This is a genomic window from Anabaena sp. UHCC 0204 (assembly GCF_009711975.1).
Taxonomy (GTDB): domain Bacteria; phylum Cyanobacteriota; class Cyanobacteriia; order Cyanobacteriales; family Nostocaceae; genus Dolichospermum.
Map to the genome: position 1 here is coordinate 1 of NZ_VIKW01000025.1, position 57,671 is coordinate 57,671.

Consider the following 57,671-nt stretch of genomic DNA (forward strand, 5'->3'; position numbering starts at 1 on the left):
GTTGTGTTATTGGTTTTATGATTTGTTTTTGGGACTTTTGGCAAAATAACATTCGACAAAATCAAGCAGAAAATGAATAAACAAAAACAACCAGTAACGCGATTATTTTCTCATCTGGAATTTGATGGTAATAAGCTGCAACATCAACCAGGAAGTGTTTTAGGAAATATAGCTTTAATTGCAGGAACAAGTGTTGGAGCAGGGATTCTGGGATTACCTGCGGTAACTTTACCATCTGGGATTATCCCATCTACAATTTTACTTCTGACTGTATGGGCTTACACTGTAATTTCTGGGTTATTAATTGCAGAAGTTACTTTAAATGTGATGCGAGTTGAGGGAATTCCCCATTTAGGGTTACTAGCAATCATAGAAAAAACTGTTGGTAAATTGGGAGCGAGAATTGCCGGAGTTGCATATTTATTTATGCACTATGCTCTTCTAGTGGCATATATGACTGAAGGTGGGGAAGTTTTAGCCACAACATTTAATCAAGTTTGGCAGTTAGAAAATATTTTACCTCACTGGGTAGGAACAGTTAGTTTTGCTCTGGTATTTGGTAGCATGATGTATTTAGGTAGAGATAAATTAATTGAAAAATTAAATGAGATATTTATCATCATTCTCCTAACTGTCTTTGTTGGGTTATTAGTATTAGGAGGAATGCAAGTCCAAAGCTCTCAATTTTTGGTGCAGAATTGGCACGCTATTGGTCGTTCTGTTGCTGTTATGTATGTAGCAATGTTTTTTCAAAGTATTGTCCCGTTGGTTGTCACCCAATTGGAAGGGGATGTTCCTAAAATTCGACAATCTATTATTATTGGTTCTCTGATTCCGCTATTTATGTTTTTGGCTTGGAATGCTGTGATTTTAGGCTGTATAACTCCAGATATTCTTCAGCACAATGGCGGAAATGAGAGTGTATTTGATCCATTGCAAATCCTGCGAAATGGTCGTTCTGGGGGATGGTTTGCAATGTTATTATCAATTTTTTCGGAATTTGCAATTATTACATCATTTATTGGTGTAACTTACGGGTTAAGGGATTTTTTCAAAGATGTTTCCTCGATGACTAAAAGCGAAATTTCTCGTTTACCGCTCTATTCTTTAGTGTTGCTTCCACCGCTGGGTTTAGGAACATTTAATCCCACTATCTTTTTTCATGCCCTAGAATATACAGGAACATTTAGTATTTCCATTTTAGGGGGGATTATGCCAGCTTTAATGCGTTGGCGACAAACTCAAATACCAGAATTTACCAATAGCAAAAATCAAGTTTTAGTTCCGGGTGGAAAAATAACATTAATATTGATGATTTTTGGTGCATTGCTTCTAATCGGTAGACAAGTTTTTCAATTTATATAGGTTGTCACTTTATAGATGAAATACAATCGAGGGCGGGGAAACCCCACCCCTACAGGTTTTGATATTTAATGACTGTATCTCACAAAGAGTACATACCGCTATATTCAGCGTTGTCAATTATCAATTGTCAATTGTCAATTGTTTATGAATAAAACCTCCCTTGTCGGGTAATGACAAGAGAGGATTTGGAGCTAAAGTCCGGTAGGGTAATCGGGCTATTTAATATTTAATATTTATAGTGATTAAATCCAGTCCCCCTTTAGATATATAAATTGATGATCATTACCATCAATTGGTATTATTTAAGCTTTTTGTGAAAAAAAATCCCTTGTTTGTATAAACTGTCAGACATTTAACTTACATGATTAGGGTAGGCAAGATGCCCAACACTAAAATAGTTTTATTTAATGGAAATATGCAGGTTAAAAGTTGAGCGGCTGATTACAAACAAAGGGATCTACTGTTAAAGTTCGTCAGGTGATCGGAATATTAAATATGTAGTATTTATTGGGTGTGCGTTGATTCCTCCATTAGGTAGATAAAAATTTGTACATCAATATCTAGTTGTATATTTTTAGACTATAAATCAATACAAATCACAGGTTGCCGAGAAATAGGTGACTATAGTCATGGGTAAATTTCTCAAAAATCTTTATACTAAGTTTATAATTCTTAAAGATTAAGCAATGTATATATTTATGTCCAACGCATATTAATGAGAAATCGTCAGGTTATCTGCTGTTGTTCAGATATCAACGGTTATTAACCCTAAAGAATTTGCAGAGGAGTAGAATTAATGATTTTGGATATAAAACAGTCAGAGAGAAAAACGCAGAAGATATTCATACCTTGTGTTTTAGGACTAGCTTTACTATCAGCTAGTTGTGGTTCATTACCAAAAGAATCAGCGGAAGCACAATCAAGAAGACCTCAACGCGAGAGCCAAGAACCTGCGGTTGATGTAGCGATCGCTCGCACTAATCTTTTAACTCCCCAACCAGAGTATATTGGTAATACAGCACCATATCGGGTTGTTTCTGTGCGATCGCAAGTCGAAGGCAGACTCATCGCTTTAAATCTAGACATTGGTGATACAGTCCAACGGGGAAAAATCATCAGCCAATTGGATGACACCCTCTTACTCACAGCCCTAAGACAAGCCGAAGCCGAACTAGCAACCACTGAATCAGAAGTAGCCAGAGCTATGACTCAGGTAAATAATGCTCGCGCTCAAGTGGAAAGAACACGGTTAGAATTGGTTCAAGCACAGGCAGATTCTCGCCGACTGACACAATTATACAAAGAAGGGGCAATTCCCGAACAAAGCGCCCAACAAGCTCAAACTCGCGCCAAAACCGCAGCCCAAGCCCTCCGCTCCGCCACTGAACAAGTTAGTACAGAAAAGCAAGCCGTATCCGCTGCTCAAGGTAGAGTATTTGCCCAAAAAGCAGCCGTTAGCGCCGCTAAAGAACGTCGTTCTTATGCCCGTTTAATTTCTCCTATTACTGGTGTAGTTACAGAAAAAGTCACAGAACCAGGAAATTTATTACAACCTGGTAGCGAAGTTTTAAAAGTTGCCGACTTTAGTCGCGTTAAAGTCGTCGCCCAAGTTTCGGAATTAGAATTAGCAAAAATACAAGTTGGGCAATCTGCACAAGTCAAATTAGATGCCTTTCCCGACCAAAAATTTATTGGTAGAGTAGCCCGTATTTCTCCTACTGCTGATACCACAGCCCGGTTAATACCTGTGGAAATTGTGATGCCTAATAGTAGGGGTAAAATTGGTAGCGGACTATTAGCAAGAGTGAGTTTTACCAACCCAACTCCACAGCGTGTAGTCGTACCAGCAACAGCAATTAGTAGTCAAGATAAAAAGCCAGAAGCACAGTTAGAAAATACTAACTCTACCCTTTTTGTTTTAGACAAAAAAGGTGATAAAACCACAGTCAAAGAACGCTCAGTTTCTTTAGGCAAAATCGCTAACGGCAAAATAGAAATTCTCACCGGTTTACAACCAGGAGAAAGTTATATTGTTCGCAGCAGTGAACCATTAAAAGATGGTGCAACTGTGAAATTATCAATGTTGTCGGAAAATTAATATAAAAGGCAAGATTTAATAACGTAAGTTGCTAGTTAGATAAATTTTCAGAATCACGATATCCACCGATTAAAGGATTAACAGGATGATAACTTAAATTTTATCACCAACCACCAATCACCAATCACCAATTACCAATCACCAATTACCAATCACCAACCAGATAACTATATGCAACAACCAAACATAAATAGCGGATTTAGTTTGAGTGCTATTTCTATCCGGCAACATATTGGCACACTGATGCTAACCTTAGCAGTCGTGGTAATGGGTGTATTTTTTATTCTGCGATTACCTGTAGATTTATTACCATCAATTACCTATCCTCGGATTGGTGTTCGTATAGAAGCACCAGGGATTTCTCCAGAAGTAGCAGTTGATGAAATTACTAAACGTTTAGAAGAATCTTTTAGTGCGACAGAAGGGGTACTACAGGTTTTTTCTCAAACCCGTGAGGGTAATGTCAGCTTAAATTTATACTTCCAACCAGGGGGCGATATTGATCAAGCCCTAAATGATGCTACAGCTACCTTTAACCGAGCGAGAAATAGATTACCAGACACTATTGGAGAACCACGAATATTCAAATTTGATCCTTCTCAATTACCAGTTTATGAATTTGCAATAACTTCACCTACCCTGAAAGGTGTTGATTTGCGGGTATTTGCAGAAGAAGAATTAGCTCGTGAATTAAATGTAGTTCCCGGAGTCGCTGTAGTAGATGTATCAGGAGGAGTGAAAGAAGAAGTTAGAGTAAACATTAATTTAGAAAGATTGCAATCTTTGGGAGTTGGTTTAAATGATGTTTTGACAGAATTAAGAAACCGGAATCAAGATATTTCTGGTGGTCGAATTTTAGGAACAAGTTCCGAATCGTTAACTCGGACATTAGGACGCTTTCAAAATGCGGAGGAAATTAGCAATCTATTATTTGAAGCTGATATTCCTAACTCTAATATCAGAAATCGGGTTTACTTACGTGACTTTGCTGAAGTTATTGATGGTGCAGAAAATCAGCGGGTATATGTTTTATTGAATGGGGAAGAATCGGTAAAAGTCAGTATTCAAAAACAACCAGATGCGAATACAGTTAATGTAGTTGATGGGATCAAAAAACGATTAGAAGAACTGCAACAAGCTCGTGTAATTCCCTTAGAAGCAACACTGACACCAACTTTAGATGAATCTAAATTTATCCGTAATTCTATTGCTAACGTTACCACTTCAGGATTAATTGGTACAGGGTTAGCAGCGATCGCTGTTTTGATATTTTTAGGTTCTTTTCGCCAAACTTTAATTATTGTTCTGGCTATTCCTCTCGCATCTTTAGCCGCTATCATTTTGATGGGATTATTTGGTTTATCTCTCAACGTTTTCAGCTTAGGTGGTTTAGCCTTGGGTGTGGGAATTGTGGTAGATAACTCCATCGTCATGTTAGAAAATATTTCCCACGGTATCCGCAATTCCCAGTTATCAGTTATTCAACAATCAGAGCAAAGTAGCCGCGAAGTAGAATCAGCTTTATTAGCTTCTACAAGTACAAACTTAGTCGCCGTATTGCCATTTTTGCTAATTGGTGGTTTTATCTCTTTACTATTTAATGAGTTAATTTTAACCATCAGTTTTGCGGTAGCAGCTTCCATTTTAGTCGCAGTAACTGTTGTCCCGATGATGACATCTCAGTTATTGGGGATAAAATTTTCCAGTTCTTTAAATAATTTTTGGCCCCTGCGAGAATTTAATCGTCAGTTTGATGCGTCTACAAGATTATACGGAAGGTTTTTAGGTGGGCTATTACGTTGGCGGTTGTTAACAATTGCGATCGCTATTATCATCTTAGGTGGTGGTAGTTTGTGGATGGCTCCTCAAATTTCTCAACAAATCCTTCCCCGTATCAACACTGGACAAGCTACTTTATCGGCGCAATTTCCTCCCGGTACACCCCTAGAAACTAATCAAAAAGTCATGAAAGCGGTAGATGAAATTCTCCGCAATCAACCAGAAACAGCTTACGTATTTTCGACAATCGGCGGTTCTCTGTTTGGTGGTAATACTAACTCTAACCCCTTGCGAAGTTCTAGCACTATTACCCTTAAATCTGGTAGTGATTTAGATGCTTATATAGAGAGAGTTACTCAACAATTAAATAAACTGAACTTAGTAGATATTCGTTTGCGTCTTTTTCCTGGACAAGTCCGGGGTTTAATTCTGAATAACTCTCCTATTAGAGGTGCTGATGTTGACATTATTCTTCAGGGAAATGATGCTAAAACTTTAGAAACAGCCGGTCGTCAAGTATTAGGAACTTTAGATAAACAAATTTCCTCTGTGAGATTTCGTCCTGACGCAGATAGTCGTCAACCAGAAATTCAAATTCTCCCAGATTGGGAACGAGTCGCAAATGTGGGTTTGAATGCTAAAGATATTGGTGACACCATTCAAACTGCAATTACAGGTACTATTCCTACGCAATTGCAACGCGCAAATCGGTTAATAGATGTGCGAGTTCAATTAAATGAATCCTCATTACAAACAACTGCCCAATTAGAAAGATTACCGTTATTTGTTGATAACAACTATCAAATCCGTTTGAGTGATGTGGCTAAAATTAGCATAGGTCAAGCACCAGGAGAAATCCAGCGCATTAACCAACGTCAGGTATTTTTAATTGCTGGAAATTTAGCAGAAGGGGCTAATCTCGGTCAGGCTATTTCCCAGGTAAACCAAGTTCTCAGCAGCTTAGATTTACCCGCAGGTGTGAGCATTTTACCCAGTGCAGCCGTTGAATCTAATCAACAATTACAAAAATCACTACAACTTTTAGGAGGACTAGCCGCCTTCTTAGTATTTGTTGTCATGGCGGTACAATACAACTCTCTCGTTGACCCTTTGGTAATTATGTTTACCATTCCTCTAGCATTAGCTGGGGGTATTTTCGGTCTTTACATTACGGAAACTCCCATTGGAGCTACGGTCATAGTCGGTGCAGTTCTATTAGTCGGTATTGTTGTTAACAACGCCATTATCATGATAGAACTGGCCAACCAACTTCGGGAACGGGATAAAATTGACCGCCGCACCGCTATTTTACAAGCTGCACCCCAACGCCTTAGACCAATATTAATGACGACAATTACCACCGTTTTAGGGATGTTTCCTATCGCTTTGGGAATTGGGGAAGGGTCAGAATTTCTCCAACCATTAGGTATCGTTGTCTTTTCTGGTTTATCTTTAGCAACACTGCTAACTCTGTTTATTATTCCCTGCTTTTACACAATCCTACATGATTTAGTTGGTATTCGCTGGGCAAAACCAGTATTAATAAGGTTGCGTACATTGAGAAAAAGCTTACTGAAAACCTAAGTAGGGGCGGGGTTTCCCCGCCCACTCAGAAGTCAGGATTCCGTAATGGCTGGGTTTCCCCGCCCGTTTAGGATTCTATCAGCCAGCCATAACTCTTCGTACACCGCCAATGTTTCTTGATGTACACGAGCAACATTTAACCATTCTAGATTGTCCTGCGATCGCTGTTTCCATTCCTGGAGTGTATCTGCATTAGTCAGAAGTTTTGTCAATGCTTCAGCCAATTTTTGACTATCCTGAGCCGGAACTAACATCCCCGCTTTCCCATAATCCAAAGCTTCTGGAATACCATCTACCTCAGTAGCGACAATAGCCGCCCCTGCTTCCCTCGCTTCCGAAAGCACCAAGGGACAGGGGTCACGGTGGGAAGCCAAGACAAAAATATCACAAGCTAGTAAATAACCTTGTGGTTCTGACTGAAATCCTTCAAAATGAATCTGATTACTCACAGATGTTGCTTGAGCTTGAGATTCAAATATTTCCTTATCGGGTCCATTTCCTACTAAATATAAATGCGCTGCGGGAAAATTTTTAGCCACTTCCTCAAAAGCTGCAATTAACTCAGCAATACCCTTACGTTGATACATTCCTGCTACAGTAGCGATCGCCGGATGCTGTAAATTTAAAGGTTGATAATCTGATATTTGCCGAGTGCGCGGACTATCTAAAGTACCATTCCGAACTACCCTGAGTTTTCGTTCCGGAATTCCCCGTTTGACCATCGAATTTTTGACAGCTTTGCTAACAGCAATTACTCGGTCAGCTAAACCCATCAAAATGCTACTACGTTGAAATTCATTATGAACAGTAGCCACTAAATTATATCTATTTCCCCATCTCAACGAACTTGCTAAAACCACACCAGTCATCATGTGAGCATGAACTATATCAGGCTGAAATTCTCGCACAATTTCCCGATAAGCGATCGCTGCTTTCATCATCTTGATTGGTTGACGACTTTGGTCTATGGCGTAGTGTTTAACACCAAATTGATGTAATAATTTTTCATACTCTCCCCCCGCTGAAATTACCGCCACATCATCACCAGATTTTGCTTGTAAACAAGCCAGATCCACAGCTACATTGACAATCCCATTCCCGATTTCTTGGATATGATTCAATATATGTATGATTCGCATAACCTGCAAAAGATGTATTAAGAATTAAATTTATCTCACTCATCAAAAAATATCAATAAAGAAAGTTATAAGAATTCAGAAATCAGATCAATTAAAAATCTTAACTTCTTACATTCTCAACATTTATATATGTCATTTGTTTTGATAAGTCGTGTTCATAATATATAAACCTTATTTTCCTTTGTCTGTACTTTAAGAAACAGATATTAAATATTCTAGTTAACAAATTTGCAGTCAGCAATTAGTAATTAATCATGCAGTAATTTTCCCAGAATGAGATATAGTCATCCGCAATTATTCGTGAATAAAAATAACAAGATCCCCTACTTATTAGAAAAATCGGGGATCTAAATCCGGGGATTTACAGTATATTACAGGGACATAAAAATCCAAACATAGCTATCACCACACCACGCTTTGAGGAAATTACATCAAGGTGATAAACGCTCAATTTTCCAACTGCCATCATCTACATGAGTGTATAATAAACGATCATGTAACCGACTTGATCTTCCTTGCCAAAATTCAATTTCTTGGGGAATAACCCGAAAACCTCCCCAATGAGGAGGACGAGGAACTTCCAGATTTTCATATTTGCGTTGAAATTCCTGTAATTGCTGCTCCAAAATTTCCCTACTCGCAATTTTTTCACTTTGATTAGAAGCCCAAGCACCTAAACGACTAAAGGGTGGACGGACTTCAAAATAGCTATCAGATTGTTCCGAGGAAATTTTCTCCACAGTTCCCACAATTCTTACTTGACGTTCTAATTCAGCCCACCAAAAAACCAAAGAAGCATGAGGATTTGCGGATATTTCTTGTCCTTTTTGACTGTTGTAATTAGTAAATAAAACAAAACCCCGTTCATCAAAATCTTTCAATAGTACCATTCTCGCCGAAGGTTTACCATCTGGTGTACAGGTAGCCAAAGTCATAGCATTAGGTTCAGGTAACTGGGCTGCGATAGACTGGCTAAACCAAGTTTGAAATTGTATAAAGGGATTAGGGTCAATTTCGTTTTCATTCAAATCTTGCAATGTGTAATCTTTGCGAAGATCCGCAATACTTTTATCCATTGTTTTTATTTTCTCCTGATTTTTATAGAACGATAAGTAGGTAGGTGGGAAAACTTATAACTATGTCATTGCGAGTGGAACGGAGTGGAACGCAGCAATCCCAAGAGTTTTGGGTAATTTACAGTTCGTTACATAGTTGGGTTGGTTAGCATCTACCTACTTACTTACTAATAAAATTTTACCGCGAAGGCGATCGCACCATCCCCACATACAACAGGAGTCGTAAGGGCGAAGCATTCGGGCGACAAATTCTCGGTTTTTCCCCAAGTTCATTTTCCGAATGCTTCGCCCTTAAATTGAATGCTTCGCTTCTACATCAAACACTGATGCTTCTATTTCCGTCAAAATACATCTGTACACAAATGCTGATTCTTCTCCATCTCCCGTCAGAGATACATCCGTATAGGCTTTGTGTATAGGTTTCAATTTAGATTCTGTATCTCATTGATTTACAATACTATATTTTAATGCTAATTTATCTCAATAATTGTTGTCATACTTCAATTGCCACTAATTTGCAACTGTTAATACATCAATTTTGCTTATCACCTTATGGGGTAAAGATTAATCTTAGTATTTTGCAAAAAATTAGCAAAATGTTCTCTATATCAATGGTATTTTTGTTAATACCTAGTACCGCAAGGCGGAATTAAAAATTAAAAATTAAAAATTAAAAATTAAAAAAGCAGATGACACAAGCTTTTTGATAATTCTTAATGGTTGGTTTACTTACGCCGTTGTGTACTAGTTCTCAACGTTGAAAGCTAGTGAGCAGAATTAATATTTTTACTTAAAAACCTTGTCTGACAAGGATTAAAGGCGAAAACCACACCAGTTTATTGATTGTTGTGATTCTCTTGAACTCAATACTAGACTCTGGGAATATTTTCGCCATAATTGCTTGTGGGATTGAATTTCCAGCATTTAACTCCGGTAAAATTATCTGTGACTCGATTTGGATAAAAATCATTACTTAATGAGAAAATATTGTAATAATTTTAACTTTGATCTATGATTATATTGCGAATAAATTTTAATAGCTTACAAACTACTAAGTATCAATTTAGAAAAAGTCCATAATTAATACATCATCTATACTTTATTAAAAAAAGATACCTTCAATCTGTACTCAAACTCACAACAACTATATTTGATTATTAATAATAATTCTAATTAGCTGAAATTACCAACTCTCGTTTTTTGGTTTATTATGAACAATATTTTTTGTACAGAAGAATCTTGTCAAGCAAAAGAAGACCCCATTGGTACTGCCTTAAATCGCCAATATTATGTTTTAATTGAAGTTCCACCACCTTGGGCATCTAACCCCCTAGATTCCAAGGATATTGCGAGTAAACTACAAGCTTTAAAACCAGCTATTGATGAGGTAGCATCATCTCTGAGGTTGCTATTTATTTACAATGCCAATTATTACGAAACTGGGAAAACTCGCTTAATTATCTACTACCAAACAGCAGAAATATCTTCAAAGTATAGCAAGCAAGAATATATCCTCTCAGATATTGATGATGCAGTACCAATCATAGAAAAGTGTATCAACAATGAAACTCTAGAATCTGAAAATACCAATATTCAAACTAGAGATTTTTTGGTATGTACTCATGGTAGTCATGATAAATGCTGCGCTAAATATGGCAATCCTTTTTATCGTCAAGCTTTAGCAACAATAGAAGATTTATCATTATCTCATGTACGGGTTTGGCAAAGTAGCCATTTTGGTGGACATCGTTTTGCACCAACTATGATTGATCTTCCAGAAGGGAGATATTACGCTAGGTTAAATCAAAAAATTTTCACTTCTATTTTGACACGAACTGGCGATATTCAATGTTTAAAAAATGTCTATCGTGGTTGGGGAATCTTACCTTGGCAAGTGCAAATATTAGAACGAAAGTTGATGTTAAAATATGGTTGGGATTGGTTTAATTACCAAGTACAAGATCATGTAATTTATCAAAACGAAGATGAAACTTTTAATCAGGTAGAAATAACTTTTACAACACCTGATAGTAAAGTTAACACTTATAGATGTAATGTGATTGATGACCCTACTAAAAGTATTAGTTTCCGAGGAGAATGTGGGACTAATGAATTAGTAACTTTTTCTCAGTATACAATTACAGAATTTGTAGATATGGCAGCATCATTAATCTCAATTTAATTATCAGGAAAATGTCAATCAAAAATAATTTACTTATCAGGGTATCTACTTTCCTGAATTACATACTTGATGATCATCAAATTAAGTTACTTGTATTCAGCCTCATCACAGCTTTAATAATTATCGGCTGTGGAATGAATACACCAAAAAATGCGCCTTTTAACTCTGTAAATGTTACTTCAGAAATGCGAATATTTAAACACGCTCTGGGTGAAACAAAAATACCTTTACATCCACAGCGTGTAGTTGTATTAGGAGGCTTAGATAATGTTTTAGCTTTAGGGGTAAAACCAATAGCAGCTACTACATTAGGTGATTATAAATTTCAGGCTTATTTACAAGATTTAACATCAGAAATTGAAAAAATTGGTACTAACGGTCAACCCAATTTAGAAAAGATTTTATATCTCAAACCTGACTTAATTCTAGGTTTTTCTTGGGATGCTGAATTATATGGACAACTATCTAAAATTGCCCCAACAGTATTGGTAGATCAAGATAGCGACTGGAAAGATTGGTTAAAGCAATATGCGGAAGCACTGGGAAAAACCGCCAAAGCTGAAAAATTGTTGCAAGAGTATGATCAGAAAATAGCAAGTTTGCGTCAAAAAATGGGAACAACCCTTTCCCAAACTAAAGTATCTTTAGTCAATTTTTGGGCTAATTATACTCGTCTTTATATGCGCCGTTCATTTGGTGGATCAATTCTCAAAGAAATCGGTTTACCTCGTTCTCAATATGAAAATAAAGATAAAAATCACGAAAACATCTCTTTAGAATTAGTTCCTCGAATTGGTGGTGATGTTATTTTCTTAATTCTGGGAGGACACAATGAATCAAGGTTAAAACAATTCATCAATCATCCTCTGTGGTCCCAGTTACAAGCTGTACAACAAAATCGGGTTTATCTTGTTACAGGTGATGTTTGGATTTCTGCATGGGGAATTATTGGCGCTAATCGCGTTTTAGATGACTTATTCAAATATTTGCTGACTTACGCCGTACTGTACTAGTTAATTACTCTATTTACCAGTATTACAAGTTGATGCAAACGATATTATAATTCGTTTGAAAGGTGTGTGAGATTAAGTTGTCGTTAAGTGCGCCCTGCTGGAATTGAACCAGCCTGAAGACGAATTATGAGTTCGTTGCCTCCCCAATCGGCCAAGAGCGCTTATTTACTGGAATCTTAACTTTGTTTTTGAGGTTTAGTTAGGTATTTTGATTTTAACTTCAATCACAGTAAATCATTATATCATAAATTTTGCAACCTGTAAACAATTCTTGCTGGTAGTGTGGCGTTAGCCATAAAAGTCAGTTGTTAGTTGTTAAGAAGTTTTCCCTGCCCCCTGCCTCTTCTCTGTCACCTATCAATTGTTAGTCAATTTCAAAAATCCCTAGTAGCATATAGAGCAGGACTAAATAATTTCTTCCTTTTGTATAATCACCTTGTAGCGATGAGAATAAATACTACTGTACTTCTAACCTTAATTTTGTTAACCCTGATGTTGGGAGCAGGTTCTGCTAGTGGTTTTTTGGGCTTTACATTAGGTAGTATGGCGCTTAAAGGTGTTAATACACCAGATGGTCGTCCTACGACTAAATTTAATAATAGCAAAACCAATAATCCCCAACAGGGAAACGTAGCTTTTTTGAAAGAGGAAGATATCCTCAAAGCAGTGAAATCTAGGATTAACGATAAAAATCAGGGTAATAAAACAGAAAACCTAGAAGAAGAAGAGATGAAATCTAGTAAGCCCCAAGCAACAGAAAAACCACCAGAAGTGACAGAAGAAACCCTCCAACCAGGATTTCCTGTGACTACTGAGAGTGAAGGTGTAACCATGTCGGTGCAATCTGTCCGCTATTCTGGAGGTGATTTATTACTAAGAGTGAATATGCAGAATAAAGGTAATGAATCTATCAGGTTTTTGTATAGTTTTTTAGATATTTCCGATGATAAAGGAAGAACTTTGAGTGCAATTACAGAAGGTTTACCAGCAGAATTGCCTGCAAAAGGTTCGGCATTTAAAGGTACAATTAGTATTCCTACAGCTTTACTTGATGATGTGAAACAGATATCTCTATCTTTAACTGATTATCCTGCTCAAAAACTCAAGTTACAATTGTCTGATATTCCTATAGAGAAAAATAATTAATACAATTTTAGGTTTTAATGATTAATTCATTTAAAATCTAAAATTTTCTTCTCCCGGTGGGCAAATTCTATACCCTCTTAGACAGTGAGTGCTTTTTCTACCTTAAGTTTAACCGATGTAGGGCTGCGATTGTGTAGCGTGCTAGTGCTGATTGCTATCAATGCTTTTTTTGTGACGGCTGAGTTTTCCATGGTGACAGTACGACGAACACGTATTCAACAGTTAGTACAAGCTGGTGATATACGAGCGATCGCTGTCGAAACATTACAACGTAGTATTGATAGACTACTATCTACAGCCCAACTTGGTATTACCCTTTCTAGTTTGGCGCTAGGTTGGATTGGAGAAGGGACAATTGCTGTATTGGTAGAAGAATGGCTAGACTCCTGGCCTTTACCAGTAAGAATGAATTACTTACTAGCTCATTCTTTATCAGTTCCTATCGCTTTTTTTGCTATTGCTTACCTGCAAATTGTTTTAGGAGAATTATGTCCTAAATCAGTAGCAATGTTGTATTCAGAAAATCTGGCTAGGTTTTTGGGTCCATCAGTTAAAGCCATAGTGCGTTTTTTCAATCCCTTTATCTGGATTCTTAATCAATCAACCCATTGTTTATTACGATTGTTTGGAATTGAATACACTGGTCAAAGTTGGCGACCACCAGTTACACCAGAAGAATTACAACTGATTATATCTACAGAAAGAGAATCTACAGGTTTAGAAAATGCCGAACGAGAACTATTAAATAACGTTTTTGAATTTGGGGATATTACCGCCGAAGATATTATGATTCCGCGGACTAGTATTATTGCTTTACCCATAAATGCCAGCTTTCAAGCATTACTTGAAGAAATCACATCTACTGGTCACTCTCGTTATCCTATTATTGGCGAATCTTTAGACGATATTCGTGGCATAGTTTATTTTCAAGATTTAGCAACACCTCTAGCCTTAGAAAAAATCACCAAAGATACCCAAATCCAAGATTGGATGCGTCCTCCTCGATTTGTGCCAGAACAAACGCTATTAAGTGAACTCTTGCCGATGATGCAGCAAGAGAAACCTGCTATGGTGATGGTAGTTAATGAATTTGGTGGAATTGTCGGACTGGTTACTATTCAAGATATCATCGCTGAGATTATTGGTAATGCAGGTGAGGCTGATAGTAGTAATGAGTTGCTGATCGAAATGGTAGACAAACACACATTTTTAGTTCAAGCTCAAATTAATTTGGAAGAAATGAATCAAGTCTTACATCTTAATTTACCCTTAATCAGAGAGTATCAGACTTTGGGTGGCTTTTTACTTTATCAATGCCAAAAAATGCCTAATAAAGGTGAAATATTCAACTATCAAAATCTTGAATTTACTGTTATTTCAGTGATTGGTCCCCGTCTTCACCAAATCCAAATTCGAGTTTTAGATGATTAGATAGGGAACGGGATCTTTTAAACCCAACTCAGCAAAAGCTGCTAACCGCAATTGGCAGGAATCACAGACACCACAGGCAACATCATTGCCAGCATAACAAGACCAAGTGAGATCCCAAGGTACACCTAACTGATTACCAAGTTGGATAATTTCAGTTTTCTTCAAATTAATTAATGGGGCGACAATTTCAATCGCTTGTCCTTCCCTTCCTTGTTTTGTTCCCAAGCGGAAAACGTCCTGCATTGATTGGATATAATCAGGACGACAATCTGGATAGCCAGAGTAATCTAAAGCATTAACACCAATGTATACCTTTTGTGCCGCGATCGCTTCTGCATATCCCAAAGCAAAACTTAAAAAAATGGTATTACGGGCAGGAACATAGGTGACAGGAATATTATCCGCCATTTCATCAAGCGATCGCGCTTCAGGTAAATCAATTTTGTGATCTGTGAGTGCTGAACCACCCCATTGTCGTAAATCAAAATTAACCACCTGATGTTGAATTACCCCTGCCGTCTTAGCAACCATTAAAGCAGAATTTAACTCTCTGCGATGTCGCTGTTGGTAATCAAAAGAAATAGCGTAACATTCACAGCCATCAGCTTTTGCTTGGTAAAGAACCGTCGAAGAATCTAATCCACCAGATAATAAAATTACAGCTTTCATAGTTAGATTACGGAATGGGAGATGAAGAAATAGGAAAAGCACAAGGGAATTTTACCAATTACCCATTCCTTCACAAATTGCATCCAAAAGATGGGAAAATCAACAAAATGCAACACACAAAAATTAAATATGTACAAAAAAACTCTCACGAACAAGAACAACAACTGGATAGACCAAAAATTATACTGTGAGTATTAACTATTTCGATAACTGTAATTTTACTGATAACTTGGTGATTAACTTACCACTACCAACAACAGGTATTGATTTGATGAGTTAATTACCTAACCATATACCTGAGAATTTCTACTGAGGAATTATGGCATTTACAAAGTCAGCAAAAACACAGATGATTTTTCTAGTAAATGATTAAAACAGGCTAATTCATCACTGTTTACCGAAAAGATAACCAGATGGCGGGAACTGAACCGAAACTTTGAAATTCTTCATAAAGATAATCACTATGTTACCATCTGGATGGTTTAAGACAAATCAAACTCGGCGTTTAAGTACAAAGATCAAAGATCGTAGCGTCTCTAAATTTGGTGGTTGAGGAGAGAACAATAGTGCAAGATAGCATATCAATGTCAGAACCAAATCTATATTCACAGCGCAGCCAGCCACAACATATCCGCATAGGAGTGATTGGGGTTGGTAACATGGGACAACATCATACCCGCGTTCTGAGTTCCATGAAAGATGTGGAACTAGTAGGCGTTTCCGATATTAATGTTGAACGTGGTTTAGAAACTGCCAGCAAATACAAAGTCCGTTTTTTTGAAGATTACTGCGACTTACTACCTCATGTAGACGCAATTTGTGTTGCTGTACCTACACGGCTACACTATGCTGTGGGGATCAACTGTCTGTTAGCAGGAATCCATGTTTTAATTGAAAAACCAATTGCGGCTAGTATTTCGGAGGCAGAATCTCTAGTAAATGCTGCTGCTGAATCTCAGTGTATTCTGCAAGTTGGTCACATTGAGCGATTCAATCCCGCATTTAGGGAACTCAGCCAAGTCCTCAAAACTGAGGAGGTTTTGGCCTTAGAATCTCACCGCATGAGTCCTTATTCAGCGCGGGCGAACGATGTTTCCGTTGTTTTGGATTTAATGATTCATGACATTGATTTACTGCTAGAATTAGCTGCCTCACCAGTGGTGAAATTGACTGCTAGTGGAACTCGTTCTTTAGACTCAGGTTATTTAGATTATGTAACTGCCACCTTGGGCTTTGCCAATGGGATTGTTGCTACTCTGACAGCCAGCAAAGTTACTCACCGGAAAATTCGCCGCTTAGTAGCCCATTGTAAAAATTCATTTACAGAAGCAGATTTTCTCAATAATGAAATTTTAGTACATCGGCAAACCGCGATAAATCCTCACCTTGATAACCAAAAAGTCCTGTATAGACAGGATGGTTTAATCGAAAAAGTTTATACCACTAATGTTCAACCTCTCAGTGCAGAACTAGAACATTTTGTCAATTGTGTTCGTGGTGGCAATCAGCCTTCTGTTGGTGGTGAACAAGCTCTTAAAGCTTTACGCTTGGCCAGTTTAATTGAGCAAATGGCTTTAGAAGAAAGAGTTTGGAACCCATTAGAGTGGTCTTCCGAATCGAGAGTCCAATCTTTGACATCAACTATCTAGCTGAAACTGGCAGTGGGGAGAATTAATGATTTTTTCTCCCACTATGACAAATGGGGGCTGGTATTTTGTCCAAATTTATACAAATGACAATCTTCTCCAAGTAATTTCAGGAATTGAAAGTAGGACTCTATGGTGTTTATCTGTTGGCAACTCAAGTACAAGCGTAAAAACACTAAATCAGCAACAAAAGCCTGACATCTACCTAAAACTGCCATCAGAAATCCTAAATCATAGAAAATTAACCATCGCCTATTATGAATTTTGACGTATTTCTAGTTACACTTAACCCAACCTAAAATTTTTTGTAGCTCACCTTTTTGTAAGATGAGCATGATAACTTTTTACAGAGGAGCTTTCATGACAGACCAACCCCCCGTCGCTAATCCAATGAATGCCGCTGCGATTCCCATGAACCGCCAAACAGCAGCAGCCACACCAATGAATTCTGTAAAACCTAACAATATTACGGGTAAAACTATTCTCAGTGTTGATTTAGGTAGAACCTCCACAAAAACTTGTGTGAGCCGTGAACCCAGTAATGTGGCTTTCATTCCTTCTAACGTGAAAAAAACATCAATCGAACAAATTCGCGGCGGTGTATTTGAAGCCAAGGCTACTGATCCACTCATGGATTTGTGGCTGGAATATCAAGGTAGTGGCTATGCTGTGGGGCAGTTAGCCGCAGATTTTGGGGCAAATCTTGGCGTTGGCCAATCTAAAGTAGAAGATGCACTGGTCAAAGTATTATCATCTGCTGGTTACTTTAAACTGAAAGATGAAATTGCTGTTGTCCTGGGTTTACCTTTCCTGTCTTTAGAACAATTTGAAAAGGAAAAGGCGCAGTTAACTAGTTTGGTGACTGGACCTCATGTCTTGAATTTCCGAGGCGAATCTTTAACTTTGAACATTACCAAAGTCTGGGTAATGCCTGAAGGATATGGTAGTTTGCTGTGGTCAGAAACTCAACCTAATAAAGCCACATCTGTTCCTGATTTTACGAAAATATCTGTGGGGATTGTTGATATTGGTCATCAAACCATTGATATGATCATGGTGGATAATTTCCGCTTTGCCCGTGCTGCTTCTAAAAGTGAAGACTTTGGGATGAGTAAGTTTTATGAAATGGTAGCTCAGGAAATACAAGGTGCTGATAGTCAATCATTAGCATTGATTTCTGCGGTTAACAAGCCCAAAGGCGATCGCTTTTACCGTCCCAAAGGCGCTAGTAAGCCCACTAATTTAGATGATTTTCTGCCTAACTTGACAGAACAGTTTTCCCGAGAAATTTGCTCTCGTGTGTTAGCTTGGTTGCCAGAGCGGGTAACTGATGTGATTATTACAGGTGGTGGTGGAGAGTTCTTCTGGGAAGATGTTCAACGTCTACTCAAAGAAGCTAAAATCAATGCCTACTTAGCTGCACCTTCTCGGCAGGCTAATGCTTTGGGGCAGTATATTTATGGAGAAGCGCAATTATCTGCTGCTGTTCGCGCTGCTAGGTCATAAAACTGATGTTCCAATGGTCAAAAAAGGTAGTTAAATCCGTTACGTTCAATCCAGAAATTGCTGATGAAAGCTTATTAGCGCAGGTGGAAAACTACTTAGAGGTACAGCCAGATAAAACTTTCAGTGACCTGTGTAAAGAGGCTCTCTGGAAAGTTTTGTGTGTCCCAGAATCTGCTCAACCGCCTTCTAAGTCAGCAAATATAACTACGATTGAGCAAAAAATCGGTGATATGCAACGTCAAATGACCGATTTTGAGGAACGTTTTTTTGCTCAAGAGTCTCATCGTTTGGAGGCGATGGAAAGTCAAATGTTGTTACTTACTCAACAAGTATCAAAGTTGGCAATCATACTCGATCAGCAACCACTTAGTTATATTCCTCCTAAATCTGAACCTGAAACTGATAGCGTTAGCGTGGCGCAAGCCATACCTCAAGAAGTAGACCCTGTAATTAGTCGCATTGGTCAGTTTCTTGATGATTTCTAAGAAAAGACCAGATTTTTGCTTGTTTTTACTTTGAGAAAAGCTCTTAACTAAACTACCGTAAGTCCCACCAGTAAGGCCAAAATGGCTTATTGGTGGGATGTTTTATAGGGCTAGGAGTCAGGATGTAGGGGTGTATCCCTGACGGAAGATGGAAGCGTCAGCATTTGGTGTCAGGACGTATTCTCCGTTAAGTTGAGAGAGAGAATATATTGTGAAATTAATTGTATGATTTTAGGGACTTCCAAAAAATAAATTATCCGGATTAACTAACCGCAGAGGCGCAGAGAACGCAGAGGAATGAGGGTTTTAGAGATTTTTTGCGTTAAATGGTTGAGTGTTTTTTATTTGGAAGTCCCTTATCTATTAAGCATAGAAACAATCATAGATAAAGGAACATGGAAAAAATAATCTTGTTGGAATTGTTCTTCTCGGACTGCTGCTAAAAATTGGCTAATAGCATAGTCAGCAGGTTTTTGATAATGTGTAGAATTCCATAATATTTCTAAATAATTATCTTGACGTTGAACAATAAACCCTAAATATTTTAAAGCTTGAAAACCCAAATACAGACTTTGATCACTAATACCAAGTTTTTCTAAAAATTGCCTGCGGGTAACTAGTTCATGTGTGCGACTGAGGTATTTAGCAATTCCGACTAGAGTTAGCCAAATGTCTTGAGGAGTTGCATTTTGAGGTTTTTGCCAAGCAATCACTAATTGTTGTTGATAATCAAGAGATTTCTGCCACCATAAACGTAAATTATCCCAATTAGTAGGACAATCTTTCATTATTAATAATGATTTTTCAGATTTTAATTTTCCTGAAGCTTCCTGATTTCGCCAATCTAAAATAATATTAGAAATCTGATTTTTCAGTTCCAACTCAGAATTAGAACGCACCGCAACTAATCTAATTTCATAGCGTTTTTTAAAACTGTTAAAATCAATTTCGGCAATACAATCACATCTACCCATAGGCAAATCTTCCTGATAATGTCCCCACCAAAGCCCCGGAAAAGAACTTTTAGTAGAATCATCCCGAATATCAAAATCAGTTTTAATATATTGGATTTTATTTCCTTTCAAATCTTGTTGATTTCGATGCCAAGCGTTTTCAAACCAACAATTTTTAATAAGTAACTTAGGAATAGGATTACCCATACCACAGGGTTCTAAAAGCTTGAGTTCTAAAAATAAATCTTTGCCCAAATCGGCAACCGTCACCATTAAATCAGCTTGAACCGTGGGAGTGAGACTAATTCCTCCCAAAGATTGGCGTAACTTTTGGTTAATTGCGGCTGTAAATAACGGGATATTTTCTACCAACAAACTCAAACCTGCTGCAAAAGGATGTCCACCAAAACGATGTAATAAATGGGATTGTTCTTGAACTAATTGATATAAATCAACAGCATTAATCGAACGTGCCGAACCTCGCGCTAGAGAAGGGCTAGAATCTGTCCCATTGTCCTTTCCTTCCGTACTTAACAAAATTGTGGGACGACCTGTTTCTTGGGCGATTTGTCCAGCAACCAAACCCAAAACACCAACCGCCCATTGAGGATCTTCTAAAACAATGACGCTAGTAGTTGATAAGTCTAATTGACTGAGTTTTTTAGTAACTTGCGCTTGGACATCTTTTTGTAAAGACTTGCGACGAGAATTAGCTAATTCCGTTTCTTCTGCAAGTTGTTGACAACGTTGAATATCTCTACTCGTCAATAATTCTACACAGAAACTAGCGTCACCATGAATGCGACTAACAGCATTAATCCGTGGACCCAAACCAAAAGAAATATCTGTCGGGCGATCGCCACTTTTCTGGCATAATTCTAATAATCTCCCCACACCTGGTCTTCTTCTCGCTGCTATTGGTTTTTTATAATCAGCTTGTAATTGTTGAATTCCCAATTGTGCCAAATAGCGACAATCACCACTTAATTGTACCAAGTCTGCAATTAATCCCACTGCCACTAAATCTAATAAATCCGTTAAAGGATGTTCAGGAATATCTGGCAAACTTTTATATAATGCTTCCACCAACTTATAAGCAACTGCAACCCCAGAAAGATGAAATAAAGGATGTTCTTTGGGTAAATAACGAGGATTGATAATTGCCACTACCGGCGGACGTGCTGATGGTAATGTATGATGGTCAGTAACGATAACATCTATCCCTAAACTTTGAGCATAAATAATTTCCGCAATATTTGTACTACCCGTATCACAAGTAACAATCAACTTACAATCTTGTGCAGCTAAAATATCAATTCCTGACTTATTTAAACCATGAGATTCTGTTAACCGATTGGGAATATAATAACTTAATTGATGATGTTGCTGAAAAAATTCACCCAACCCATCCCATAATACCGCAGTCGAAGTAATACCATCTGCATCAAAATCTCCCCAAATAGTAACCTTTTCTCCCGTTTTTCCCGCAATTATTAATCGTTGCACAGCCAAATCCATCTCCTGTCCAAATTCAAAAGAATCAGCCGGTTGATAAACTTGATAATTAATAAAAGCCGCTAACTTTTCCTCATTTTGAATACCCCGTTGCCAAAATAATTGAGCAGCAAAATTACCACCTGTTGCTGGTGCATACCTTTTCACCAATTCAATAAACCAATCTGGGGGTTGTTCTGTTCCTGTTAAAATCCATTCCATTTTAGATCACATTCCAACTTGTATATTTCTTTCTTCCTTTGCGCCTTTGCGCCTTTGCGTGAGACAAGGAATTTATTCATCATTATTAATTAAATCTTTTCCTAATTCATTGATTAAAGGATTGATAACTACATCATTAGGAATTGCTTCTGTTTTCCGAGTACGTATGGTAGGACGAGTACGTTTATAACCTGCCCTTTCGGCTTTTTGATGTTCATAATCTATGAGTCTACCATAATGTGGATGTTTACTTAAATTCATTGATAGGAAAATATGTTGACGCATATTTCCGAAACCTTTGCGATTAAAAAATTTCACCGCTGGTGTGTTAGTGGGATCTGTATCTACTAACATAAACCGTACTCCATCTTCAATCATTCTCGCAATAATTTTATCAACTAATTGATCAGCAACTCCCTGACGTTGAAATTTAGGATTGACACCTAACCACAAAATATAACCATAAGTCCAAGATGCTTTGGTAATAATAGTTCCTAACACAAATCCTGCCAGTTCTCCCTCGGTTTCTGCAACTAAACAATATTCTGGATCTGTATTATAAAGTCCAATTACTTCCCATTCATCCCAAGTGCGATATAAATAGGGATATAAATCACTGGTAAATAATTCTTCACCTAAATGGTAAATAGGAGCAATATCATCAATTCCTATTTCCCGAACATAAATAACATCGTTATCATCAAAGGGTTTCATATTTTTAAAATTTTAAAGTGATACTTCTTGAATATTTTCCAGACTAGGAAATTGTGAATAAGTATTTTCAGTTACTTCTTTGATTTTTTGACGGTGACAGCGCACAGCATATTGACAGGATTCACAGATTTTTGAAGATTCAGCAATTTGTGGAAATGATATATTATGATATTGATAATTATTTACCCATTCGGTGAAATTATTTAATAGTTGATTTAAGTCCTCTGCTGTTTTTTGATGTTTTTTTTCATTATAAATAAATTTAATGTTTTGAGTTTTTCCTTTTGATTGTACAAACCAGTAAGTCATGGAGATATTTTCTAATAAATAGTTGCTAGTTTCTGCCAATACATACAGATAAAGTCTTGTTTGCCAATTCTGAGCTAATATTTTTGGTTTTGGTGGTTGGGGATTGGTTTTCCAGTCGAGAATTTGGGCTTGATATTGATCAGCAATTAATAAATCATAAATGACTGTGAGTAGGTAATCTCCAATTTGCAAAGTCCGATAATGTTCACTTTCTCGAAAAGTTTGATTATCAGGATCAGGTGTAAATATATCTGGAGCAATTTTAGTAAAATCGGTCATCCAATTTTGCAACCGATGATCTGTTTGTAGTAAACTATCAATGGGTAAACCCATTTCTTTTTGCTGCATGAGTAAGTGAAACCGACTACCTAAAATTTGATATTCTTCGTGTTTAGGATCTAGAGGAGTATTAAGTTGTTCTAAATAGCTATGTTGGAATTTGCGAGGACAAGCTGCGAGTAAGTTGAGATGTCCCTGGGAGAGACGGAGTATTTGGGTAGAAGTTGATAACATGATTCTATCTTACCTATCTGAAGGTTAAAATATTAAGATAACTTTATTGCTCATCTAAATTCAAAAACAAAGACTCTAAATCCCTATATCCACTAACTACTCGAACAATTACAATACTATTTTTCAATAAACGATCAAAAATTATATATCCATCAATAGGAATACATCTATTTTTCATTCTCACGCGCTATCCTAATTTTTGCCTCTAATCTAGGCATAATGACATCACTATTAACAACCTCACCGCGTTCAATTTGAGCAAGCCCTACAGCCAATTTTTCGTGTGTTTCTCGTTCCCATTCCTGATACTCTTTTTCCCACTCTGATAATAATTTAAGTGCTTTAATTATTACATCATCGGCATTAGTATAATGACCTGTGGCAATATAAGCCTGTATTAATTCTGCTGTTTCTGGTTTAAGTTGAATATTCATAATTGACAATCTTCCTCTTAATTACCCATTACCAATCACCAATCACCAATCACCAATTACCAAGTAAAAAATAAAAAATAAAAGGTAAAAGGGTGAAGTGTGCATTCCTCATTCATCCTCTTACCTTTTTCATATACCTGATGCTTATTTCATGTTAGCCCGTGCATCCCTCACTGCGGCAAGAAAAAAGAATCCGGTGAGAGGAATGCTCAAAGCTAGGATAATGGCAGTGGTTTGGACACCAAAATTTGGTTCTCCATAACTAAGTTCAAAAACCGAACCAACAGCCGCGATCGCTGTTATACAAGCACCACCTAAAAATAAACCGCTTTTTGGAGTTAAATACACTGCTAGACCACCCTATGCTACTGGTTTCACTGCTTGATACGAGAAGCCATTTTTAGATAGCTCCTGGGCTAAAGTCAAGGAATTTTCTACACGATCTACAAATACCACACCGTTGAGGTGATCCATTTCGTGCAGAATACAGCGACCAAGTAAATCATCAGCTTTTAATGTCTGAGGACGGCCATATTCGTCTTTATAGGCGATTGTTACCACTTCTGGACGTTTTACATCTAGATAGACGTTGGGAATACTTAAACACCCTTCCTGAGCCACGCAGAGCTTACTACTCACCTGTTTAATGGTGGGGTTAATTAATACCAATGGAGGATGATCTGGGTTATCTGGTTCGCAGTCAATGACAATCAGTTGTTTGTTAATCCCGACTTGGGGTGCAGCCAAACCAATGCCATCTGAGCTATACATAGTTTGCAGCATTTCCCGTACTAGTTGGCGGAGTTCGTCATCTATTTTAGTAATGCGCTTGGCAGGTTGACGCAAAACGCGATCGCCTAAGTAGTGCATCTGCAAAGGTGGATTTTTTAACTTTTTCTTCTCTACAGCAATATCAGAGGGCATGGTTCTTGATGGCTTTATGGTGAATAATCTAATTTGATTCTATCGTTAGTTGTCAGTGGTCAGTTGTTCGTTGTCAGTGGTCAGTTGTTCGTTGTCGGATAAAAATTTTTATTAATTGTCAATTGTCAATTATCCATTATCAATTATTTTTCATGTTTAAATATTTCACGAAACTAGATTACCTACTGAAAGAAACTTTCCTGGGCTTAAAACGGGGGGGATGGATGAATTGGGCTGCTGTGAGTACGGTGACAGTGTTACTGTTTCTCTTTGGGTTAAGTCTGCAAGTCTCTTGGCAGGTAGAAACACTGTTGAATCAATTTGGTAGTCAGTTGGAATTATCAGTTTATTTAGAACCAGGTGTGCAAGCTTTTAATCTCCAACCACTCATTACAAAAATGCCCGAAGTTGCTGGTGTGGAAGTGATTACCAAAGAACAAGCTTGGACTAAGTTGGTGAAAGAATTCGGTTTAACTGATATTAATGGTGCAACTCAACAGTTAGGGGGTAATCCTCTGGTTGATGAAATGAAGGTAAAAGCACTCAGTCCCCAAGTTGTCCCAAATTTAGCGACACAGTTAGCGAAATTGTCAGGGGTGGAGGTGGTGCAATACGTTGATGAAGCGGTGAAAAGGGTTGCCCAGTTACATCAGGGTTTAAACTGGATTACTTTAACAATTACAATTATTTTAACATTAACGGCGATCGCTGTCACCACAACTACTATCCGCTTAATTGTCATGGCACGTCGTCAAGAAATAGAAATTATGCAATTGGTGGGAGCAACGGCTACTTGGATTTATCTACCATTTATTCTACAAGGAATTTCTTTTGGTTTATTAGGTGGAGCGATCGCTTGGAGTTTTATTTCTCTCACTCAACAATTTCTCAACCGCTTACTAATCAATCAACCCGATTTTATCCAATTTCTCCGCAACGGTTTACAACTTACTACCTCTCAAACTCTACTATTACCTCTGATTCTCTTGAGTTTTGGTGCAACTGTTGGATTAATGGGTAGTTTATTTGCTGTCAAACGGTTTGCTAAGTAAATCAAAGGGTTTTTCCTCAATAGCGACGAATAGCGATCGCTCACTCAAATATATCCCGATTTTCCTGTTTTTTCCTGTTCTTTTTTTCAGAAGAGAGACTTAAATTTACTCCTTCTAGTTAACAAAAATCTCTCTGAAGATGAAAGGTAAGACGGAGATAATTAGGGGATGATGTCTATATAATTAATCTTTGATTTTTGAAATATATATAGAGTTAGAGTGGCTAACGAAAAGACCTTTTCCGCAAACCTCATATATAATTTATTTGCTGAACATCATACTATAGTAATAGTAAATATTTTTATAATCATCCAAATTAATTCTCAAGATAGAAGGCGTTAATAAATAATAGTTTTAAAGTAATAAGGTGAATCAATAACTTACGATTATGTAAGGAGACTTTTATGGCTACTAAATCCCAGGCAGGACGTGAAAATCGCGGTCCAGATAAAGGTGAAGCTTATGGTGTAGCAGCAGTAACTCAAGCACTTTCAGGGATAGACTTTCCGGCAACTAAAGAAGAAATCCTCCAGCAAGCAAGAGGTCATGAGGAAATTCACTGGACAAAAAACAAGACCATAGATTTAAAATCATTACTTGATCAAACCGGTCAAGATGAGTTTGAAAGTATGCCGGAGTTAGTGGAAGTTATCAGTGAAACGACGAGAGAAGAAGAACCTGCTTAACAATTGACAATTGATAATTGACAATTAATAATGGATAATTATCTCTTCTTGAAGGAGTATAAGATTGAAAGCCAGGAAAGGTTTTTGTTGTTCTTGAAAGAGAGATATTTTTACCCAAATTAACCAATTGTCAATTATCAAAGATTTTTATTGTTATTGAAAAAGAATATTTTTCCCCAAATTAATCAATTATCAATTAATGAACAGGGACTTTGCAAAGCCTGTTTGAGTAAAGAATGGTATTCAGAGTTACTAATATTATAAGCGCCAAATCTGGATAAATGGGGATTCATCATTTGGGCATCAAATAGCTTAAATTGCTTTTGGCGCAATTTTTCTACCAATTTCACCATTGCGACTTTAGAACCTTCAGAAATATTAAAAAACATAGATTCACCAATAAAAGCACCACCAATAACAATTCCTAAAATTCCCCCTGCTAGTTTGTCTCCTTGCCAAGTTTCAAAACTATAAGCGTAACCAGTTTGGTAAAGTAACCAATAAATCTTTTCCAACTCTGGGGAAATCCAAGTTATATCACGGTTAGCACACCCAGCCACCACACCCAAAAAATCACGATTAATTGCTACAGTGAATCTTTCTTGGTTGAGAACTCGCTGTAATGACTTGGGATAGCGAAATTTATCATCCAAGGGAATCAAAGTTCGTTCCTGACTTCCGTACCATTCCAGGTTATTACTCTCATCAGCCATGAGAAAATAACCTTGAGCATAACCTCGAATAATAGCCGCGACATCGTACTGCATAATTTAGCAAACAATCCAAAAAAGCCCTAGAAAAACACGATTTGCTACTATAAGTCTAAATCTGCGTTTTTTCTGAGATTACCTTAGTAAACAAAATCTATTTAAGATATACAAACATGACTCAAGCAATTCCACCCATTACCCTACCACCTTCCGAAAATCCCCAAGAAGAAGGAGAATGGTTACAACAAAACTTACTCCATTGGCTTGATGAAGAGTTTATTCCCGAAGCAATTAATCAAAACATTGCCCAGCGGGCATCACAGATTTTTATGAGGCAACGTATGGAAGGAGAAAATGATTTAGGTTGTCTGATCATTGCCATTGTGACAGAGATGCAGTCATTTGATTTTTCTAAAAGCTTTTTTGGAGAGTTTGCGATCGCCAACGCCGTTAGCGATCTACTCTTAGATAGTCTGGGAATTGATCGTTGTTGTGGGCAATAACACATTAGTTATTAGTCATTGGTCATTAGTCATTGGTCATTGGTTATTGGTTATTGGTTATTGGTCATTGGTTCACAGCAAATAGCTACTAACAACTGACCACTGACAACTGACCACTGACTACTGACCACTGACTACTAACTACCAGCTAGACTTAACAACACCTGGTAAAAGACCCTCATGGGCCCATTCCCGGAGAACGTTCCGAGATAGCCCAAAATCACGGTATACACCTCTAGGACGACCAGTTAACCAGCAACGGTTTTGCTTACGAGTAGGCGCACTGTTACGGGGTAATTGTTGAATTTTGCGGTGGATTTCTAGTTTAGCCAAGGGAGATTCTGCTGTTCTGAACTCTTCTAACAGTGTTTCCCGCTTTTCAGCATACTTGACCACCAACTTGGCGCGTTTCTTCTCGCGCTCAATCATACTCTTCTTCGCCATGAATTCCCTAATCTAATGAAAGACAGCATTCCCCATTGTACACCGATCCTCACAATTATAGGGAAATTTGTAAACACTAGACTAAAAATCCTAGAGCTTGACTGGCTGCTTCTTTTCGGGAATTTGGGAATTATTGCTATTGTTTACAGTTTGTGGTTCTAAAAAAGCTTCTTTACCTGTAATCAATCGAGAGCGACGATTACGAGTAATGTAATTCCATGCCCACTGAATTACTACTACTAATTTAGTGTCAAATTCAATTAAGAAGTAGATATGAATTACTAGCCAAAATACCCAAGCGAGGAAGCCTGTAAGTTTGATGAAGCCCAAATCTACAACAGCTAAATTTTGCCCAATCATCGCCAAACTACCCACATCAGTGTAGTGAAATTCTGGCAAAGTATGACGTTGAAGCCGGAGTTGAATGAGTTTACCTACATATTCTCCTTGTTGTTTGGCTACGGGTGCAACACCAGGTAAGGGTTTACCATTTTGATGGGAGAAGTTGGCTAAGTCTCCAATTACGAAAATGTTTTTATAACCCTTGATAGTCAAATCGGGTTCTACAATTACTCTGCCAGAGAAATCGCATTCTACATCTGTTCTTTCGGCTAGAACTTTCCCCAAGGCAGAACCTTGAACACCGGCTGCCCACAATATAGTTTTTGAGGCAATGCTTGTCAATTCATCGCCTTGTTTAAAAGTAACGATCTCATTTTCAATATTTGTCACCCTGGTTTGAGTATGAATAACCACACCCAATTTTGCTAAAGATTCTGCTGCTGCTTTTGATAATACTGGTGCAATGTGTGGGAGGATGCGATCGCCCCCTTGTAAGAGTAAAATTCTCGCTTCTGAGGTGTCAATGTTGCGGAAATCTTCTTTGAGGGTTTGGTATGCTAATTCAGCGATCGCACCTGCTAATTCTACACCGGTAGGACCACCCCCGACAATCACAAAAGTCAAGAAAGCCCGGCGTTTTTCAGGATCTGTTTCTTTTTCTGCGGCTTCAAATGCTGAAAATATCCGACGACGCATTTCTATGGCATCTTCTACAGTTTTCAAGCCGGGAGCAAATTCTTTCCAGTTATCTTTACCAAAATAGGAATGGTTCGCACCTGTGGCAATAACTAACGTATCATAAGGGATTATTTCATCACCTAGAATAACTTGTTGCGTTTTTGGATCAATAACATTTACTTCTCCCAGCAACACTTTTGTATTCTTACTTTTGCTGAATACAGATCGCAATGGTGCGGAAATATCAGCAGGTGATAGCGTACCTGTGGCAACTTGATATAAAAGCGGCTGAAATAGGTGAAAGTTGCGTTTATCAATAAGAGTAACATCTACGTTGGCGTTAGCAAGAGCCTTTGCTGCATACAATCCACCAAAGCCACCACCAACGATCACAACCTGATGTGGTGCTTTCTTCTCACGGGAAACTACCATACAAAATATTTCCTTTTGTTAAGAGCCGTGTAACTTTTCTTAACAAATATGTAGCAAAATTATGATATGTTTCGCCGTCTATTTAGAACTCTTGAAAAAATAATAAAAGTAGTTAAAGTTACTAAGGAGTTTTTATTTTCAAATTAATTACCCGGAATCAGAAATAATGTAGGTTGAGTGGAGAAAACCAAGATAATTGTATTTCTCCACCTTTAATTAAACCTACATAATAGGTTGTTTAATCACCCTCAGTATTTAAATTATAATGTTGACAAAGGGTGATGAGTTTGGCTTTAATGAGCGATCGCACATTTTCCGGTGAGACTATCACGCACTCATCCCCATAACGCAATACTTCCCGAATTAGCCAGAAAGTATTTGATACTTTTCTGACGACTTGACGCACCTCTCCAATAACTTCATTGCTGATGTCGTTAGGTTTTGCTTCATAGGCTTTAATCAAACCTTTGTAAAAGTGTAAGTACACTTCTAGGAAATCTAGCCCTTCATGTCGCCATTGTCCGTTTATTGGGACAACACCTTTAATTCTATCTAAACGCAAACAGCGGTTGTGTATGAGTTCTGGGAAGTCAGTCTTGCCAATATCTTCAGTTTCATCACACCAAATATTTAAGAAAAAACGTTTCTCTTCAAAAGCAATTTCGGCATAACGCACTGTAAAAGACAGGTCTCCCACTTGAGGATTGTCATAGAGTAAGTGAAATGGTTGTTGATTCTGGCGGAATTGGTCTGTAAGAATGCGCCATGCTTCCGTCGGTTGGCTCACTTGCTGGAGTAGCAATTGACGCATGGGAAGCTCAAGTTGGCCTCGTTCTAGCAACAAACTAGAGGTAGTTTGCGCTTGTTCAATAAAACCGGAATCCTTCAGCAGTCCTATGGCTTGCTGGAGTGCGGCTACTTGGGGTGAATTGAGGGTGAAAGGTTCACCGACTTCAAACTCCTGTTGGGCGATCGCTACCAGTAATCCAGACACGCTGGGGGACTTACCCCAGAAGATACGCAATTTGCGGGCGATTTCTTCTAGTTGTTCTTTTGTACCAGAGGGAATTGACAGTGTAATTGTCTCTTTTTTCCTTGACATCAAATAAATGTAATTACAGTCTTGACATATAGTGGAATTTACAGTTATTGTATCTGTATACCAGCTTAATAAAGTATTTCCAATGCCAAAAACAATATTACTCAGTATGCAGATACTAAAAAAGCCAGATATATACTCTGGCTTCCGACCCCTAATAGGGATTTATGAGGTTGTGTTAATGCCTTGATCACATCTTTACTACAGTTTCAATCCCTGATAGGGATTAGGGTCTAGTCTCAAGGCTTCTTTAGTATATATCCGAAAAGCCTCATGAAAAAATTTTTTCATTACCAGATTTTTACACTTCTTTACTACAGACAATATTTTGTTGCTATATTAAAGAGAACCGAAACAAAGCTGCTTCAGTTCACCTATGTTGAGTGGTATCTCATAGGTTAGCACTGATATGGCTATGTCGGCGCAAACTTATTGAGGTAATTTTTTGTGAAAGATAATCTCCCAGATCGTATGCTTCAAGTTATGTCAGATTCTTGCTGGCATTCTACAGAAGAACTGGTCGAAAAAATTAGCCACCGATTTTCTGCAACTATGCACGTCCTCAAGAAACGTGGTTATGAGTTTGATAAACGCCGTATTCAGGGTCAACAGCATGAATATAAACTGGTAATTAAGTCAACAGCGACAGCTTAAATAGAATTTATTACATATTGGGGGTAGTTGCTACTACTCCCATTTCCTAAAAATAGCACCGAGTGAGGTCAAAGTACATGACCTGTGATAATTTTTTGTCTACAATTTACATTGTTCTAAATAACAGACTTTTTCACCAAATAGGTAAACCATGAACGAACAAACATTATTAGACAGAATCACATTTAACCCCCAAATATTTAGCGGTAAACCAATAATCCGTGGTCGTCGTCTAGCTGTGGAACATATTTTAGGAATGTTAGCAGCAGGAGATACCATTGAAACTTTGCTAGAAGCTTATCCCTGGTTAGAAAGGGAAGATGTGCAAGCCTGTTTAATCTATGCACGGAGATTAGTTGGTCATGAACGAGTTGAACCTTTATTGATAGAGTCTCCAAGATGAAAATACTGCTAGATACTTGCATTAATGCCAGGGTGATTACCGATTTACAAATAGCTGAGTATGATGTGATTTGGTCTGGAGATTGGCCAAAAGATCCAGGTGATGAGGAAATTTTAGCAACCGCTTATCGTGAAGGTAGAATTTTAGTCACTCTTGATAAAGATTTTGGAGAGTTAGCAATTCTGCGGGGAAATCCTCATTGTGGTATCTTGCGCTTAGTTAATCTCTCAACCAAAGAACAATCAATAGTTTGTTTACGCGTAATTCAGCTCTACGGAAATGAATTATTGTCTGGTGCAATTGTCACTGCTGAATTAGATAGAGTCAGAATTAGACCACCTGAAAATAGATTTTGAAATCACATTACAATTTCCATCCTTTAATATGATTAAACGCGGTCGGCTTTTAAATCGTCCTCCTAAATCCTTGGAGGAAATTTATTTCAGTGAAATTCGTCCCCAGCTTTATGAGAATCATGCACATCATCATCAATATGGTGTGAGAAAGGGTACAACCCTTGCTGAACATTTAGACTCTGCTTGTCAGTTTATTTTGACAGTTAGCCATATAGCACAAGTACCAGAAGATAAACGACCTTTATTATTAGCTGCAACTGCTGTCCATGACCTCAATAAATTAGATCCTCAAGAACGAAAAGTCAAAATTTTAGCTAGAGATAGAGACTTTTTAACAGAACAACTAGAAAAGGCTTGTGTTCTTAGATTTGTAGTTACAGATGATGATTTAGAATTAGTCAGAAAGTTGATTGAACGCCATTCAGGCCACAGTGCCAGTGATGGGGCTAGATTTTTACCAGAAGACCCAAATATTGAACGTTGGGCGGCAATGTTAATTGCTGCTGATTTGTTTGATTTAGGTATTCCCGATGCCCAAAGATTTCGCAAAATAGAAACAGAATTAACCGTTGCTTTTGGGAAGAAGTGTCACCTTTTTAGAGTGCGTTTATCTGAAGACAAAGGTTATATTACAGCTTTATTGCTCGGTGCTTGTGAAGAAGTTTTACAAAAGTATGGATTACATCCTTTAGCAATTTTTCCAGATGGTGAACTTTTTGCAGGTGCAACTTTACCTAATGTAGATTTAACCAAAGAAATAACTGTTGTTTGGCAAGGTAAAATTGATCAAGTTTTTGGTAATAATATTGAAAGCCTCGTCAGAGCTACCAAAGATGGTATTAAGGTTACTCGTCAAGCCATCCAACAAAACATTGATGAAGTTTTGCTAAATGTTCAAGCTCTTTTAGAAAGAAAAAAAGCAAGTTATAAATCAGATAAGATTGCTAAAGATGTGACAAAATGGGGAGATAATGCAGGTGAAGATGCACTAAAAAAAGCGGCTGGGCTTGGATTATTACCTGTAAGTGATGCAGAAGAATTTGCTATATCTGAGGGATTAAAAGCCGCTTATTTGAGTTATAGAGAAGCAGGTTTAAATCCTAAAGAAGTTTGGGATAAAATCGCTCATCATACTGGAATTTCTGAACATCAACGTCTTGCACTTGAACCATTTAATGGTCAGTATGGACGACCTTTATTTGCAGCCAAAGCCGCTATTAAGGGAATTGAAGGTATCCAAGAAGCTCTGCAAAATTCTTTCCAATTAAGAAATCAAAGCACACAAACTTCTGAAGAAATAGAAGTATCTGAAGAAATGATTTCAGCAGTTAACAGAATGGTTAATTTACCTTTTGCTACTCAGTTAATAGGAGTTAATGATTTAAGTTCTTATGTAGAAGCTAATCCTCGACAAAGATGTTCTTTAGGTTCTACATCTGGTGATATAGATGAGTTAATTTCAGCTAATATGCCTCCTGGCACAAAAGTCCAGGCTTTTTCTAATCGCTTACCAGGTGGTATTAGTGCAGAACCTAAAAGACAAGCAGATGGAATTGCAGCTTTAGCTTATCAATTAATAACTGTTGGGGCAAATTTTCCAGCAATAAAAAAACAAGATCCTCTTTATTTACACTTTGCATTACCTAAAGGTTCTTCTCCCGAATTATTAAGAATCTGGCGCGAACTTTTACAACAATTATCAGCGACAAATGCTGAAGGAGGTACTATCACTGTTGATGAAGTCAAATTATATCGAGATAATCAGCTTGAATTTAAAGCTAATAAAGTAGTTGGTGCAGCCTTACCTAAACGTCCAGATTTTGTACATACAAATGTGATTATTCCTCTAGTTTGGGGTGATGCTAACGCTTCTTTAGCTTTATTAAAATCACTGAGATTAGGATTAGAAATATCTTTATCCTTGGATATTGGATTTCCTTTGACTTTAAGTAGCAATATGGAGGTAGATTTATTTGATGATGTTTATGGAAGAGTAGAAGGAATTCCATCTGCACTGCAACCATTACTCGGAAATGGACAATATCAACAGCGTCAAGATGCAGAAAAAATTCTTGAGAGACTACGTTGTATTGGAGAATTAGCAATATCTGTTGCAAGTATTCAGAAAGCGGATGATTGTTTGTATGATTTGGCTCGTACTTGTGATAGACCAATTGAACTTTACTATGTTTTGTTACGTTGGATTTTACGAGAACAAGATGAACCAAATTTGAGTGTTATTTGGAGTCGGATTTGTAACCCGTTAAATACTTTACTGGAGAGCCTTATGCCCAATGAAAACTCACTTTTAACCAAATATTTGAAAGAAGCTGCTCAAATTGCAGCAGAAGCAAACCTCAAGGGAAGTTCTTTCAAACGTACATCTTTAACAGAACCATTTACTGCTTTTACTTCAGCAGTTCGTTCACATAAACCTTACATGGATTTAGAGTTTATGTTTGCAGCTTTAGCTCAAAAATATCATAATCGCCTAGACCGTATCCGTGAATATCGAGTAGGTGCAACAAAACATGAACAAATTAAGGAGTATTACGAAGTTTTGAAAAAGCTTTATCAAGAAATTTACCAAGGTCGTCCTGAAAAACTTCTATCTGATCAAAGAAATCTTGAAGCTGCATATTTATTTTTTTGGCAAGAAGCATATCAGCAGCTACCAAAAAATAAATCTGAAGATGATTCTGAAGATTGATAAATACAAACAAAATTAATTTATTAGGAGATGATTATGTCACTTGAAAAACTTAACAAAGTTCTTGCTGCTGGATACGAAAATTTCCCTAAAGGTCGGTTTATTTCTTTAATAGTTTTGAGAACAACTCATTCTGAAACAATTTTCCGTACAGAAGGTTCTGGTGAACCAATGTCTAGTGAGTTTGTACAGGCTGGATTAACTGATCAAACTATTATTCCTCGGTTAGTGATGACTAAACGTAAACAAATAGCTCCAGAACGTAGATATGGACGCGAATTTTTACGATCACATAATCTTCTGTACACAAAAACAGTTAAAGATCAAGGAGAGGTTATCTGTTCATTGAATACAAATAAACCATGTGAAATGTGTATAGATTGTTTCCTTTATGGCTTTGCTGCTGGTGGTGGTGGCGCACAGAAAAGTCGCATTTGGACTGAAGATGCTTTTAGTGTTTTACCTGCTAACGATATTTTAGGTACTCGGACAATAAATGCCATATATGAAAATGGTACGATGCGTTTAAAAAGAGAAGAAGATACAAAGGCATCACAATCTCTTGTCCCAGATGGCGAATACATCAAACCAGGAGTTCATTTTTTAGATGTAGTAACTCTGAAAGATGTAACTGCTGATGAACTACGGTACATTATCGGAAATATTCTTTTTACCAGTCGTTACGGTGCTGTTTCCAGTCGTGTAGGAAGGATGGAAAATCAAATATTAGGTATTTTTGGCAGTATTACAGAATTGCCTAGTTCTTTAGAACTTGTACAATCTACCTATGATGCTTTAAGTGATGAACCTTTAGAACATCCTTTAAATATTAATCGAGTAATTACATCAGCTAAAAAAGTAATTACCAATTGGCAAAACAGAAGAGGGATTTCTGTGCAACTATCTGATGAAGAATTAACAAATTTAATCACTGATGTAGAAACCCACTGGTCAGAAGCTGAACGTGATACTTTTCTGAAACGTTTAAGTCAATCTTATGAACCTTTCCGTCAAGTTGCACCTGAAAAAAACAAAAACAAAGGCAAAGGTAAAGGTAAAAATACTCTAGTTGAAGTAGAGAGTTAAATTATGTCAACAATTCCTTTTCATCAGGCAAAACTTATTGAATTAAACTGTCTTGAACCAGTCTTTTTTGCCTCTAGGGAGTTGTCTGACACCTATTACACTGAGGGGGTAATTGGGAATTACGCTTTAACCTATGCTTTAGGTTGGGTAAATTCCCCCTACCGTCTTCAAGGTCAGGCTACAGGACGACCAACCTACAAAGAAGATTTTCAATCAATAGCTCAATCTTGCTATATTTTACCAGCTTCACCAGTAGGTAGAATCACATTTAGATTTGAACGTTTTAACGCTCTTTCTGATGCTTACTGGTATGCAATGACTAATAATCGTGTGGCAACTGCAAGAGAAGATTTACCATTACAACGTCAAGGAAAAAAACCAAGTTCATTTAGACCAAGTAATTTTCCACAAACTGGAAGATTACGAATGATTGAAAGAGGTAATAAATTTAAAACATTAGTATTTGGAAATCAGCCATTACCAGATTATATTCGCGTTGGTAAATTCATGAGTAAAGTTAAAGTGAATGTTCTTAATGAATTTCCTATAACATTGCTTCCAGAAGGTGAATATCAAAGTCAGAATTATCTAAATGTTGCTGATTTACCCACACAAATACAAGCATTTGCTTTTGATTTAATCTCTATACCTCCTGCACCGATATTAAAAAATCTTCACTTTCGAGGTGCAGCTTGGCAAATTGGAGAAATGATTGTACCAGCAGGTTTACATTATTGTGGTAGAGAAAACAGAAATGAGTAATCAAAAATTAGTTATCAGGTTAGAAAATCGGAGTATTTCAGCTTGTGCATCTCCAAGTGAATTATCTTTCATGAGTGAAAAATTACTACAACATCAAGTTGATGTGTTTGAAAAATCAAAAGATGCTGATATTATCCTTGATTTAGCACCAACTGGAACGGGTAAAACCAAAGCTGGATTAACAGTTTTATTACATCAGCCTACAAAAAGTGCTGTTTATATCGCTCCCACTAATGCTTTAATTGAACAGCAAACAGAAGCAGCACAAAAGTTTATCAATGATGCTAATTTACCTCATGTAGTTAAATCAGCTTCTGCTAAAGATATTAAAAGTTGGCCAAGTGATAAAGTAGGGGGTCGTCCTGGAGAAAAACTATATAATGTTTTACGAAATCCAGCGACTGTTTTTAATGATGTTGATGTTAATACGCCTATTCTGCTAGTAACAAACCCTGATATTTTTTACTATGCAACTTTCTTTGCATACAACAAGCTAGATAGAGGTAATATCGCTAGTGGTTTTTACACTAAATTCTCTACAGTCATATTTGATGAATTTCATCTTTATGATGCTAAACAGCTAGTAGGAATGTTATTTTATCTTGCTTATTCTCACGTTTTTAAATTTTTCCAAAATGGGCGGAAAGTGGTATTACTCACCGCAACACCAGAACCAGCTTGTGAATTAGCATTAGACAATTTAAAACAGGCTGGTGTAAGAATAGCTAGAATTGATGGAGAAGCAGATAATGGTCAGCTTTTACCGTCACAAACAGCAGTTAATTTAGAATTTAGACCTAAACCAGATAGCAAAGAAGAATGGTTAAGAGAATTAGCAGCAGAAGTTGTTCAACGTTTTCAAGATAAACCAAATGAAAATGGTGCTGTAATTCTTGACTCACTTGATAATATTAATCGTCTATCAGATTTACTACAACAGCAAGGACTGAGTGAACATATTGGACGCATTACTGGACCCGCACCTAAAAAAGATAGACATAGGGCTATGCAATGTCAAATAATTTTAGCCACCAGCACTGTAGATGTAGGATTTAATTTTGAAAGAACTCCTGAACCAACAAGACAAAATTTAGATTGGTTGATTTTTTCGGCACGCGATCGCTCTGCATTTTGGCAGAGAATAGGTAGAGTGGGGCGTGTTTTGGGTAAATCTGAAACTAATATAGATTCAGAAGCCATTGCTTACTTACCTGCTGACGCTTGGGAACACAATATAACATCTCTTGATACTTCTGGTGGACGTGCAGCACTAAAAGAGATGTTAGATAATCTTACCTGTTTAGATAAACCTTTTTTAGCTGCTTACTGGCGTTCAGAAGCATTTTTAGAAATTGCCCGTCCTTTACTGGAACTAGAAGAACTGCTAGAAAATTTAACAGGTGCTGAATTAATTTCTCAACTTTTTGAAACTTTAAGATCAGTTTTAGGTGGAAATAGAAATTGGAATGACTACCGTTACAGAATGAACGTTTTAAGAGGTGCTGAAACTATTGCTAAAAAAACTCCCAAAGAAATTAAAAAAGATTGGAAATACATCAAAGGTGGTCAGGCTTTTGTAAAAAGATTTATCAAAGTAACATCTCCTCAAGAATGGGATGATTTAGAAGCCGGACGGACAACAATAGAAGAATATGAAAAATTATTTAAAGAAGATGAAGAGGTTTTGGAGGACTTAAAAGAATTTGCGGAAATATTCAGTACCAGCTATGCACCTTTATTTAGTTTTCGTTCTAGTTTATTTGAAAGTTTACCCATTCGTGATCCTCACGGATTTTTGCTAGATGAATCTGAAGAAACACGCCTTGATCCTTTTCATTTACTACGCTATTACGAATTTGTGCAAAATGGTGATTATATTGAATTAACACATCGTGCTAGTGAAACCTATCAATTGAGTTTTAGACTGCGATATTATGATAAATGGCAAGAATTTTTAAATACAGAATTAAACAAACTAACAGCCTTCAAAAATTGCCAAATTACTCGCAGTGCTGGAGGTGCAATTCGACCAACACCCTTAATACAAGAATTAAATAGGCATCTTTTACCAGGAGTAATTATTTGCCCCGTCACAAATGCTGCTGCTATTTTTCAATTAAATAGACAAGGTATTATTTCTTATCCAATAAATATTGTTTGTAATGATGCTGATAAAGAATATAGATTCTTTGCTGGTTTATCAGGAATCTTAACAATGGCTATGAAATGTAAACAGCTACGGCTTCCAGATGATGAAGTTTTTATCGCTTAATAAACATTATTTTTGAATTAATCATGCCCCATAGTCTCATCCTCAACATCACCCCCCAATCCCCCATCTACACCAATTTCCTCTCCGGTAGACATTACCACGCCTTATTCCTTAATCTAGTCAGTTCTGTTGATAGAAAATTAGGCGACTACCTCCACGAATCAAACGCCGATAAACCCTTTACTCTCTCACCTTTACAAATCCAAAGTAGAAATAAAACTCAATTTTTCACCCTACAATATAATCATCAAAAACAGATTCCCTCAGGTACTCCCTGTTGGTGGCGGATATCTTTATTAGATGACAATTTATTTAGTCAACTCACACCTTTATGGTTAAATCTCAACCCGGAACAACCTTGGCATTTAGGTTCAGCTAATTTACATATTACCAGCATTCAAGGTACACCTCAATCTACCCAACCTTGGGCTAATGCTTGTAGTTATAACCAATTATATGAACAAGCAAATGAAAAAGATCGGACTTTTAATTTTATCTTTTCCACACCTGTAGCCTTTCGCCAAGGTGCATTTGATAATGTTTTACCAACGCGAGAATCTGTATTTAATAGTCTGCTGAATCGGTGGAATAAATATAGTGGAATTGAATTAACTAATATTCCCCTTGAATCTATTTATCCTAGTGCTTTTAATATCGGAACTGAGGTTATTAGCAACTATGAAAATAAATTTATTGGTTGTTTAGGTGAAATTAGTTATCGCATTCTTGGCAATGTGGACGCAATAGGAATTAAACAAATTAATGCTTTGGCTGATTTTGTTTTATATGCAGGTATTGGGAGAAAAACAACAATGGGAATGGGAATGGTGAGAAGAAGGTGACAGGTGACAGTGAAGAAGTAAGAAGTAACGAGAGAATAGAAGAGGAGTTATTTATGAAAATTGAATCACATCGAGATTTAATTGTTTGGCAGAAATCAATGGATATGGTAGTTCAAATTTATCAATTATCAACTTTATTTCCATCCATAGAAAATTATCGTCTTACGTCACAAATTACTCGTGCAGCAGCATCTGTTCCAGCCAATATTGCAGAAGGTCATGCACGAGGAACAACTAAAAACGATTTTGCACATTTTTTATCTATAGCTAAAGGTTCATTAATGGAAACAGAAACTTTTTTAATGCTGGCAGTCAGGTTAAATTATCTAACTCAAGAACAAGCAAATTCCACATTATTGCTGATTATAGAAATTAGCAAAATGCTCACATCTCTTCGTTATCGAATCTTAAATAATTCATAGGTAATTATCTTCCTATTCTCACTTGTCATCTATCAAATTTTTTAATTAACTATGGCTAAACAAAATCAAACTAACTCTCTTCCTACTGTCACCTGTCACCTGTCACCTATCACCTCTTCTGATGATTATGTGAATATTGCGTCTTTAAATCAATATTCCTATTGTCCTCACCGTTGTTGGCGGATTCATTGTGCTGGGGAGTTTGTTGATAATCAATATACTATTGAAGGCACAAGTTTACATGAAAGAGTTCACACCGTTGGGGAAGTAAATCGGGATGAAACTTGGCAGATACGGGCTATTTATTTGAAGTCTGATCAATATCAGTTAATTGGTAAATCAGATTTAATTGAATTTGAAAATGGCGAGTTTTATCCAATTGAATATAAACGTGGACGTAAAGGAGAATGGGATAATGATGAATTACAAGTTTGCGCTCAGGCTTTGTGTTTGGAGGAAATGACGGGAAAAAATATCAATTCTGGTTATATCTATTATGCTCAAACTCATCAACGCAAATTAGTGGAAATTACGCCGGAATTACGAGCAGTTACAATCGCAACTATTGAATCTGTACAAATGTTGCTGTTTACGGGTGCTATGCCGAAAGCAGTGAAAACAAAACGCTGTGATGGTTGTAGTCTTTATTCTCAATGTTTGCCTCAAGCTGTTGATAAAGTTAGTCGTTATCAAGAGGCAAATTGATCGGTTTTTAATTGATGCAAAAAACCAAAACATTTCTAAAACTCTTTTTACTGTCACCTGTCACCTGTCCACTGTCACCTATTTTGAGGATTTAATTATGAGTACGCTTTACGTTACACAAAATGATGCTTTTATTGGTAAGGTTGATGAACGGATTCATGTGAAGTTTGAAAAAAAAATACTTCAGGATATTCCGTTTATTCACCTTAAAGATGTGGTTGTTTTGGGACGTGCTACTATTTCACCTGCTGTTGTTTCTGAATTAATGACTCGTCATATTCCTCTTTCTTTTATTAATGAAATGGGTCATTATTTAGGAAGGTTAGAACCGGAAATGACTAAAAATATTTTCGTTCGTAAAGCTCAATGGCAAGCTGCTGGAGAGTCTTCCCAAGCTGTTCATGTTGTGCAAAGTTTTGTGAGGGGGAAGTTGAAAAATTATCGTCAAATTTTGATGCGTTGTCAACGAGAATCTGATGTTGATTTATCTAAATATATTACTCGCATTGAACAAACGATCGCACCCATTGATTCTACTCACAATATTAACTCTTTGCGTGGGTTGGAAGGTGCAGGAAGTGCGGCTTATTTTGGTTGTTTTAATCAGTTGATTCGTAACCCGGATTTTACTTTTACTAAGCGCGTGCGTCGTCCAGCTACTGATCCGGTAAACTCGTTATTGGGTTTTGGTTATTCTTTGTTGCGTCATGATATTCAAGGTGCGGTGAATATTGTGGGTTTTGATCCATATTTAGGATACTTGCATTGCGATCGCTATGGAAGACCTTCTTTACCTCTAGATTTAATGGAGGAGTTTCGTCCTCTGGTGGTAGATTCGGTGGTTTTATCAATTTTGAATAAGCAATTATTAACACCAGGCGATTTTGTCACTGAACCTTTAAGTGGTGCTGTTCATCTCACTCCTGAAGGACGTAAAACCTTTTTAATTCAGTATCAAAAGAAAAAGCTATCGGAGTTTAAACATCCGGTTATGGGTCGTAAATGTTCTTATAGGCAGGCTTTTGAATGGCAAGCTAGATTACTTGCTAAATACTTAATGGGGGAAACGGATAAGTATCCACCTTTGTTTTTAAAATAAGAAGGTGACAGGGAACAGTTGACAGGTGACAGTAAGAAGGTAAGAGTCAAAAGCAGGACTTACGCACAAGTCACGAAAGAACGAACCACGAAGGCACGAAGGACACGAAGAAAAGAGGGTTTCAGAGATATTTTGCATAAGTCCTAAAAAGTTTATTCTTCCCAATTACCTATCACCCATTACCAATTACCAATTTATGAATGTTGTTGTTTCTTACGATATTTCTGAGGATAAGCGCCGTACTAAAATCCATAGTATTCTCAAGTCTTATGGACAATGGGTGCAGTATAGTATTTTTGAATGTCAGTTAACTGATACTCAGTATGCTAAACTGCGATCGCGCCTCAATAAGTTAATTAAGCCGGAAACTGATAGCATCCGTTTTTATTTTCTCTGTGCTTGCTGTTTTGGGAAAGTAGAAAGAATTGGTGGTGAACAACCCCTTGATACGACGATTTTCTTTGCTTAATGCGCGAGGGGGTGGGTGTAAAAAATCCAGTTTCTCAAAAAATGCCTGAAGTTATACCTACATAAGGCTTTGATGGTTTTTTTGGCTTTACCCTGCCGCGCACCTTACACAGCAAAGGTTTCAGCTATTTTCCCTCTTGACACAATTTCTGAAATGGACTATGATAATAAGTGTCGCGCAACCGAACCTTGAAAATCAAATACAGTCAGGCTTCCAGCGCCTCGCTATTGCAATTTCTCTTACTCCCTATTAGGGATTGAAACTTACGCGCCCATTGAAGTAACAGAATTCGAGCTAATTGCAATTTCTCTTACTCCCTATTAGGGATTGAAACGGCTTTTGCTCTCTGTAAAGCTCAAGCATGGCTGCATAGATTGCAATTTCTCTTACTCCCTATTAGGGATTGAAACTCAGTAGTAGTGTCAGGTACAACAGTGCTACCATATTGCAATTTCTCTTACTCCCTATTAGGGATTGAAACGGGGTAAGAGAAAGCAAAACACACACACAGACCAAATTGCAATTTCTCTTACTCCCTATTAGGGATTGAAACGCCATACACTACCAACGGGAGGATTTGAGAGCAATTGCAATTTCTCTTACTCCCTATTAGGGATTGAAACTTTAATTAATATTTTGTGGGGTCTACAGATGCGTATTGCAATTTCTCTTACTCCCTATTAGGGATTGAAACAAGTGATGCCATTTAAAAACACAGGAAAAATCTTAATTGCAATTTCTCTTACTCCCTATTAGGGATTGAAACATCTATTGCAATAGATTTTTTTGGTGAAATTCTACCAATTGTAATTTCTATGGAAATCTTGCCCGCTAATGGTCAAGGACAGGCAAGATTGCCCATCCCACAAAATTGAATAATTTATTTTTCTAACGTCGGTATTCCTCGTCTGCGGGGTCGCCATAGGGGTCTTCACTAGCTGGGCGGACATCACCGTAATATGCAGAATCTGCGGGGTCGCCATAAGGGTCTTCACTGGCTGGGCGGACATCACCGAAAGATGCAGGATCTGCGGGGTCGCCATAAGGGTCTTCACTAGCTGGGCGGACATCACCGAAAGATGCCGAATCTGCGGGGTCGCCATAGGGGTCTTCACTGGCTGGGCGGACATTGCGATCGCGATATTCGGTATCTTGCTCCGATTCATCTGTCCCTAATAGAAAATCTTTAGCTTTTCGCAAAAAGTTATTTACCATTACTGCTCTCCATCTCACGCATATTCATCTCATCGCCTCCCTGGTAGGAGAGAGGCTTCTACTGTTTAAGGGACTTCCAAATAAAAAACCGCTCAAACCCTTATTCCTCTGTGTCCTCTGCGCCTCTGCGGTATGGCTAACGCCACGCTACGCTAACGTTAATCTGGATAATTTATTTCTTGGAAGTCCCTAAAACTAAATTGCTGGGGCTGAACTTGAAGTTAAGCCAGTTAGATCACGACCAGTAGCACGATTGTTATAGCCTTGATAGTCTCGGTATTTTTGAGCTTCCGATTCGGGAACTCGAATTCCTTCAGGTGGCGGAGTTACCCAGTGAGCGCGGTTTTCAGAATCGCGGTAATATACGCGCCCATTCTTGGAAAGGTAATATTTACCCTGTGGTCCTTCTCCTTGAGCATTTTTATGTTGGTTATAGAGATAGTAAAGTGCCGCTGCACCTGCTAAAATTCCTACTTTCTGCCCTGTGGATAAACCCTTTTGTACTTCAGGTTGGTTAGCGGGGTTAATATTAGTCACATTTCTACCGCTGATGGTGTCATCAACTGGTGGCGGTGTAGCTGTGCGATTACCTCCACCGCAGCTAGTCAGCAAAGGTACTGTTAGTAATGCAGACAGTAGGACTGCCAGTAACCGGGAAACAATTTTATGCTCTCTATATATTGTGTTCATTAGATTTCGTCATTACTTTGCATTTACTAAAGTTGATACTGTTGCCAAAACAATGTGGTAATTCTGGGAATTAAAAGCACATTTGCAGATCCTTAACAACAGCAAAAATCAAGTAGTTCTCTGTTAGAGGATGTTTGAAAAGTTTTTGGTTACTTCTGAACCCACAAAGGTGGGTTTCGTCTGTGTAGCCGCGATTTCTAATCGCTTTAGTTATCAATCATCAGTGATTTTTTTTAATATTTCATCCTGCTGTTGATATAGACAGCATCAACTATTTCACTCCCAGGGAATAGACATTGATCAAACGCTTTTTAATTATTGATAAACTAGAATAGCTCTTGTTTTACTAAAATTGCTAGTTTTTCACCAGCACCACCTTCACCCCTAACATTGCGTAAATCATTCCGAATTACCTCTAACTTTTGGGGATTTTCTAAAAAATCTAAAACCATTTCTCCTACTTCTGAAGCTTGTAATTCACCTACTAACTCCGGGACAATTTCTGCTTGCGCCCAAATATTTGGCCAAGCATATAAACCCTTGTGTTTTATCATCCACCAATTAATTAATTTAGCGAGACTAGAACCTACTCCAGGTAAATTTGCTAATAACCCTGGTAAACCATCCCAAGAACGCATTGCATCAAGTTGTTGGGTTGGTAATAAGATAATCATCGGTATAGCTAATGCACCTAATTCTGCGGTATTTGCACCAACCGTAGTCAGACAAAGAGAACATTTAGATAATGAATCATAAGCCGGATTTTCTTGTTTTAACTCCACAGATAAGCCTGTAGTAGTTGTCAGTAAATTACCAGATAAAGATGCACCTTCAAAACCAAAAATTTTGGTAAATTTATTAGTTTCAGGATTAGCAAAACTAGCTAAAGTTGCTAAAGATAAAGTTGGAGCAACTGGGATAAAAAACTCAATTTGGGGCGATTTTTTATGAATATATTCAGCAATAGCTAACATTAAAGGTACACCTTGGGTTAACTTCGCTGCTTTTGAACCAGGCAAAATTCCGAGAATTTTTGTAGTATTTAACTTACTTCCGCCATGAACATTTTCCCCTACGTCTAACATTAAATCACCAACAACAGTGAACTTATTCGCATATTTAGGAGAGACATTTTTTGCAACTTGAGCTTTCATAATGGCAAATTTATCTATAAAACCATGCCAACGCGCTTCCCATTCTGCATAAACTATTGTTTTATATCCTAACTTTTTACCAACAATCACCGGAAAAAGTTGATCTCCACCCAGAAATATCACTACACCTTGACTTCTCCAATCCCAACTTTCTGCGGTTTTTCCCCACAATAAAAACTGCCAAAAATGCTCAGGTGCTTGTACTCTATTTACTTCTGGATATGATTGAGCGATCGCAGTTTCTTGACCACTAGCATGAGGACAAGGTGAGAGAATTACAGAAATTCTCACTTGAGAAATATCATCACCTAATTGTTTTCTTAATGCTTTGACAACAGGACGAACCCAAGTTGTAACTTCTCCTGGTCCATTGGAAAGAATGATAATATCTACTGGATTCATTTAATCATTACCTAATAAATTATAAAATATAGCATTTTTCGATTGAATAAGACACAAAAACTCACCCCCAACCGCAAGGGAAGAGGAAACTCAGAATCTCAATTAGACATGGATACAGAGTATTTAAAGTTTTGTGTCACATTTAATCAAATTTACAACAAAATTAAATTACAATGTATTGTAGTAAAAAGTAGCATAAATGAGCAATTCTTTTTTTTCTGTTTTCAAAACAGATCAGGTAAGCTACACCCTGATTTAGTAACAACAGAATCAGGAAGTTTTGACAAGTAAACCTAGTTGGGTAAAACTGATGTCTAAAGAAAGAAAAAGTAACAAAGAAGTGAAAAAGCCGAAAAAAGATGCAAAGGATAAAAAAGAGCCAAACTCATAAGAGAATAAGAGAATGATTGAAAAGTAGTCAAGTTTCCGGCGAATATAATTCACTACTACACAAACGCAGTCCACCTATTTCTACGCTACGCGAAGGTGGACTAATAAAAAACCAAAACTCTTGAACCCACAAAGGTGGGTTTTGTCTGTGTAGCCGCGTTCGCGTTAGCGTGCCGGAGGCATCTTTATAATCGCCTATTGACATACTACTACTGTACACAATTTGCTCCATTTGAATCTGGATAAATAGCTAAAGTGTGATAACCAGGAGCAGTATCTTGATAGAGAATTCTGAAAGTATAGAGCTTAGTTGTACCTTGACCTTCAGTAATTACAGTTAAAAGTGTATTGTCCATCTTCGGTAATCCCAGAATTTCTAGCCGGGGAATTCGCCGCAGTTGCATAACATTTGCTGCTGATTTTTTACAATCTCCTGAACTTAATTGGCGGTCTTCTCCAAACTGCATACACATCAATCCATCAAAATCTATAGTTACCTGCGACGGGTCATTTAACCAAACCTTTTTAATAGTTTCCCCAGCCGGCAGAAAGCTTAAATTTGTACCTTGTTGATAAGAAACTTCGATAGTTGGGACAACTCCTGATAAACCCTGAGCTTGACAGGAAAACAGCGAACGGAGAACCGCATTATTAGCTACAGCACGACCAGCTAACAATAATATAGACCCCGATAAAATCAGAAAAGTCAGAAGTAAAACCGTTTTTGATTTTTGATTGGGGATTTTGAAAATGTTCCTATATAGTCTTTGAGACTTTTCATGTATCGCCATCATTTTTAAAATTCGGGTAATTTCAAGTTTTTCTTTTTGTCTTTAAAACTGAATAGTGCGATTAATATATATTTCCACTTCTTGACCCGCTGGTATCATCCAAACATTAGTATTTTGCATCATTTGAGTTATTGCTTGTTGATTACGTTGGGCAATTTGCGGAACAATAGACTTTAAACCACCTTCCACAATACCTGCTGCTAGATTACGTTGGGAATTAGAGTTAGTGACTATAGTGCTACCAGAATTAGTAGTCACTTCACTATCAACTCGATTCAATAACTCTGCGGCTTTACTGACACCTCCCAAAACAAATAATCCAGCATCCATTCTGGCTATAGACGATCCATTATTAGGAAATTTACCTGCTAGTAAAGGTTTACCTTGAGGAGCGCGAACAATAATTGCATTGCTGGGTAAGCTTATTTCTTGAAGTTTGTCATTATCTTGCGAAATAAATTTAATCACATCCAACCGCAGTAAACCTCGTTCAGAAATAGAACTAATTTGAGCTAATAATTCAGTATTGGCTGGTAAAGCGATCGCCCCATCTAGAGATTTTAATGGTTCTTTCAACCGCACCACAAATATTTCTTGATTGTCATCTTGTTGATTATTCCTATTACTATTTGGCCTCGTAGTTTCCCCAAATACTGCTGTCACCAATACAGCTTTAGCACTAGTTCCTACTTTGACAGATTTTGAATTTTGTGATTGGCTAACGAGAATATCTTCTTCTGGTGGCGTGGGTTCAGGCTGAGATTGAGTTGGCTGATTGGCGACATTACTATTATTAACAGGTGACAATTTAGCCATATTTACACTAGATTGACCAGTCGTATAAACCTGACCATAACTACCTAATTTTGCTAACTTCGTCCATTCTTCCAGGGGATCTGGTGGAGATGGTTGCGTTTCTGGCTTCGGTTCTAGTGGGACTGTTGGTGGTGCAACAGTCGGGACAGCAGCAACTGGTGAGACAACTGGTAATGGAGAAAAGGGATTTTCAATGATGCGTTCAACTGTAACTACACGAGGTGCAGAAGCAGTTTGTACAGGTGTAATTGTTCTATTATTAATTCGTGGAGTTTCTAATTTAGGAACTACTCTAGTTCTTAGATTTTGCTGGGCTGCTGTTACAGTCTGCACTTGTTCAGCCAGAGCCAATTTTGTTTTTAGAGTCTCTATTTCTTGTTCTAAATTTTGCTCGCGGGGTTCAATTTTTGGAGGTAATGAAGCTGTTGAAGAAGCAAGATTATTTTTTGGCTTTTGATTGCCGGTACTCATAATCTGCGTTAAAAATACACCAGCTACCAAAACTACAGCAAAAGTACCACTACCTACCAAAGCTAACTTAGCAAAGGGATTAGATGATAAAGGTTGTTCAGTGGGAACTTCTTCCGGCTGAAACTGGGAAGGCTGCAAACTTTCTATATCTGCTTCTAATGAGTCAATGTTGACCTTTGGGGATTCTTCTTTAAAACCAACCAATTTGGCCATTTGAGATTCCCAATCTGAAGCATCTACTTCCAATTCATATTTCTTAGAATTAGGTTCGATGTGAGGTTGTTGAGCAAGTTTTAAATCAATTGAATAAGAAGTCATAGTGTATTCCTCAGTTAGATTTTCCAGAACATTTATTATCTTTGATGTCACATATATCATAAATTTCTAGCCGCGCTTCTCCAAGACGGTAAGCGGCTAAATGCAATGGTAGTGGTTTGGTTGGGAGAAAAGTTTTTGGTTGATCAATAGCTCTAAGTAAGATTTTTTTATTAAACGGAATTGATGCTCCTAGATTATTAAAACTACTAAAATTTAATTGATTGGCAAACATTTCTATTTCCCATTTTCCATTAGCTATTTGTGTGGGTTGAGAAATCTTTTCTATGACTAATACATATTCAGTTCCTTGATTAATATTGGCAAATTGATTAGTTACATTTAAGTTAGTAATATCTGATTGAAATTTCGGTTTCAAATCAGAGGATAAAAGTTGAGAACTAATTTCCCATACTGTCAGCGGTGGCTGTTGTCGTGACCAGGTAAGCATGAGAATCATGGTTTCACCTACAAAGCGGCGAATTGTTTCTGGATGTCGTTCATAATTGGGTTTGGGGTCTACATTTATGGCACGTCCATCAATAAGTTGTACTAAAGTTTGAGGTGTTAATTGCTTTTTTAAATCCTGTAAAATAGAACCATGAAACAATAGTAATAATAAGGTAAATAGATGTAAGCCAAATGTGCCGACGGCTAAAAGTGGTAAGATGCTACTTTTTTTTGTTTCTGATTTTATGAGTTGCATAATTAGGGTAATTAGGGAGGCACAAGTTACGAAAGAACAAACCACGAAGGAACGAAGGACACGAAGAGAAAAGGGTTTCAGAGATATTTTGCGTAAGTCCTTGGGATTTTATTTATCTAAGAAAGCTGTCAGAGGTTCTGTTATTTCCGCAGGGGTTGGATTTATCATTGCTGAGGTTACTGTAGTTATCTATTAAACATAAAGTCCGAATTTCATAAATTTCTAATTTTTGAGCGCGATTGCTATAAATTGCTTTTTGAATATTGGTGCTAATCTCAGGTAGAGGATAGGGATAATAATCTACTGCACGCACTAATAAATCTTTATTAAAAGGTGTTATTGTTCTTCTATCATCTGCACGTTTTTTTTGCATCAAATCTGCTACCATTCCGACTCTCCATTTACCAGGTTCTATTTGTTCTGGGGGATAAATTCGCTTAATAATTAACTCTGCTGACATTGCTTGAGTGGAGTTGTTAGAAAAAACTTCTGCTGGTGTCATTTGAGCGATCGCACTTAAGAAACCTTTCCGAAAATCTTCTGATATCGCAAAACTAGCAACCCAACTATTCGTAGTCACTTTTTGATTTCCACCCTGTGATGTTCTCACTGTAATTCCTGGATCTGGTTGCGGTTTTGTCGAGGCTTCAATAGTTTGTATTGGTAGCGTTCCTGACCAGTTAAACATGGATATCATGGTTTTACTAATAAATTGGCGAATGGCTTCAGGATCTCTAGCTAAATCATCAGTTACAGATGGGGTTTTACCATCTATCATTTGCACAAAGTTAGGCGGTTTTCTAATACTCAGTTGACGAATGTTTAACCCTTGGAGGATGAACAAAAATAACACCAATAGATGCAAACTAAAAGTAGCGATCGCAAATGTATTTAAAATATTTCCTTGTGGTTTTTTCTTGTTAAGTAAGTTTGTCATATTATCATATTCATCCTATTTAATATTATTCAGATTTATATTCTGATACGGTTCAGTTAAGCCTATTTTTTTTGGAAGACGTTCGCGTAGCGTGCCGTAAGGCATACCGCAGAGGACGCAGAGAAAAGAGAAATGTCTTGGTTTATATCCTACTTTTTACCAAACTATCGGTATTGTTAATAGCACTAAAAACCGCAAATCCTCCCGCACCAGCTACAACTAAAGATAAAACCGGGGCTAAAATTCCCAGAAAAATAATAAACCACATTAAATCAGGATTTGCACTAGGATTTTCAGCGGGTCCATTAATAATTACAGCAGAGGTTACAGCAGCAATTATATTAAATGATATCTTGGCAATTCCCGCTGCTAAAAACCCAGTCAACCAAGCAAAAATCGGTTTTCCAGCCACAGGTAACAAAGACGCACCTATAGCTATTGGACCCAAAGCTGCAATTAGTAACATAGTAGCTTCTAGTAAATTTTGAAAAGCATATTGCAAAGAAATTAAAAAGTTTTTAATACTCGTTTGTGTCGTATTTCCCAACAAAGAATTAAAAGTAGTGTCTGATAAATTTCCTGTCCCAAACTTTAAAGAAAGTACCTGATTTTCCAATCTTTGAATCCAAAATTTATCCCCGTACAAATTTCTATATTCTCGCCACAATCCATCTATTTGATCACTAGCCTTAGCAAAACATTGATTTTGTTGTTCACCTGTTAAAGATTGACAAGGACGAATTAAAGAACCAGCCACTTCTTCAGCCAAACTGATATGTAAAGCTTGTTGATAATTTAGATCAGCATCTGCGGTACTCACAACCTGCTGATTGACAGTATTGATAAAACTTCTTACCCCCAAAGTCAAACTAGCAAGTATACTACCATTTCCCGTATTACTTAATAGCATTACCACTATAAAAGGCCAAATTAAACCCGATATAGGGCGAGAATATTCACTATAAATAACATCTTTCAACCATTGCATCATAAAAAATAGCAAAGTTCCCACAGCAAAAAATACACCCAAATTTGTAATAGCACCATATAAATTATTACTAGAACTATTTTGTAATAAATCTAGCCATTGATTATCCCAACTTTCCGCCATACTTTTGGCAGTTTCAACACCACTATCAAGAGTTTCATTAATACCAACTTCAGGAAAGATTTGCAAAATATAAAACTGCATTTTGGGTTCACAGGTTTTGATAAAGTAAATTGATTACAAGGGCGGGGAAACCCTGCCCCTACTGGCTTCTGCTGTAATTCTCCTCCCTCCCAAACAAATCTATTTGCGAAGTCGTCCGCATCAATCTTGCAGCCTCAGTAGCTGAATCAACTCGCCGCGCACGATTCATTTCTTCCATTTGTTGAGAAATACTCGCTAAATTCAAATTAGAATATTGCAAAGATTGATTAGTTTGCATTGTTTGCGCCAGCGTTTCTCCAATAATTTTTGATTGCTCACTTTGCACCTTCAGAGATTGTAATTGTAAATTAATTTGATTAGCACTTGTTTGGGCTGATAATTGTTGCGCCACATTTTCAATTGTCGGAATTTTAGCCAGAATATCACCTAGTAAATTTCGGTTACTTTGTTCCGCATTATTAGCAGTTTCCACAATAGTTGTAATAATATTTTCCGTCTCCTCCAACTTATTCTTTAAACGTCGCTGTCCCTCAATTCCCATAACACCTTCCACCGAACCTCTAAGAATCAAACGATTCATCTCATTACTAACCGCATTCCCTCGGACAATCGGATTATTTTCAAACTTATCTGTCGTCGGATAAAAAAACAAATCCTGACGTACTTGTTTCCCCACCTCAATCGGATTTGGTACATTTAACTCTCCCCTAGAACCATTCAAATAATTTTGACTACTAACTTCCAAAGGTCTTAAAGTTTCACTCAGATTATTTGTAAAATAATTTTGCATATCCACAGAATACAATTGAAACTCACTCCAAACCTTACCTAATTGCCCCATAGTCGGTAAAACCAAAAACAACAAAAACCCCAAACTAAAAAAAACAATCTTCCTCATAAAATCCCCTTATTAATTTCCTTCTTCCTTTGCGTCTTTGCGCCTTTGCGTGAGATAATTCCTCAATTACCCACCACGTAAAGAAGCCACTAATTGCCGAGCAAAAACAGAAATTGCCTCATATTTATCCTTGTAACGTAACATCGCTTGCTGACGAGCATTTTGTTCATGAGGATTATTAGCAACCGCCGCCAATTGTTCATAACCTGGATAATAACGACAGAAAGTATAAATCCCATTATCATCCAACAACCATTGACTATAAATACCTTCCTTTCGAGGAAAAAAGCTTTCCGTCGCATTCCGAGAAATAACATCGCGGGGATATTTTAAAATGCTAATAAAACTATCTACAGCAACTGGTTGAATCCGACCAATTAATCTCGTTGATAAATTTTGTAAAATCTTTGATGCGGCTTTAGATTTAGCAATTGTATCGGGATCTTGTGCTGATAAAATAACTCTAATTCCAGCTTTTGCACCGTTAGCGCAAATTCTCCCCACTAAATCTGATATTTGATCAAACTCAAATAAAATCGGGGCTTCATCAATAAAAAATATCGAAGCTGGACTGCTTAAAGCTCGTCGTAAAGCTGCCGAATAAGCACTTAAAGATAAAACTGCTGCATCTTCATTATCTGATAAATTTCGCAGTGCAAAAACTAAAAGTTGGGCATCTGTAGGAAAGCTAGATGGTGCAGAAATTGATTTTCCCACACGACTAGAAAGCCAAAAACGCAAACGCAATTGAATTTGACTAAGGGCATCATCTACTCTGCCACTAATAGAATCTAATTGCAGATGTTCTGGAGAACAAAAATAGAGAAAATCTTGTAAAGTAGGTGTTTTTTGCCAAGCTGTAGTTCCAAAACCGTTAGATATTGCTTGTTTATATCGCTCCTTAATACCTGCATCAGCAAAGAACGCTGTTAGGGCTAAATTGAGCAAGGAACGCACTGTTTGAGTTAATAGTTGGTTTTCAGTGGATGACCCTAAAACCATAGTCATCAAGGCTGATTCTAAGAAGCCAGTATAATCGAGAAGGCGATCGCGTTGTTCTTCTGGAGAGAGCGATCGCAAATCTGGCTGTTCAAACAGATTATTTGATTGTTTGGAAATATCAAAATACGCTCCATTCCCCTCCATAAACTCTGTATAGTCAGTAAAGGTAGATGTCCCATCAGGCTTAGGGAAGTCCAACGCAATTACAGGAATTCCATGTGCTAAAGCTTGAGTTAAAATTCCCGACACCAAAACCGATTTACCCGCACGAGTTGTGGCAAACAACGCTAAATTTTTATGTTGATTAAACAAATCTAAATGTATTGGTGTTCCTCCTTCCTCAGCAATTAATTCAAAGCCGTGTTTATCTCCAGCTTTAGTTAAAATTAAAGGCATTAATCCCGGAACTTCACTTGTCAAATATAATTGTCTGCGGTTAAAAGGCTTAACTAACAAACCTTCCCAAACTATCGGTAGAGATTGTAACCAAATTTTCCAGGCATATTCTACTTCTCTAATTACCTGTGCAGGACGTTGAAAACAGTTTTCAATATATCTTGTGGCTTCGTCTAATTTTTCTATAGTTGGACGATGGACAAAAATAACTACACTCGTATATATCGGAACTGCACCTTCATATAATTGTTCTTGTGCTGCTACCGATTTCTTTAACTTTAATTGAGCATTTACATCAATAGTTTTACTTTTTTCTTGCGCCATCATTGCTGTCATATTCGACTGCTTGAGGACTCGTTGTAAAGTAGTTTTGACTAATGCGGGATTAGCCGCAGTTAACTGACAAAAAATTTCTGTATCTACGACCGTTTCTCTAGCTAATAAATCCCACAAATAACGTAACTGAGAAAATTTATTCGGCCAACCTCCTGGTTTTTCCAGAAATGTCATCGCCCCAATATAGCGATTTTTCACATTTACCCAACGACGATCCGCACAGGGTACACTAGATTCCATCAACAAGGTTGTACTGTGGATATTTTCTATCAACAATTTGCTACTAGCTAAATCTGAATTAACTTCTTCATGCAGTCCATTTTCATCTAAATAAAGTAATTGAGGAATTTCTATCGGTGGAGTATCATTAAATCGTCTCCAGACTTCTTCCCAAAGTTCATTAGCATTTAGAGGTTTAACATCTAAACCCATTTTGTTAGATAACAATTGTTCCCATCGAGAAAAACCTTGTTGATAAGCTTTGATAATCAGAGTTTCAATGCGTTGATTTTGAACTTCTCCCAGTTCTCCTTTAAATTTCAACCACCAAACTTCAGTTTTTGCTAAAAGTTTCTCAATCCAATCATCAGCTTGATTAGCATTGGGTTCAATGGTATAAGTTACATAAATTCGCAGAAATTTCGGCTTGCGAATGCCAGAATTACTCAGTTCTTGAATTCTCGCTCTTTCTGCTGTCAATAAATATTTAAGATCCCGTGATGGTGTCCGCTTTACCAAATCTGCTAGTTCTTGTTGGCGTTGTTTATCGGAACTGAAAGACCCTATATGTAAGGTCATTTTTTCGCCTTCGGGAATATCTTTTAAACCAGATTCAATATTATTAAATATAGTCTCTATTTGTTCCGACCTTAAAGTGGTATGAATGCCTCGACATTCAAACCCGAAAACAAAGCAAAACCGATCTTTTTGATTTTCTTTATTGAGAATATAAGCCCCAATATCTCTGCTATTCAAAGAAATACGGAGCATAGTCGCCAAATGTAAAGCATCTTCAAATGGTGTTAGTCTATTTTCTTGTCCGCCGGCGCTGATGTTTTGTTTTCCGATTTTTTGTTTCATGGTTAATTTCTAGCACGCTTTGATAACGAGCAAAGCCTCTTGTCCAAGTGGGAACTCCAATAAACTTGCTTAAAAAACGCCAACTCCTACCACCACTTAAAATCCACCAGGTTGCTATTCCCCAACCTGTCATTAATGCTGTCCATAACCATCGTTGAAAATCATTTGCAAACAGCCCTCCAAAAACGCCATTAATCACAAAGTAAGAAACTAAAACAATTACTAACCAGGGAAGAATTTGATCAGCGGGAATTGGTCCTAATGATGGTTGTGAACCTAAGATTTGATTAACTGGACGAAATTCTTGATCTTGTTCTTCAGACATAAAATAGGTGACAGGTGAGAGGGAGCAGAGGGGCAGGGGAGCAGAGGAGAAAATTATCTTCTTCTTCCTTCGTCTTTCCTCCTGACTCATGAATTCTTACAATTAACTACTACTACCATCCCCAATTACAAAGCCTGTCAGGACATCAGCAATAGTGACAGCAACAACTACTATCAAAGGAATTCTCGCAATACTTTGCCAATCTTCATCTTTGCGAACTGCATTAATTACACCAATCAGAGAAATAGCAATATAAAGTAAATAAATTGCTCGCAAAACGTTGAATATTAAACTGACTGCTGTTTGAGGATTGCTACTGCTATCTGTACCTTGTGTCAATGTAGTTTTGAAAAAGTTTTCAGCTTTACCAAAAAATTGAGCAGATACCGGAGTGGCAAAAAAGTCTAACCAAAATAAACTTAGGATGATAGATACTGCAAAGATTTGCAATAATATCAGCCATTGTTTTGATAAATTTACCTGCTGTCCAATTTGCTGGCAGACTATTGTGATTAAACTACCCATTAGTAAACAAAAAAGCAGAATAGGACTTTTTAAACTAATGACGCTTAAAAACACAGCGCAAGCAATTAAAAAGGGTACAGATTCAACCAGGTATTGTACCCATGATTTCCCAGTACCTGGTAATTTCTCTGTTGTTGTCGTTGTCCTCACAATTAAACTTGTATCGAGTCTTTTCATACTATGATTTCTAGGCATTTACCAATTTCCCTGTTATTTATAATAAATACTCAGTAACATTCATTTTTAAAAGTTTGACTGTGGTTTTAAAGTTGTCACGTCTCATCTGTGTTTTTTCTGAGATTTTGTATGGTTTATATTTTATATATAGTATATTATTGTGTTGTTAATATTTATTAAGGATTGGTTAATCAATACTTAATATTTAGTTAAATCAACAATTGAATCAGAGCATCATGATTTTAATTGAAAACATCCTTTTTTCTAAATTAGAATTAATCAATATATAACCTGATATTAATCCTTGTTGTCTAAATTGAGATAGATTTGATAATTCTTGCTTGTGTGAGCGACAAAAATCAATTTTAACCTTTTATTAAAAAAAGGTTATTGTTTGTTTAAAAATTAAGAAAATTTCAGAAAAATTTCTGTAAATCTGTAAAAGTTTTCTTTACTAAATTGCTCCTAGCAGTAAGAAGTTAACTGAATAGCAACCTTGTAAACCTTAAATATAGAGAACCAAAAATGAAAGGTCAGTTTCATCCTAAGAATGATATAACTATCAACCCATCCGGTAACGAGTCAATCTTAGACGTAATCGGGCGTGTCAGTATAAAGCGCAGACGTTTCATACTGACAACTGCGGCAGCTTCGGCAGCAACTGTATTTAGTGATATTGCCGTCAGTAGTTTCCTGCAAACTGTAGAAGCAGCACCAGTTCCAGCCGGATTGGGATTTTCTGGTATTGGCTTTGAGAGCATCGAGCCAAACTTGCTCAACCCAGCCACAGGACTGTTACAAAAGGATCTCGTTACTGTTCCTAAAGGCTACACAGCTAGAATTTTATCTGCATGGGGTGATCCAATCATGCCCGGTGCGCCAAACTGGTTGCCAGATGCTTCCCAAGATGCTGCTGCACAGGAAATGCAAATCGGGGAAAACCATGATGGTATGCACTTTTTCCCCTTACCAGGACGAAGCTTTCTCAACCGGACAGCAGGTTTGCCCGTAGCTGTGGAAGGTAATGCTTACAATAACAGTGGCTTATTGTGCGTTAACCACGAATATACCCAAGAGCATTTCCTTCATGTCGGTGGTAATCCAAGTAACGATACCATGACCATTGCGAAAGCAAGAAAGTCTCAAGCAGCCCATGGTGTATCTATTCAAGAAATATCTAAAGACAGATTTGGCAATACCTGGAGTGTTAACCGCAATTCCCGTTATGGTCGCCGGATCACTGGTAACACAGAAATGCGCGTTTCTGGTCCAGCTGCGGGTGATGCGTTGATGAAATCCAAGAAATTTTCCATTGAACCTACTGGTTCAGTTGAAATTGGCACTAACGATGGCTACACAGCTTATGGTACTTTAAACAATTGCGCCCACGGCATAACTCCCTGGGGTACTTACCTGACTGCGGAAGAGAACTTTCAAGGTTATTTTGCTAACTCTAATTCCACCGCAGTGAATATTGCGAACAT

Annotated in this window: 53 protein-coding genes, 1 tRNA gene and 1 CRISPR repeat array (1 of these 55 running past the window's edge); of the genes, 27 read left to right on the top strand and 27 right to left on the bottom strand. The window is 37.3% G+C overall.

Going from position 1 to position 57,671, the window contains the following annotated elements; genetic code table 11:
- Window positions 1-72: 72 nt before the first annotated feature.
- The 3 genes from FJR04_RS18690 (at window position 73) to FJR04_RS18700 (ending at window position 6,826) form a co-directional block, all read left to right on the top strand.
- Window positions 73-1,365 carry an amino acid permease gene (locus FJR04_RS18690; protein WP_168497546.1) on the top strand — a complete coding sequence of 431 codons (1,293 nt, stop codon included), beginning with the start codon at window positions 73-75 and terminating at the stop codon, window positions 1,363-1,365.
- Window positions 1,366-2,161: 796 nt separating this feature from the next.
- The gene (locus tag FJR04_RS18695; RefSeq protein ID WP_168497547.1) at window positions 2,162-3,463 is read left to right on the top strand and encodes an efflux RND transporter periplasmic adaptor subunit; all 1,302 of its coding nucleotides are present in this window, start codon (window positions 2,162-2,164) and stop codon (window positions 3,461-3,463) included.
- A 171-nt stretch (window positions 3,464-3,634) separates the two neighbouring features.
- A complete protein-coding gene (locus FJR04_RS18700) occupies window positions 3,635-6,826 on the top strand; it encodes an efflux RND transporter permease subunit (RefSeq protein WP_168497548.1) in 3,192 nt (1,063 codons plus the stop codon).
- Between the two features lie 32 nt (window positions 6,827-6,858).
- Here the strand turns inward: FJR04_RS18700 and FJR04_RS18705 are convergent, their stop codons facing one another.
- The 3 genes from FJR04_RS18705 to FJR04_RS26515 form a co-directional block, all read right to left on the bottom strand.
- On the bottom strand, window positions 6,859-7,965 hold the full coding sequence (locus FJR04_RS18705) for a glycosyltransferase family 4 protein (RefSeq protein WP_168497549.1): 1,107 nt from the start codon (window positions 7,963-7,965) through the stop codon (window positions 6,859-6,861).
- A 431-nt stretch (window positions 7,966-8,396) separates the two neighbouring features.
- A complete protein-coding gene (gene pdxH, locus FJR04_RS18710; protein WP_168497550.1) occupies window positions 8,397-9,041 on the bottom strand; it encodes a pyridoxamine 5'-phosphate oxidase in 645 nt (214 codons plus the stop codon).
- Window positions 9,042-9,332: 291 nt separating this feature from the next.
- Window positions 9,333-9,467 (bottom strand): hypothetical protein, encoded by a 135-nt coding sequence (locus FJR04_RS26515; protein ID WP_256366801.1) that lies wholly within the window; start codon window positions 9,465-9,467, stop codon window positions 9,333-9,335.
- A gap of 784 nt (window positions 9,468-10,251) precedes the next feature.
- Between FJR04_RS26515 and FJR04_RS18715 the strand changes: the two genes are divergently transcribed.
- Window positions 10,252-11,223, top strand: a complete 972-nt coding sequence (locus tag FJR04_RS18715; RefSeq protein ID WP_168497551.1) for a sucrase ferredoxin — start codon at window positions 10,252-10,254, stop codon at window positions 11,221-11,223.
- Window positions 11,224-11,234: 11 nt separating this feature from the next.
- On the top strand, window positions 11,235-12,236 hold the full coding sequence (locus FJR04_RS18720; protein WP_168497552.1) for an ABC transporter substrate-binding protein: 1,002 nt from the start codon (window positions 11,235-11,237) through the stop codon (window positions 12,234-12,236).
- Between the two features lie 88 nt (window positions 12,237-12,324).
- On the opposite strand, the gene FJR04_RS18725 is transcribed toward FJR04_RS18720, so the two are convergent.
- A tRNA-Met gene (locus tag FJR04_RS18725) sits at window positions 12,325-12,397 on the bottom strand.
- A 283-nt stretch (window positions 12,398-12,680) separates the two neighbouring features.
- Between FJR04_RS18725 and FJR04_RS18730 the strand changes: the two genes are divergently transcribed.
- Together FJR04_RS18730 and FJR04_RS18735 are read left to right on the top strand one after the other, a co-directional pair.
- A complete protein-coding gene (locus tag FJR04_RS18730; protein WP_168497553.1) occupies window positions 12,681-13,382 on the top strand; it encodes a hypothetical protein in 702 nt (233 codons plus the stop codon).
- Window positions 13,383-13,466: 84 nt separating this feature from the next.
- Complete coding sequence (locus FJR04_RS18735) at window positions 13,467-14,813, top strand: hemolysin family protein (RefSeq protein ID WP_168497554.1); 1,347 nt, start codon at window positions 13,467-13,469, stop codon at window positions 14,811-14,813.
- Here the strand turns inward: FJR04_RS18735 and queC are convergent.
- Window positions 14,802-15,482, bottom strand: coding sequence for a 7-cyano-7-deazaguanine synthase QueC (gene queC / locus FJR04_RS18740; RefSeq protein ID WP_168497555.1), 681 nt, complete (start codon window positions 15,480-15,482; stop codon window positions 14,802-14,804). The genes FJR04_RS18735 and queC overlap by 12 nt on opposite strands.
- 14 nt (window positions 15,483-15,496) lie before the next feature.
- On the opposite strand from queC, the gene FJR04_RS18745 reads away from it, so the two are divergent.
- The 4 genes from FJR04_RS18745 (at window position 15,497) to FJR04_RS18760 (ending at window position 19,119) form a co-directional block, all read left to right on the top strand.
- Window positions 15,497-15,673: a hypothetical protein gene (locus FJR04_RS18745; RefSeq protein ID WP_168497556.1), complete on the top strand. Its 177-nt coding sequence runs from the start codon at window positions 15,497-15,499 to the stop codon at window positions 15,671-15,673.
- 375 nt (window positions 15,674-16,048) lie between these two features.
- Window positions 16,049-17,131, top strand: a complete 1,083-nt coding sequence (locus FJR04_RS18750) for a Gfo/Idh/MocA family protein (RefSeq protein ID WP_168497557.1) — start codon at window positions 16,049-16,051, stop codon at window positions 17,129-17,131.
- A 357-nt stretch (window positions 17,132-17,488) separates the two neighbouring features.
- Complete coding sequence (locus FJR04_RS18755) at window positions 17,489-18,634, top strand: ParM/StbA family protein (protein WP_168497558.1); 1,146 nt, start codon at window positions 17,489-17,491, stop codon at window positions 18,632-18,634.
- A gap of 5 nt (window positions 18,635-18,639) precedes the next feature.
- Window positions 18,640-19,119, top strand: a complete 480-nt coding sequence (locus FJR04_RS18760; RefSeq protein ID WP_168497559.1) for a plasmid segregation centromere-binding protein ParR — start codon at window positions 18,640-18,642, stop codon at window positions 19,117-19,119.
- A gap of 356 nt (window positions 19,120-19,475) precedes the next feature.
- Here the strand turns inward: FJR04_RS18760 and recJ are convergent, their stop codons facing one another.
- From recJ to def, 6 genes are all read right to left on the bottom strand, one after another.
- Window positions 19,476-21,788 carry a single-stranded-DNA-specific exonuclease RecJ gene (gene recJ, locus FJR04_RS18765; RefSeq protein ID WP_168497560.1) on the bottom strand — a complete coding sequence of 771 codons (2,313 nt, stop codon included), beginning with the start codon at window positions 21,786-21,788 and terminating at the stop codon, window positions 19,476-19,478.
- 72 nt (window positions 21,789-21,860) lie between these two features.
- Entirely contained in the window at window positions 21,861-22,502 is a 642-nt protein-coding gene (locus FJR04_RS18770) for a GNAT family N-acetyltransferase (protein WP_168497561.1), read from the bottom strand.
- Window positions 22,503-22,514: 12 nt separating this feature from the next.
- Window positions 22,515-23,324, bottom strand: coding sequence for a PD-(D/E)XK nuclease family protein (locus FJR04_RS18775; protein ID WP_168497562.1), 810 nt, complete (start codon window positions 23,322-23,324; stop codon window positions 22,515-22,517).
- A gap of 167 nt (window positions 23,325-23,491) precedes the next feature.
- On the bottom strand, window positions 23,492-23,758 hold the full coding sequence (locus FJR04_RS18780; protein ID WP_168497563.1) for a type II toxin-antitoxin system ParD family antitoxin: 267 nt from the start codon (window positions 23,756-23,758) through the stop codon (window positions 23,492-23,494).
- Between the two features lie 144 nt (window positions 23,759-23,902).
- Window positions 23,903-24,106, bottom strand: a complete 204-nt coding sequence (locus FJR04_RS18785; protein WP_168497564.1) for a hypothetical protein — start codon at window positions 24,104-24,106, stop codon at window positions 23,903-23,905.
- 12 nt (window positions 24,107-24,118) lie between these two features.
- A complete protein-coding gene (gene def, locus FJR04_RS18790; RefSeq protein WP_168497565.1) occupies window positions 24,119-24,682 on the bottom strand; it encodes a peptide deformylase in 564 nt (187 codons plus the stop codon).
- Window positions 24,683-24,834: 152 nt separating this feature from the next.
- On the opposite strand from def, the gene FJR04_RS18795 reads away from it, so the two are divergent.
- Both FJR04_RS18795 and FJR04_RS18800 read left to right on the top strand, forming a co-directional pair.
- Complete coding sequence (locus FJR04_RS18795; protein ID WP_168497566.1) at window positions 24,835-25,734, top strand: ABC transporter permease; 900 nt, start codon at window positions 24,835-24,837, stop codon at window positions 25,732-25,734.
- A gap of 404 nt (window positions 25,735-26,138) precedes the next feature.
- The gene (locus FJR04_RS18800; RefSeq protein ID WP_168497567.1) at window positions 26,139-26,420 is read left to right on the top strand and encodes a DUF2795 domain-containing protein; all 282 of its coding nucleotides are present in this window, start codon (window positions 26,139-26,141) and stop codon (window positions 26,418-26,420) included.
- A 185-nt stretch (window positions 26,421-26,605) separates the two neighbouring features.
- Here the strand turns inward: FJR04_RS18800 and aat are convergent, their stop codons facing one another.
- On the bottom strand, window positions 26,606-27,187 hold the full coding sequence (gene aat, locus FJR04_RS18805) for a leucyl/phenylalanyl-tRNA--protein transferase (protein ID WP_168497568.1): 582 nt from the start codon (window positions 27,185-27,187) through the stop codon (window positions 26,606-26,608).
- A 116-nt stretch (window positions 27,188-27,303) separates the two neighbouring features.
- Between aat and FJR04_RS18810 the strand changes: the two genes are divergently transcribed.
- Window positions 27,304-27,633 carry a hypothetical protein gene (locus FJR04_RS18810; RefSeq protein ID WP_168497570.1) on the top strand — a complete coding sequence of 110 codons (330 nt, stop codon included), beginning with the start codon at window positions 27,304-27,306 and terminating at the stop codon, window positions 27,631-27,633.
- A gap of 141 nt (window positions 27,634-27,774) precedes the next feature.
- On the opposite strand, the gene rpsN is transcribed toward FJR04_RS18810, so the two are convergent.
- From rpsN to FJR04_RS18825, 3 genes are all read right to left on the bottom strand, one after another.
- Window positions 27,775-28,077, bottom strand: a complete 303-nt coding sequence (gene rpsN / locus FJR04_RS18815; RefSeq protein WP_168497572.1) for a 30S ribosomal protein S14 — start codon at window positions 28,075-28,077, stop codon at window positions 27,775-27,777.
- A gap of 90 nt (window positions 28,078-28,167) precedes the next feature.
- Complete coding sequence (locus FJR04_RS18820) at window positions 28,168-29,529, bottom strand: NAD(P)/FAD-dependent oxidoreductase (RefSeq protein WP_168497574.1); 1,362 nt, start codon at window positions 29,527-29,529, stop codon at window positions 28,168-28,170.
- 238 nt (window positions 29,530-29,767) lie between these two features.
- Window positions 29,768-30,631, bottom strand: a complete 864-nt coding sequence (locus tag FJR04_RS18825; RefSeq protein ID WP_168497576.1) for a WYL domain-containing protein — start codon at window positions 30,629-30,631, stop codon at window positions 29,768-29,770.
- A gap of 444 nt (window positions 30,632-31,075) precedes the next feature.
- Here FJR04_RS18825 and FJR04_RS18830 point away from each other — a divergent pair, with 444 nt between their 5' ends.
- From FJR04_RS18830 to cas2, 12 genes are all read left to right on the top strand, one after another.
- Window positions 31,076-31,282: a hypothetical protein gene (locus tag FJR04_RS18830; protein WP_168497578.1), complete on the top strand. Its 207-nt coding sequence runs from the start codon at window positions 31,076-31,078 to the stop codon at window positions 31,280-31,282.
- A gap of 151 nt (window positions 31,283-31,433) precedes the next feature.
- Window positions 31,434-31,685, top strand: a complete 252-nt coding sequence (locus FJR04_RS18835) for a DUF433 domain-containing protein (RefSeq protein ID WP_168497580.1) — start codon at window positions 31,434-31,436, stop codon at window positions 31,683-31,685.
- Window positions 31,682-32,041: a DUF5615 family PIN-like protein gene (locus tag FJR04_RS18840; protein WP_168497582.1), complete on the top strand. Its 360-nt coding sequence runs from the start codon at window positions 31,682-31,684 to the stop codon at window positions 32,039-32,041. Before FJR04_RS18835 ends, FJR04_RS18840 begins: the two co-directional genes overlap by 4 nt.
- Window positions 32,042-32,069: 28 nt before the next feature.
- Window positions 32,070-34,751 carry a CRISPR-associated protein Csc3 gene (locus FJR04_RS18845; RefSeq protein WP_168497584.1) on the top strand — a complete coding sequence of 894 codons (2,682 nt, stop codon included), beginning with the start codon at window positions 32,070-32,072 and terminating at the stop codon, window positions 34,749-34,751.
- A gap of 36 nt (window positions 34,752-34,787) precedes the next feature.
- Entirely contained in the window at window positions 34,788-35,837 is a 1,050-nt protein-coding gene (gene cas7d / locus FJR04_RS18850; protein WP_168497586.1) for a type I-D CRISPR-associated protein Cas7/Csc2, read from the top strand.
- A gap of 3 nt (window positions 35,838-35,840) precedes the next feature.
- The gene (gene cas5d / locus FJR04_RS18855) at window positions 35,841-36,599 is read left to right on the top strand and encodes a type I-D CRISPR-associated protein Cas5/Csc1 (protein WP_168497588.1); all 759 of its coding nucleotides are present in this window, start codon (window positions 35,841-35,843) and stop codon (window positions 36,597-36,599) included.
- A complete protein-coding gene (gene cas3, locus FJR04_RS18860) occupies window positions 36,592-38,871 on the top strand; it encodes a type I-D CRISPR-associated helicase Cas3' (protein WP_168497590.1) in 2,280 nt (759 codons plus the stop codon). The genes cas5d and cas3 overlap by 8 nt, the downstream gene beginning before the upstream one ends.
- Window positions 38,872-38,894: 23 nt before the next feature.
- Window positions 38,895-39,713 carry a CRISPR-associated endoribonuclease Cas6 gene (cas6, locus tag FJR04_RS18865; RefSeq protein ID WP_168497592.1) on the top strand — a complete coding sequence of 273 codons (819 nt, stop codon included), beginning with the start codon at window positions 38,895-38,897 and terminating at the stop codon, window positions 39,711-39,713.
- 53 nt (window positions 39,714-39,766) lie between these two features.
- Entirely contained in the window at window positions 39,767-40,135 is a 369-nt protein-coding gene (locus FJR04_RS18870) for a four helix bundle protein (RefSeq protein WP_168497594.1), read from the top strand.
- Between the two features lie 51 nt (window positions 40,136-40,186).
- Window positions 40,187-40,840 (top strand): CRISPR-associated protein Cas4, encoded by a 654-nt coding sequence (cas4, locus tag FJR04_RS18875; protein WP_168497596.1) that lies wholly within the window; start codon window positions 40,187-40,189, stop codon window positions 40,838-40,840.
- A 97-nt stretch (window positions 40,841-40,937) separates the two neighbouring features.
- A complete protein-coding gene (gene cas1d / locus FJR04_RS18880) occupies window positions 40,938-41,939 on the top strand; it encodes a type I-D CRISPR-associated endonuclease Cas1d (RefSeq protein WP_168497598.1) in 1,002 nt (333 codons plus the stop codon).
- A 196-nt stretch (window positions 41,940-42,135) separates the two neighbouring features.
- Window positions 42,136-42,408, top strand: coding sequence for a CRISPR-associated endonuclease Cas2 (cas2, locus tag FJR04_RS18885; RefSeq protein WP_168497600.1), 273 nt, complete (start codon window positions 42,136-42,138; stop codon window positions 42,406-42,408).
- Window positions 42,409-42,634: 226 nt separating this feature from the next.
- Window positions 42,635-43,174: a CRISPR direct-repeat array (repeat unit 37 nt; unit sequence ATTGCAATTTCTCTTACTCCCTATTAGGGATTGAAAC).
- Between the two features lie 122 nt (window positions 43,175-43,296).
- Here the strand turns inward: cas2 and FJR04_RS18890 are convergent.
- The 12 genes from FJR04_RS18890 to FJR04_RS18945 all read right to left on the bottom strand — a co-directional run bounded on the left by FJR04_RS18890 (window position 43,297) and on the right by FJR04_RS18945 (window position 56,205).
- Window positions 43,297-43,623: a translation initiation factor gene (locus FJR04_RS18890; protein ID WP_168497602.1), complete on the bottom strand. Its 327-nt coding sequence runs from the start codon at window positions 43,621-43,623 to the stop codon at window positions 43,297-43,299.
- A 195-nt stretch (window positions 43,624-43,818) separates the two neighbouring features.
- Window positions 43,819-44,313, bottom strand: coding sequence for a hypothetical protein (locus FJR04_RS18895; protein ID WP_168497604.1), 495 nt, complete (start codon window positions 44,311-44,313; stop codon window positions 43,819-43,821).
- 326 nt (window positions 44,314-44,639) lie between these two features.
- Window positions 44,640-45,869, bottom strand: a complete 1,230-nt coding sequence (locus FJR04_RS18900; protein ID WP_168497606.1) for a lipid-A-disaccharide synthase — start codon at window positions 45,867-45,869, stop codon at window positions 44,640-44,642.
- Window positions 45,870-46,468: 599 nt separating this feature from the next.
- Window positions 46,469-47,053, bottom strand: a complete 585-nt coding sequence (locus FJR04_RS18905; protein WP_254445321.1) for a hypothetical protein — start codon at window positions 47,051-47,053, stop codon at window positions 46,469-46,471.
- A 39-nt stretch (window positions 47,054-47,092) separates the two neighbouring features.
- Complete coding sequence (locus tag FJR04_RS18910; RefSeq protein ID WP_168497608.1) at window positions 47,093-48,655, bottom strand: TrbI/VirB10 family protein; 1,563 nt, start codon at window positions 48,653-48,655, stop codon at window positions 47,093-47,095.
- 10 nt (window positions 48,656-48,665) lie between these two features.
- On the bottom strand, window positions 48,666-49,358 hold the full coding sequence (locus FJR04_RS18915) for a hypothetical protein (RefSeq protein ID WP_168497610.1): 693 nt from the start codon (window positions 49,356-49,358) through the stop codon (window positions 48,666-48,668).
- Between the two features lie 112 nt (window positions 49,359-49,470).
- Complete coding sequence (locus tag FJR04_RS18920; RefSeq protein WP_168497611.1) at window positions 49,471-50,295, bottom strand: hypothetical protein; 825 nt, start codon at window positions 50,293-50,295, stop codon at window positions 49,471-49,473.
- Window positions 50,296-50,437: 142 nt separating this feature from the next.
- Window positions 50,438-51,487 (bottom strand): hypothetical protein, encoded by a 1,050-nt coding sequence (locus FJR04_RS18925; protein ID WP_168497613.1) that lies wholly within the window; start codon window positions 51,485-51,487, stop codon window positions 50,438-50,440.
- A gap of 58 nt (window positions 51,488-51,545) precedes the next feature.
- Window positions 51,546-52,346: a hypothetical protein gene (locus FJR04_RS18930; protein WP_168497615.1), complete on the bottom strand. Its 801-nt coding sequence runs from the start codon at window positions 52,344-52,346 to the stop codon at window positions 51,546-51,548.
- A gap of 66 nt (window positions 52,347-52,412) precedes the next feature.
- Window positions 52,413-55,160 carry a hypothetical protein gene (locus FJR04_RS18935; protein ID WP_168497617.1) on the bottom strand — a complete coding sequence of 916 codons (2,748 nt, stop codon included), beginning with the start codon at window positions 55,158-55,160 and terminating at the stop codon, window positions 52,413-52,415.
- A complete protein-coding gene (locus FJR04_RS18940) occupies window positions 55,108-55,485 on the bottom strand; it encodes a hypothetical protein (RefSeq protein WP_168497619.1) in 378 nt (125 codons plus the stop codon). Before FJR04_RS18940 ends, FJR04_RS18935 begins: the two co-directional genes overlap by 53 nt.
- Window positions 55,486-55,587: 102 nt before the next feature.
- A complete protein-coding gene (locus FJR04_RS18945) occupies window positions 55,588-56,205 on the bottom strand; it encodes a hypothetical protein (protein WP_168497621.1) in 618 nt (205 codons plus the stop codon).
- A gap of 507 nt (window positions 56,206-56,712) precedes the next feature.
- Between FJR04_RS18945 and FJR04_RS18950 the strand changes: the two genes are divergently transcribed.
- Window positions 56,713-57,671, top strand: partial view of a PhoX family phosphatase gene (locus tag FJR04_RS18950; protein WP_168497623.1) — the 5' portion only. It continues 1,222 nt past the right edge of the window; the window shows 959 of its 2,181 coding nt (coding positions 1-959); its start codon is at window positions 56,713-56,715; the stop codon falls past the right edge of the window.

What these genes read in the sequence shown, in the direction of transcription:
- FJR04_RS18700 (WP_168497548.1), top strand. Translation starts at nt 3,635, where the DNA reads ATGCAACAACCAAACATAAATAGCGGATTTAGTTTGAGTGCTATTTCT.
- recJ (WP_168497560.1), bottom strand. Translation starts at nt 21,788, where the DNA reads ATGGAATGGATTTTAACAGGAACAGAACAACCCCCAGATTGGTTTATT.
- FJR04_RS18930 (WP_168497615.1), bottom strand. Translation starts at nt 52,346, where the DNA reads ATGAGGAAGATTGTTTTTTTTAGTTTGGGGTTTTTGTTGTTTTTGGTT.
- FJR04_RS18705 (WP_168497549.1), bottom strand. Translation starts at nt 7,965, where the DNA reads ATGCGAATCATACATATATTGAATCATATCCAAGAAATCGGGAATGGG.
- def (WP_168497565.1), bottom strand. Translation starts at nt 24,682, where the DNA reads ATGCCCTCTGATATTGCTGTAGAGAAGAAAAAGTTAAAAAATCCACCT.
- cas5d (WP_168497588.1), top strand. Translation starts at nt 35,841, where the DNA reads ATGTCAACAATTCCTTTTCATCAGGCAAAACTTATTGAATTAAACTGT.
- FJR04_RS18695 (WP_168497547.1), top strand. Translation starts at nt 2,162, where the DNA reads ATGATTTTGGATATAAAACAGTCAGAGAGAAAAACGCAGAAGATATTC.
- queC (WP_168497555.1), bottom strand. Translation starts at nt 15,482, where the DNA reads ATGAAAGCTGTAATTTTATTATCTGGTGGATTAGATTCTTCGACGGTT.
- FJR04_RS18755 (WP_168497558.1), top strand. Translation starts at nt 17,489, where the DNA reads ATGACAGACCAACCCCCCGTCGCTAATCCAATGAATGCCGCTGCGATT.
- FJR04_RS18720 (WP_168497552.1), top strand. Translation starts at nt 11,235, where the DNA reads ATGTCAATCAAAAATAATTTACTTATCAGGGTATCTACTTTCCTGAAT.
- FJR04_RS18870 (WP_168497594.1), top strand. Translation starts at nt 39,767, where the DNA reads ATGAAAATTGAATCACATCGAGATTTAATTGTTTGGCAGAAATCAATG.
- FJR04_RS18795 (WP_168497566.1), top strand. Translation starts at nt 24,835, where the DNA reads ATGTTTAAATATTTCACGAAACTAGATTACCTACTGAAAGAAACTTTC.
- FJR04_RS18910 (WP_168497608.1), bottom strand. Translation starts at nt 48,655, where the DNA reads ATGACTTCTTATTCAATTGATTTAAAACTTGCTCAACAACCTCACATC.
- FJR04_RS18820 (WP_168497574.1), bottom strand. Translation starts at nt 29,529, where the DNA reads ATGGTAGTTTCCCGTGAGAAGAAAGCACCACATCAGGTTGTGATCGTT.
- cas4 (WP_168497596.1), top strand. Translation starts at nt 40,187, where the DNA reads ATGGCTAAACAAAATCAAACTAACTCTCTTCCTACTGTCACCTGTCAC.
- cas3 (WP_168497590.1), top strand. Translation starts at nt 36,592, where the DNA reads ATGAGTAATCAAAAATTAGTTATCAGGTTAGAAAATCGGAGTATTTCA.
- FJR04_RS18925 (WP_168497613.1), bottom strand. Translation starts at nt 51,487, where the DNA reads ATGCAGTTTTATATTTTGCAAATCTTTCCTGAAGTTGGTATTAATGAA.
- FJR04_RS18800 (WP_168497567.1), top strand. Translation starts at nt 26,139, where the DNA reads ATGGCTACTAAATCCCAGGCAGGACGTGAAAATCGCGGTCCAGATAAA.
- FJR04_RS18690 (WP_168497546.1), top strand. Translation starts at nt 73, where the DNA reads ATGAATAAACAAAAACAACCAGTAACGCGATTATTTTCTCATCTGGAA.
- FJR04_RS18905 (WP_254445321.1), bottom strand. Translation starts at nt 47,053, where the DNA reads ATGATGGCGATACATGAAAAGTCTCAAAGACTATATAGGAACATTTTC.
- FJR04_RS18780 (WP_168497563.1), bottom strand. Translation starts at nt 23,758, where the DNA reads ATGAATATTCAACTTAAACCAGAAACAGCAGAATTAATACAGGCTTAT.
- FJR04_RS18935 (WP_168497617.1), bottom strand. Translation starts at nt 55,160, where the DNA reads ATGAAACAAAAAATCGGAAAACAAAACATCAGCGCCGGCGGACAAGAA.
- cas1d (WP_168497598.1), top strand. Translation starts at nt 40,938, where the DNA reads ATGAGTACGCTTTACGTTACACAAAATGATGCTTTTATTGGTAAGGTT.
- aat (WP_168497568.1), bottom strand. Translation starts at nt 27,187, where the DNA reads ATGCAGTACGATGTCGCGGCTATTATTCGAGGTTATGCTCAAGGTTAT.
- FJR04_RS18915 (WP_168497610.1), bottom strand. Translation starts at nt 49,358, where the DNA reads ATGCAACTCATAAAATCAGAAACAAAAAAAAGTAGCATCTTACCACTT.
- cas6 (WP_168497592.1), top strand. Translation starts at nt 38,895, where the DNA reads ATGCCCCATAGTCTCATCCTCAACATCACCCCCCAATCCCCCATCTAC.
- FJR04_RS18835 (WP_168497580.1), top strand. Translation starts at nt 31,434, where the DNA reads ATGAACGAACAAACATTATTAGACAGAATCACATTTAACCCCCAAATA.
- FJR04_RS18845 (WP_168497584.1), top strand. Translation starts at nt 32,070, where the DNA reads ATGATTAAACGCGGTCGGCTTTTAAATCGTCCTCCTAAATCCTTGGAG.
- FJR04_RS18825 (WP_168497576.1), bottom strand. Translation starts at nt 30,631, where the DNA reads ATGTCAAGGAAAAAAGAGACAATTACACTGTCAATTCCCTCTGGTACA.
- FJR04_RS18715 (WP_168497551.1), top strand. Translation starts at nt 10,252, where the DNA reads ATGAACAATATTTTTTGTACAGAAGAATCTTGTCAAGCAAAAGAAGAC.
- FJR04_RS18730 (WP_168497553.1), top strand. Translation starts at nt 12,681, where the DNA reads ATGAGAATAAATACTACTGTACTTCTAACCTTAATTTTGTTAACCCTG.
- FJR04_RS18840 (WP_168497582.1), top strand. Translation starts at nt 31,682, where the DNA reads ATGAAAATACTGCTAGATACTTGCATTAATGCCAGGGTGATTACCGAT.
- cas2 (WP_168497600.1), top strand. Translation starts at nt 42,136, where the DNA reads ATGAATGTTGTTGTTTCTTACGATATTTCTGAGGATAAGCGCCGTACT.
- FJR04_RS18945 (WP_168497621.1), bottom strand. Translation starts at nt 56,205, where the DNA reads ATGCCTAGAAATCATAGTATGAAAAGACTCGATACAAGTTTAATTGTG.
- FJR04_RS18920 (WP_168497611.1), bottom strand. Translation starts at nt 50,295, where the DNA reads ATGACAAACTTACTTAACAAGAAAAAACCACAAGGAAATATTTTAAAT.
- pdxH (WP_168497550.1), bottom strand. Translation starts at nt 9,041, where the DNA reads ATGGATAAAAGTATTGCGGATCTTCGCAAAGATTACACATTGCAAGAT.
- FJR04_RS18770 (WP_168497561.1), bottom strand. Translation starts at nt 22,502, where the DNA reads ATGAAACCCTTTGATGATAACGATGTTATTTATGTTCGGGAAATAGGA.
- cas7d (WP_168497586.1), top strand. Translation starts at nt 34,788, where the DNA reads ATGTCACTTGAAAAACTTAACAAAGTTCTTGCTGCTGGATACGAAAAT.
- FJR04_RS18890 (WP_168497602.1), bottom strand. Translation starts at nt 43,623, where the DNA reads ATGGTAAATAACTTTTTGCGAAAAGCTAAAGATTTTCTATTAGGGACA.
- FJR04_RS18900 (WP_168497606.1), bottom strand. Translation starts at nt 45,869, where the DNA reads ATGAATCCAGTAGATATTATCATTCTTTCCAATGGACCAGGAGAAGTT.
- FJR04_RS18895 (WP_168497604.1), bottom strand. Translation starts at nt 44,313, where the DNA reads ATGAACACAATATATAGAGAGCATAAAATTGTTTCCCGGTTACTGGCA.
- FJR04_RS18940 (WP_168497619.1), bottom strand. Translation starts at nt 55,485, where the DNA reads ATGTCTGAAGAACAAGATCAAGAATTTCGTCCAGTTAATCAAATCTTA.
- FJR04_RS18745 (WP_168497556.1), top strand. Translation starts at nt 15,497, where the DNA reads ATGGGAGATGAAGAAATAGGAAAAGCACAAGGGAATTTTACCAATTAC.
- FJR04_RS18760 (WP_168497559.1), top strand. Translation starts at nt 18,640, where the DNA reads ATGTTCCAATGGTCAAAAAAGGTAGTTAAATCCGTTACGTTCAATCCA.
- FJR04_RS18775 (WP_168497562.1), bottom strand. Translation starts at nt 23,324, where the DNA reads ATGTTATCAACTTCTACCCAAATACTCCGTCTCTCCCAGGGACATCTC.
- FJR04_RS18810 (WP_168497570.1), top strand. Translation starts at nt 27,304, where the DNA reads ATGACTCAAGCAATTCCACCCATTACCCTACCACCTTCCGAAAATCCC.
- rpsN (WP_168497572.1), bottom strand. Translation starts at nt 28,077, where the DNA reads ATGGCGAAGAAGAGTATGATTGAGCGCGAGAAGAAACGCGCCAAGTTG.